We start from the raw sequence: 57671 nt of genomic DNA, 5'->3' as shown, positions 1-57671 counted from the left end.
CAGCACATTGGTTATTGATATTCTCAATAATTTTTATCACTTTGGCAATGTTTGTTAAGCTAGGGCTTTATCGTGCCGTCATCCGCTATATCACTGCAAAAATCCTTCTGGTCGTTGCGGTTGGAATGGTGACATCGTCTATTTTGCTTATTATTGCGGCGTTTTATACCAATCTCTATTTGCCAAGAACGATCCCCTTTATTTATTTCTCGTTCGGTTTATTGCTGATTGCTGGCTCAAGACTTGGAATGAGGATGTTAGTCAATCGTGGGCTGAATCTGGGCACTCGAGTGGTTATCTATGGTGCCGGTGCGTCGGGTCGTCAATTATTGCCTGCGCTGAGCCAGATGGACGAATATTATCCTGTCGCTTTTGTCGATGACAACCGTGCCCTGCAAGGTCAGGTGATTCATGGCGTCAGCGTTTTCGCGCCGGAAAAACTGCCATGGTTGGTTCAGAAATACGAAGCGAAGAAAATTCTGCTTGCCATGCCAAGCGCCAGTCGAGCCAGGAAGAACGAAGTCATTAAAACCCTGGAAGGTTTGCCGTGCGAGGTTCTCTCCATTCCCGGTATGGTCGATCTGGTAGAAGGGAAAGCGCGGATTGATTCCTTACGCAAAGTGGTTATTACCGATCTGCTGGGCCGCGATCCCGTCTCACCGATTCCGGAATTGGTTTCCCGTAATATTAATGGGAAAACAGTTATGGTTACCGGGGCAGGGGGATCGATTGGTTCTGAGCTTTGCCGGCAGATAATTAAAAATAAACCGAACCAGCTTATTCTCTTCGAATTGTCAGAGTTCTCACTGTACTCCATTGATTCGGAGCTGCGTAATCTGAATCTCAACCATAATCTTCAGGTTAAAATTTACCCAATTCTCGGTAACGTACAAGATAAAGAGCATCTCGAAAGATTAATCAACACATTCAACGTCAATACGATTTATCATGCTGCGGCGTACAAGCATGTACCGCTTGTCGAGTTCAACGTTCTTGACGGAGTGCGCAATAATATCTTTGGTACGCTGAGTTGCGCTCAGGCTGCGGCAAGTTGCGGTGTAGAAAGCTTTGTCTTGATTTCGACCGATAAAGCCGTGCGGCCTACCAATACAATGGGGGCGACCAAACGAATGGCTGAACTAGTGCTGCAGGCGCTGGCGAAGGAATCCAGCAAAACTTGTTTCAGTATGGTTCGTTTTGGCAACGTATTAGGTTCGTCGGGTTCTGTGGTGCCGTTGTTTGAAAAACAGATAGCTGCAGGTGGTCCTGTGACGCTGACCCATGAGAATATAACGCGTTATTTTATGACGATCCCTGAAGCTGCGCAGTTGGTAATACAGGCGGGGGCCATGGGTACGGGCGGCGATGTTTTTGTCCTGGATATGGGGGAGCCCGTCAAGATCATCGATCTTGCACATCGCATGATTACCTTGCAGGGGCTCACCGTTCGTGATGATAAAAATCCTTATGGTGATATTGCGATAAAAACGACGGGTCTGCGCCCGGGTGAAAAACTGTATGAAGAGTTGCTTATTGGCGACAATGTATCTACAACACAGCACCCGCGTATCAGGACCGCTAATGAAGTGATGTTGCCATGGAGTGAGATGAGCATTATTCTCCACGATCTCGACAACGCCTGCTGTGAGTTCGACTACGAACGCGTGCGTGAAATACTCTTGCAGGCACCTGCAGCGTTCAATCCAACCGACGGCATCTGCGATTTACTCTGGAATGAAAAAGTAAGTTAAAATAGTAGATTGTCGTTTTCTCGGCCTTGGGTGCTTATCGAAAGTCACCAGGGCGTCGGCATGTAATAGATTTTTTCTGAAAAACTTAAGAGCGAAATAAACGTGAAAATTCTGGTCACTGGTGGAGCAGGCTTTATTGGGTCTGCAGTGGTACGACACATTATTAATAATACGCAAGATTCTGTTATTAACGTCGATAAACTGACCTATGCAGGGAATCTTGAATCTCTGGCTGACGTTTCGCAGAGCGATCGCTATCATTTTGAACATGCCGATATCTGCGACAACGACGCGATGGCGCGTATTTTTGCAGAGCACCAGCCGGATGCGGTGATGCACCTGGCGGCCGAAAGCCACGTTGATCGCTCGATCACCGGCCCGGCAGCCTTTATCGAGACTAACATTGTTGGCACCTATGTACTGCTGGAAGCAAGCCGCCAATACTGGTCAGCGTTAGATGCTGATAAAAAAGCGTCTTTCCGTTTCCACCATATCTCAACAGATGAAGTGTATGGCGATCTTCCGCACCCGGATGAAGTTGTAAAGGGCTCAGCACTGCCACTGTTTACGGAAAAAACTGCATATGCTCCAAGTAGCCCATACTCTGCTTCTAAAGCGTCAAGCGATCATTTGGTCCGTGCCTGGCTGCGCACCTATGGTCTCCCTACCATTGTGACTAACTGTTCTAACAATTACGGTCCTTATCACTTCCCGGAAAAACTTATCCCGCTGGTCATTCTCAATGCGTTGGATGGTAAAGCCCTGCCTGTTTACGGTAAAGGAGATCAAATCCGCGACTGGCTGTACGTAGAAGATCACGCCCGTGCGTTATACACCGTGGTGACCCAAGGCAAGATTGGCGAAACCTATAACATCGGCGGCCACAATGAAAAGCAAAACCTTGATGTCGTAAATACCATCTGCTCATTGCTGGATGAAATCGTGCCGAAGGAAGGTTCCTATCGTGACCAGATAACGTATGTGGCTGATCGTCCGGGTCACGATCGCCGCTACGCGATTGACGCAGAGAAAATTGGCCAGGAGCTGGGCTGGAAGCCTCAGGAAACCTTTGAAAGTGGCATTCGCAAAACCGTTGAATGGTACTTGGCTAACACACAATGGGTAGAGAACGTGAAAAACGGCAGCTATAAATCCTGGATTGAAGAAAATTATGGAGATCGCGCCTGATGAATATTCTTCTGTTCGGTAAAACCGGTCAGGTGGGTTGGGAGCTACAGCGTGCTCTTGCACCGCTGGGTAATTTGATCGCTGTTGACGTCCATTCGCAGGAGTATTGCGGTGATTTCAGCAACCCTGAAGGCATTGCAGAAACGGTGCGCCGCATTAAGCCTGATGTAATCGTCAATGCGGCTGCGCATACGGCAGTCGATAAGGCCGAGTCAGAACCAGAATTTGCTCAGCTTCTGAATGCCACAAGTGTCGAGGCGATTGCTATCGAGGCCCAAAAATTGGGGGCTTGGGTTGTTCACTACTCTACTGATTACGTATTCCCGGGTAATGGCGATATGCCATGGCTTGAAACGGATGCCACAGCGCCGCTCAATGTGTATGGTGAGACCAAACTTGCTGGTGAAAAAGCGTTAAGTGAAAATTGCTCACGCCATTTGATCTTCCGGACTAGCTGGGTTTATGCCGGTAAAGGGAATAATTTTGCGCGTACCATGCTGCGACTGGCTAAAGAGCGTTCCGAGTTGTCTGTTATTAACGATCAATTTGGGGCCCCTACGGGTGCTGAATTATTAGCAGACTGCACGGCTCATGCTATTCGGGTTGCCCTGAATAAACCTGAAGTGGCAGGGACTTATCATCTGGTTGCCAGTGGTACAACAACCTGGTACGACTACGCCTCTCTGGTATTTGATGAAGCGCGCAAAGCAGGAATTGAACTGGCATTAAAGCAGCTTCATGGAGTGCCGACCAGTGCGTACCCTACGCCTGCAAAACGTCCGGCAAACTCGCGCCTCAATACGTTAAAGTTCCAGCAGAATTTCAACCTCGTACTGCCTCAGTGGGACGCGGGGGTTAAGCGTATGCTGACTGAGTGGTTTACAGCGACAGCGATTTAATAATGATCGGGATGCCTGGGAGTTGGCATCTTATGACTATAGAGATGATGAAATGAAAACGCGTAAAGGTATTATTCTGGCGGGTGGCTCTGGTACTCGTCTGTATCCAGTGACAATGGCTGTTAGTAAACAATTATTGCCTATTTATGATAAGCCGATGATTTACTACCCGCTTTCAACGCTAATGCTTGCAGGTATTCGAGATATTTTAATTATTAGCACGCCACAAGATACACCGCGTTTCGAACAACTGCTGGGTGATGGAAGCCAGTGGGGCCTGAATCTACAATATAAAGTTCAGCCAAGCCCAGATGGCTTGGCGCAGGCTTTCATTATTGGTGAAGAATTTATTGGTAATGATGATTGTGCCCTGGTGTTAGGTGATAATATTTTCTATGGCCACGATCTCCCAAAACTGATGGATACCGCCGTTAATAAAGAAAATGGGGCGACAGTTTTTGCTTACCATGTGAACGATCCCGAGCGCTACGGTGTTGTCGAATTCGACAAAAATGGCACAGCAATCAGTCTTGAAGAAAAGCCGCTGGAACCTAAGAGTAATTATGCGGTGACTGGTCTCTATTTCTACGATAACAGTGTCGTTGAGATGGCGAAAAATTTGAAACCGTCAGCTCGTGGTGAGCTGGAAATCACTGATATTAACCGTATTTACATGGAGCAAGGAAAGCTTTCCGTGGCTATGATGGGCCGTGGCTTTGCCTGGCTTGATACAGGGACTCACCAGAGCCTGATTGAAGCGAGTAACTTCATTGCAACCATTGAAGAGCGCCAGGGCCTGAAAGTGGCTTGTCCTGAAGAAATCGCTTACCGCAAAGGATTTATTGATGATGAGCAGGTTAAAAAACTCGCTGCTCCGTTGTCAAAAAACCAATATGGACAATATTTACTGAAAATGATTAAAGGTTATTAATTAATGAATATCATTAAAACAGGAATACCCGATGTACTAATTTTTGAGCCGAAAGTTTTTGGTGATGATCGTGGTTTCTTTATGGAAAGTTTCAATCAGCGAATTTTCAACGAAGCTGTTGGTAAAGAAGTTAATTTTATTCAGGATAATCACTCTAAATCTAGCAAAAATGTACTTCGTGGTTTGCACTACCAACTACAACCCTATGCTCAAGGTAAATTAGTCCGTTGTGTCGTCGGTGAAGTTTTCGATGTCGCTGTCGATATTCGTAAAGACTCACCCAATTATGGGAAATGGGTTGGCGTACATTTATCTGCAGAAAATAAAAAGCAATTATGGATCCCTGAGGGATTTGCTCATGGATTTTATGTTCTGAGCGATACAGCAGAATTTGTGTACAAAACAACTAATTATTATTCTCCTGAACATGAGCGTTCAATCTTATGGTCAGACAGCGAACTGAACATTGAATGGCCTGTCAGCCACGATTGTTCACCGAGTTTGTCTTCGAAAGATCTTGCTGGTAAAGCTTTTAAAGATTCAGACTATTAATTTCTACTCAGGCCTGTAAATAGCATACAGGCTTTTTTCACATTACTGAGTGTATCATACCAGTGAAAAAAAACATTATACTGCTATTTTTTGTTCAGGCTTCAAACTATTTATTCCCTTTGTTAACCCTCCCATATTTAATGCGAGTGTTAGGGGCTGAAAATTTTGGAGTTGTAGCTATGATCCAGGCGTGGCTACAATACATTATAATTTTTGTTGATTATGGCTTTAACTTTAGTGCAACGTTACTGGTTTCAGTTAATAAGAATAATCAATCTAAAATTGATTCTATTTATACAGCAGTAACTGCTGCTAAGTTAGTTTTATTACTGATAGCTTCATGTATTTTTGCTTTATATGTAATTATTAATGGTACGAGTGTATACTCTTATTTGATCCTGTTGGGGATGATATCCGTAATAGGTACAGTTTTATTTCCTGTATGGTTGTTTCAAGGGATTGAAAAAATGCAGGGTATTGCAATATGTACAACCATTGCAAAATTCGTCTCCCTTCTGCTGATTTTCCTTTTAGTAAAAACGCCTGAAGATATGAATATGGCCGTTATAAGCCAATCATCAGGGATGTTTATCTCAGGTATTTTGGCTTGTTTCTTTATAAAAAAACAAAAAATGGCCAAATTTACAAGAGTGTCAATACAAGAAATCTATTCGGTTTTATCTAAGGGATTTGACCTTTTTGTATCTAATATAACTATAAGTTTTTATACAACTTTAAATATATTAATCATAGGATATTTTGGTGGTCCGGCGCTGGCAGGTTATTTCTCAGCAGCAGATAAAATCCGAACTGCAGCGCAAGGTTTGATGAGTCCCGTTCAGCAAGCGATGTTCCCAAGAGTCAGTTCATTGATTAGTGAAGGAAAAACACTAAATGAAATCTGGAACTTGTATGGTAAGAAGTTCATTGCGTTCGGATTGTTAATATCGGTCGCAATGGCTGTCATAGGATACCCGGTATCACTTTATTATTATAGTGCGGAATATCGAATATCTTCGATGATATTGTTGATGATGTCTCCTTTGCCATTTATCGTTTCAGTGGGCGTTGTATATGGACAATGGTGGTTAATACCTAATCATTTCACAAAAGTTGTCAGGAAAACATATCTTGCTGTGAGTTTTATGCATATTATAGTTTCTGTACTATTAATGCATCTGACTCCAACATATGGCGTGACAATTAGCGTGATTGTTACAGAAATAATTGTTTCAGCTATTTTTGTCCTGGTGAGTTTTAATAGCGAAAAGAATTCAAGATGATTAAACGAAGACCTAGAAATCCATCTGTTTATTTATGCCTGTATGTTGTCTTTGCATTAGTTTTATGGGTTTCACAAAGTAGACTCTACGTCACATTTGATTCTGGTTTGATGATCCTAATTGTTGCTTATTTATATTTTTTCTTAGGGTGCTATATAGGTAATAAAACAACAAGATTTCATCAGCAAGATAATCTAATAAATAATCAATCGCTCTTTAATGTTTCCTTGCAGGTGAAAATTTTACTTGCAATCAATTTCTTCATATTGATTTATTTGGCGTTTCTGTTTAAAAATATAGTGGCGAGTGGTATTTCGTTCGCAGAATACAGAGAGAGTTTATTTAAAGATCAATCAATAAAAGAATACTATGGAGCATTTGCTGCTTATTTATTTGTATTTGCAACCCTAGTGCCGCTTTTTGGTATTAGTTATGGTTTGTTTTTGAAGATTAATAAAAATAAATCTGCAATCTTATTTTTCTCATTTTTAATGTTGGTAGGAAAAGAAAGTATCTTGATTTCAAGATACTATGTTTTCGCCCCGGTGCTGGCAGCAATATTAATATTATATTGCTATGATAGTAAAATGACCTTGAAGAAGGTTGTTTTTGCTCTGGCTGTTTTTTTGATTTTGTTATTAGCTATATTTACTTTTAGAGGTGATAGCGACTTAAGTCAAAGCCTGATTAATACTCGCAATTATGCAATTGCAGGTTACTCACTTTTTACTCATGCAATTGATAGCGGTGATACTGATACTTTGTATGAGCTTTCGAGTCCATTTTCATTCTTAGGTATACTTGGCGCTAAGTTTTACGACCAAAGCGCTTTCTTCACAAAAGTACAAGATTTCGTTCTGCTGGGCAGTGGTGGTTATTTTAATGCTTTTTATACATCCTTGTTATTACCCTTTCTGTATTTCGGTAGTATAGGGTTAGCTGTACTCAGTATGCTGTTTGGATATATTGTATCGAGAAATCACAATTGCTTTATCAATAAAAACTCATTCCTTAACTTCAACTCCCTGTTTGCTTTGATTGTTATTTTCTTTTCTCATCAATTTTTGCCGGTGCAGTTATCCTTCTTTTGGGATTATTTCCTGATTTCGTTATCAGTTCATTTGTTTGTAGTTTGTTATAGAAATATAAGGAGCAATTTTTGAAAACGTTAGCATTTTATCTTCCGCAATTTCATGAAATTGAAGAAAATAATAAATGGTGGGGAGAAGGTTTTACCGAATGGGTCAATGTTAAAAAGGCTACGCCTCTTTTTAAAAATCATAACCAGCCCAGAGAACCTCTGAACGATTATTATTATAATTTGCTTGATGTAGAAACATTAAAATGGCAATCGGAACTTGCAAAAAAGCATAATATTGATGGTTTTTGTTTTTATCATTACTGGTTTAATGGCAAGCGTTTACTGGACAAACCAGCTGAACTTTTACTGGAGAACAAAGAGATACATCTCCCGTTCCTTTTTTCATGGGCTAACGAACCATGGACGCGTAGTTGGGATGGTAGTCATCGAGATGTTATCATGCCCCAAAGTTATGGTGATGAATCAGACTGGTTAAATCACTTTAACTATCTCAAGCCATTTTTCGAAGACGAAAGATACATTAAACATAACGGTAAGCCTGTATTTCTATTATATCGTTCTGCTAGCTTTGAAAAGTGTAATGCATGGATTCAGTATTGGCGAAAACTGGCAAAAGAAACGTCTTTCGGTGATATACATTTTGTGTCAACACTAACCTCATTCGCTCAAGATCATCGTAAGCTAGATTTTGATGCCGAGTTAAATTTTGAACCAATGTGTACTTTTGAACACAATATGGGGAAACTTAAACCGATATTGCGAAAAGTTATCGGAAGAATAAAGCGTATTTCTAATGAAAAATTAAAAACAAATTACGTTGAGCAGATATTATCTTATCAATCAATTTGGGATAAAATCCTTGAAAAGGATTTTAGTGAAACACATTATTCAGGTGCATTCGTTGATTGGGATAATACACCAAGGAAAAAAACTAAATCACTCGTTATGAAAGGAAGTAATCCTCAGGTATTTAAGAATAATTTCGATAAACTTTATAAAAAATCTATTGCTGCTAATGTTCCATTTTTATTTATAAATGCTTGGAATGAATGGGCTGAGGGTACGTATCTTGAGCCTGATAAAAAAAATGGCTATGGTTATTTGAATGCAGTAAAAGATACTGTTGAAAAATACAAAAAAATTAATAGGTGATAGGTCGTGATTAGTTCTGTAACTGTAACATTTAACCCTGATATACTTTGCTTAGAAAAGCAATTTCTTTCTTTGCAAGGCCAAATAGACAGTGCTTTTATAATAGATAACGGCTCTCGGAATTACGAAGAGATAAAAGATTTAGCGGAAAAATTTAATTTCGTCCTGATCAACTTATCCGAGAATATGGGTCTTTCGCATGCGCAAAACATTGGTATCGAAAATGCTATATCTCGTGGTGCCGAATATTTATTACTTCTTGATCAAGACAGTGTATTAAGTGCTAATTTCATCAGTGCCATGAGTAAGATGTACACTCAGTACAACGTTGGTATCTTGGGTCCTTCTTTTTATGATCCGCACACAAACGAATTCTATTGGGGCACTAATTATATCGGTCCATTTATTAAACGAACGCCAATAGAAGAAATAACAGATGTCACCTACGTTATTGCATCTGGCTCTTTCTTTTCTTCTGAAGTTTACGAGAAAGTTGGTAAAATGGAAGAAGCATTGTTCGTGGATTATATTGATGTGGAGTGGGCCCTGCGTGCAAAAAAATTAGGATATCGCGTTGCAATGACTAATCAGGCGTCAATGGCTCATACAATTGGTGATTCAAGGCTGAATCTGTTAGGACGTAAAATATCTGTTCATAGCCCGATGCGACGTTACTTTTTGGTCAGAAATAGCTTCTTTATGATCAGGAAGCCATATATTCCAGTGGGTTATAAGATTCGTGAGGTTTTCCTTAATTTTGCTCGTGCTGCAATATCTTTAATTCTTAATAAAGAAAAAAAGAAAACGTTGATGATGATCTTTTACGGTATTTCTGATGGTCTTTCTGGACGATTTGGACCATTCAAAAGACATTAATATCAGGTGTAGCTGTCTCGTTGCAAGTTAATGAGCGTTAGTAACGATATACTTATCGGACTGTTTCAAAAACTATGAAAATTCTTTATATAATTACACGCGCGAATGAAATCGGTGGGGCTCAGACTCATTTGCGTGATATGACATCTGGTTTAGTAAAGGATGGTCATCAAGTTGAGTTAATCGTTGGAGAGCAAGGCGCTCTGGTTGATGATGTTCGCGCATTAAATGTGAAAGTTCATATTATCCCTGAGCTGGTAAGGGAAATATCACCTTATAAAGATATTAAATGCGCTTTAATTATACGCAAGATTATAAAAGAATTTTCTCCGGATGTTATTGCACTTCATTCTTCTAAAGCTGGAATTGTAGGGAGGTTGGCAGCTCTTTTCCTGAAAATTCCTGTTGTTTTCACCGTGCACGGTTGGTCATTCGCAAATGGTGTTCATGATAAGAAACGTCGCTTGTACATTGTTATTGAACGATTATTCAGTAAAATTACTGATGAAATAATCACAGTCTCTGCTCAAGATAAACAACTTGCAATCGAACATAACGTTGCGTCTGCCAGTCAGCAAACGGTGATCCATAATGGCGTGCCGTTAAAAAGTGCTGCACCTCATGTTTACCATACTCATGACGTAGTGAAGTTAATTTCGGTAGCTCGTTTTTCAGAACAAAAAGATCATGAAAGCTTATTGAAAGCGTTGAGTCGATTAGAAACAAGAAACTGGGCGTTGACGCTGGTAGGAAAAGGCCCCAGGTTAGATGAGATGAAACAGCTTTCACAGGATCTTGGAATTAGCGAAAATGTACTGTTTACAGGCGAACGTTTAGATGTTGATGCCTTACTGGCAGAAAGTGATATTTTCCTGTTAATTTCTAACTGGGAAGGTTTCCCTATCAGTATTCTCGAGGCTATGCGTGCAGGCTTGCCTGTTTTAGCATCAGACGTTGGTGGCGTTTCTGAATCTGTCATTGATGGCAAAACAGGATATCTCGTTCCTCGTGCAGATATTGATGCCATTAAAAGCAGACTCGTTGACTTAATTAGTGATAGTGCTTTACGTGTTGAATTAGGCAAGTCAGGAAATGAATTTTTCCTTGATAACTTCTCATTCAATGCTATGTATAATAAAACGGTTGAACTTTATCAAAAAGCAATTAATAAAAAACATAATAAATAATAGAGTTTGTTATCTGTTGTGATTTAGTTCATTTATAAATAAAATATACCTACATGCTTTATAGGGATTTAATATATCCCGTTTTGTGTCGTCTTGCGTGATCAAGGCCACAAATGCCTACCTCTGTCCCTGATTTATGAGTTAAGATTCTTGCAAATTATATCTGTCGGGGTTACCCGACAGTGACCACACCTGACAGGAGTATGTAATGTCCAAGCAACAGATCGGCGTTGTCGGTATGGCAGTGATGGGGCGCAACCTGGCGCTCAACATCGAAAGCCGTGGTTATACCGTCTCCGTTTTCAACCGCTCCCGTGATAAGACTGAAGAAGTGATTGCCGAAAACCCAGGCAAGAAACTCGTCCCTTTCTATACGGTAAAAGAATTTGTTGAGTCTCTGGAAACGCCTCGTCGTATCCTGTTAATGGTGAAAGCGGGCGCGGGTACCGATGCTGCTATCGACTCCCTGAAGCCTTACCTTGAAAAAGGTGACATCATCATTGATGGCGGTAACACCTTCTTCCAGGACACCATTCGTCGTAACCGTGAGCTGTCCGCTGAAGGCTTCAACTTCATCGGTACCGGTGTTTCCGGTGGTGAAGAGGGCGCACTGAAAGGTCCATCTATCATGCCTGGCGGCCAGAAAGAAGCGTACGAGCTGGTTGCGCCAATCCTGACTAAAATCGCAGCCGTTGCTGAAGATGGCGAACCGTGTGTGACTTATATCGGTCCGGACGGTGCGGGTCATTATGTCAAAATGGTGCACAACGGCATCGAATACGGCGACATGCAGCTGATCGCTGAAGCTTATTCCCTGCTGAAAGGCGGCCTGAATCTCTCCAACGAAGAGCTGGCTGAAACCTTTACCGAGTGGAACAAAGGCGAGCTGAACAGCTACCTGATCGACATCACCAAAGATATCTTCACGAAAAAAGATGAAGAGGGTAAATACCTGGTTGATGTAATTCTGGATGAAGCAGCCAACAAAGGTACCGGTAAATGGACCAGCCAGAGCTCTCTGGATCTGGGCGAACCGCTGTCTCTGATCACCGAATCCGTCTTTGCGCGTTACATCTCTTCCCTGAAAGAGCAGCGCGTTGCGGCATCGAAAGTGCTGTCCGGTCCACAGGCTAAACCAGCCGGTGACAAAGCTGAGTTCGTCGAGAAAGTTCGTCGAGCCCTGTACCTGGGTAAAATCGTCTCTTACGCGCAGGGCTTCTCTCAGCTGCGTGCGGCGTCAGACGAGAACAACTGGGATCTGAACTACGGCGAGATTGCGAAGATCTTCCGCGCGGGTTGCATCATTCGTGCGCAGTTCCTGCAGAAAATCACCGATGCCTATGCTGAAAATGCCGGTATCGCCAACCTTCTGCTGGCCCCGTACTTCAAGAAGATTGCGGACGAGTACCAGCAGGCGCTGCGTGACGTGGTTGCTTACGCTGTTCAGAACGGTATTCCGGTTCCAACCTTCTCCGCTGCGGTGGCTTATTATGACAGCTATCGTGCTGCCGTTCTGCCTGCCAACTTGATCCAGGCACAGCGTGACTACTTTGGTGCGCATACTTACAAGCGTACTGATAAAGAAGGCGTGTTCCATACCGAATGGATGGAATAAGTTAGCTTACTCGCTGTAATCAAAACCCGGAGCCAGTCTCCGGGTTTTTTTATGCAAAAAATGTCGCCTGTTATTCGAAGTAGTCTGAATCTCACCCCGCTTGTAGTGATTACTCCTGGTTTGCCTTGACAGTTCTGTTTGTCAGGAGGTACAAAGCCCAACAGTTATGTTTATCGCGATGGTCTGCCGGCCATCAATACAGTTAACTAAAAGAAGTCATTAGCGAATGAAAATAACAATTTCCGGAACAGGGTATGTCGGTCTTTCTAACGGCATTCTGATTGCTCAGAACCATGAAGTGGTTGCGCTGGATATCGTGCAGGCCAAAGTGGATATGCTTAATCAGAAGAAATCGCCGATTGTGGATAAAGAAATCCAGGACTATCTCAGCAATAAGCCGCTGAATTTCCGTGCCACGACAGATAAAGAAGATGCATACCGCGATGCGGATTACGTCATCATTGCGACGCCTACTGACTACGATCCAAAAACCAACTATTTCAACACCTCAACCGTAGAAGCGGTTATCAAAGATGTTATTGCGATTAATCCTGATGCGGTGATGGTTATTAAATCGACCATTCCTGTCGGCTTTACCAAATCCATCAAAGAAAAGTTTGGTATTGATAATATCTTCTTCTCGCCAGAGTTCCTGCGTGAGGGGAGAGCGCTTTACGATAACCTGCATCCTTCGCGTATCGTTATTGGCGAACGCTCTGAGCGTGCTGAACGCTTTGCCGCACTGCTGCAGGAAGGCGCAGTGAAGAAAGATATTCCGGTGCTGTTCACGGACTCCACCGAAGCGGAGGCGATTAAGCTTTTCGCAAACACCTATCTGGCAATGCGAGTTGCGTACTTCAATGAGCTCGACAGCTATGCAGAAAGTCTTGGGCTGAACACCCGCCAGATTATTGAAGGGGTTTGCCTCGACCCGCGTATTGGCAACCACTATAACAACCCGTCATTTGGCTACGGTGGCTATTGCCTGCCAAAAGATACCAAGCAGCTGCTGGCAAACTACCAGGCCGTGCCGAATAACCTGATATCGGCGATTGTTGACGCTAACCGTACGCGTAAAGATTTCATCTCCGATTCCATCCTTGCGCGCCAGCCGAAAGTGGTGGGAGTGTACCGTCTGATCATGAAGAGCGGTTCCGATAATTTCCGCGCCTCTTCCATTCAGGGGATTATGAAGCGCATCAAGGCGAAAGGCGTTGAGGTCATTATTTATGAGCCTGCCATGCAGGAAGATCAGTTCTTCAATTCCCGTGTGATCCGCGATCTGGATGCCTTCAAAAAAGAAGCGGATGTCATTATCTCCAACCGCATGGCGGAAGAGCTGGCTGACGTCGCTGACAAAGTCTATACCCGCGATCTCTTCGGTAGCGACTAAATCTCTTTCATGATGAAAAAACCCGGCTGATTTGCCGGGTTTTTTATTTTCAGACTTTGTAAAACTCGCGGTACCAGTCAACGAAGTTCTTCACGCCGTCTTTGACTGAGGTTTGTGGTTTAAAACCAATAACGTCATAGAGCGCTTTCGTGTCGGCGCTGGTTTCCAGTACGTCGCCCGGCTGGAGCGGCAACATATTTTTTTCGGCTTTCTTGCCAAGCGCGTCTTCCAGCGCGGTGATGTAATCCATCAGTTCAACTGGCGAGCTATTACCGATGTTGTAAACGCGGTAAGGTGCTGAGCTGGTTGCCGGGGAGCCGGTCTCAACGGTCCAGTTTACGTCAGGCTGGGGAATCACATCCTGCAGGCGGATAATTGCTTCAGTAATATCATCAATGTAGGTGAAGTCGCGCTTCATCTTGCCGTAGTTATAGACATCGATGCTTTTGCCTTCAATCATCGCCCTGGTAAACTTAAACAGCGCCATGTCCGGGCGTCCCCACGGACCGTATACGGTAAAGAAGCGCAGTCCGGTGGTCGGCAGGTTGTAGAGATGCGAATAGGTGTGCGACATCAGCTCATTGGCTTTTTTGGTCGCGGCATAAAGTGAAACCGGGTGATCCACGGAATCGTCAGTGGAGAAGGGCATTTTGCGGTTGAGGCCATATACGGAGCTGGATGAGGCATACAGCAAATGCTGAACGTGGTTATGGCGGCAGCCTTCCAGCACGTTGAGGTGACCAATAAGGTTAGCATCGGCGTACGCATGCGGGTTTTCCAGGGAATAGCGTACGCCTGCCTGTGCGGCCAGGTGAATAACGCGATCGAACTTCTCGTCAGCGAAAAGCGCAGCCATACCTTCCCGGTCAGCTAATTCCATCTTGTGGAAGGTGAATCGCTCAGATTGTAGCCGTTCCAGACGTGCCAGCTTTAAATTAACATCGTAATAGTCGTTCAGATTATCAATACCGACAACCTCATGACCGGCCTCAATGAGGCGTTTGCTGACATTCGAACCGATAAAACCCGCTGCACCCGTTACCAGAAATTTCATATCTTTCCTCAAATACCCAACGCTTACAGATGCGATGACGCATCACATAGTGACTATGATAGCGCGAAGGGGGCGAGTTACATAACGCATCTTTCCGATATAACTCATCGGATTCTTATAGAAAAATCCCCAGCAATAGATAAACTATGAAAACAAAATTATGTTTGCCCTTTTTCATCTGTTAGGGATTGTATGACGCACAACAACAATAGCCAGGTCAGCCGAAGCAATGACCCTGAGCAAATTGATTTACTTGATTTAGTGCTGCAGCTGTGGCGTGGGAAGTGGATGATAGCAACGTTTGTTGTTGTTTTTATTGCACTTGCTGTCGGTTATCTTACTTTCGCGAAAGAAAAGTGGACCTCAAGCGCAATTATTGCGCAACCTGATGTCGCTCAAATTGCAACATATTCTAATGCGTTGAATATCCTCTACGGTAGCGCTGCACCATCGATGCTTGATGTTCAAACACGCGCTATTGGTCGTTTCAATTCTTCCTTCTCTGCATTGGCACAGGCACTGGAAAATCAGGACGAACCTGAAAAACTGACAATCGAGCCTGCAGTTAAAGGGGAAACACTCCCATTAAGTGTCTCCTACACCAGTACTTCTGCAGAAGCAGCGCAAAAGCAGCTTGCGCAATATATCCAGCAGGTTGATGAGCAAACTTCAAAAGAGCTCACTGTTGACCTTCAAAACAGCATTAAAGAGCAGATTAAAACCCTGAACGATTCTCTGGTAAACCAGGAGAAGGTCGCTCAGGAGCAGAAAGATCTGCGTATCAAACAGATCGTTGAGGCGCTGAAAAATGCTGAAGCGGCGAAAATCTCCTCGCCGCAAATTCAGCAAACCCAGGATGTAACTCAGGAGACGATGTTCCTGCTGGGAAGCGAGGGGCTGAAGTCGATGATTCAAAACGAAGCCTCTCGTCCGCTGGTCTTTTCTGCGGCTTACTATCAGACCAGGCAAAACTTGCTGGACATTCAAAATCTGAACGTAAACCCGGACACTATCCACGTCTACCGTTACGTCATGAAGCCGGATCTGCCCGTTCGTCGCGATAGCCCGAAAAAAGCCATTGTTCTGATCCTTGCCGTGCTGCTGGGCGGAATGATTGGTTCTGGTGTGGTATTGGGGCGTAACGCATTACGCAACTATAAGCCAAAAGCCTGATTTGCAGATTTAAAAAAACCGGGGAAAATCCCCGGTTTTTTTATTTATGACGCTTTCGAAGATTCTCAATCACCGCCGTTAAATCCAGCTCCTGATCCTGCAGCAGCACCAGCAGGTGATACATCAAGTCAGATGCTTCATTCGTCAACTCTTCCCGGTCATGTACTGTCGCGGCGAGCGCCGTCTCAACGCCTTCTTCTCCTACCTTCTGCGCAATGCGCTTAGTCCCGCTGGCATACAGCTTCGCGGTATAGGAACTTTCAGGGTCAGCCGTTTTACGTTCAGCCAGAAGCTGCTCAAGTTGGTAAAGGAACAGCCACTGGTGGCTCGTCTCGCCGAAGCAGCTGCTGGTGCCCTTATGGCAGGTTGGGCCGATTGGGTTTACCAGCACCAGCAGGGTGTCGTTATCGCAGTCTGGCGTCATGCTAACTACGTTCAGGAAGTGCCCTGAGGTTTCCCCTTTGGTCCACAGGCGCTGCTTCGTGCGCGAGAAAAACGTCACTTTGCCGCTGTCGATCGTTTTTGCCAGCGCGTCCTGGTTCATATAACCCAGCATCAGCACTTCTCCCGAGACGGCATGCTGTACAACCACCGGCAGTAATCCGTCAGTTTTTTCCCAGTCCAGCTGCGTCTGTTGTTGCTCTGTTAACATACCCTGATCTCCACGCCCTGGTCGGCCAGGTACGTTTTTAACTCACCAATATTGATAATCTGCTTGTGAAACACGGAGGCGGCAAGGGCACCGTCCACATTCGCATCGCGGAAGGCTTCCAGGAAATGCTCCATGGTGCCCGCGCCGCCGGAGGCAATCAGCGGAACGTGGCAGACCGCGCGCACTTTTTTTAGCTGCTCGAGGTCATACCCGTTACGCACGCCATCCTGGTTCATCATATTGAGAACAATCTCGCCTGCGCCACGCTTTTGCACTTCCTGCACCCAGTCGAGCGTTTCCCACTGGGTGACGCGGGTACGACTTTCATCGCCGGTGTACTGGTTGACGTGGTACTTGCCCGTTGCGGCGTCATACCAGGTGTCGATTCCAACCACAATACACTGCACGCCAAAGCGATCGGCCAGGCGTGTAATCAACTCCGGCTCGGCCAGAGCAGGGGAGTTGATGGAAATCTTGTCGGCCCCAAAAGAGAGAATTTTGGCAGCGTCGTCAGCGGACTTAATCCCGCCCGCTACGCAGAACGGAATGTCGATCACTTCCGCCACACGTGCCACCCAGCTTTTGTCGACCACGCGGCCATCGCTGGAAGCGGTGATATCATAAAAGACCAGCTCGTCTGCGCCTTCATCGGCATAGCGTTTTGCCAACGGAACGATGTCGCCAATGATTTCGTGGTTGCGGAACTGTACGCCTTTCACGACCTGACCATCGCGTACGTCCAGGCAAGGGATTATCCGTTTTGCCAGCATTGAATCGCCTCCGTCACAGTAAATTTACCTTCCAGCAGGGCCCGGCCCACAATCACACCCTGTACACCTGTACCGCGCAGCGCGGCCACGTCGTCTATATCACCGATACCGCCAGAAGACTGGAACGCAACCTGCGGATAACGCGCGCAGACCTCTTCATACAGCGAGACGTTGGAGCCCGCCAGCGTTCCGTCGCGGGAGATATCCGTGCACAGTACGTGCTTCAGGCCAACGGGCAGATAGATATCGACCAGCTCTTCCAGCGTCACGCCGGAGTTTTCCTGCCAGCCGCTGACGGCAACCTGCTTTTTACCCTGCTCGTCAATGCGCACGTCCAGCGCCAGTACAAGGGCGTCGGCGCCAAAGCGGCGGAACCAGCCTTTCACCGTGTCAGGATCTTTCACGGCAGTTGACCCTACCACCACGCGCGCCACGCCAGCGTCCAGCAGCGAGGCGACGTCCTCTTCCGTACGCACGCCACCGCCGACCTGGACGGGCACGTCAACACCAGCAACAAGCTGTTTAAGCAGCGTGATCTGGCGCTTCGCCGGATCTTTCGCACCCGTTAAATCCACCAGATGCAGCACCTGGGCCCCCTGAGCGGCATAATCCTGCAGACGCGGCAGCGGGTCGTTTCCGTAGTCTCGCTGCTGGCCGTAATCGCCCTGGTGGAGACGGACAACCGTGCCGTCAATTAAATCTAAAGCGGGAATAATCATCACATCTCCAGGAAGTTTTTCAGCAGCTGCGCACCCGCGGCACCAGAGCGCTCCGGGTGAAACTGCACGCCGAAGAAATTGTCTTTCTGTACCGCCGCAGTAAACGCCTCGCCATAATTGCACTGGGCGATCGTATTCACGTTCACCGGCATAGCGTAGCTGTGCACGAAGTAAAAATACGCGCCGTCTTCAATGCCGCGAAAAAGCCTGTCGCCCGCTTTGGCGTACACGCGGTTCCAGCCCATATGCGGCAGAGGCAGACCGTGGTCGGTCATTTTCGGTACGTCTTCGTCAATAATGCCCAGCAGGTCAACGCCGTTGCTCTCTTCGCTGCGGCGGCCCAGGAGCTGCATGCCCAGGCAAATGCCCAGCACCGGCTGGGTACAGGCTTTGATCAGATCGACCAGCTCGCGTTCGCGAATCTGATCCATCGCGGCCTGCGCGGTGCCAACGCCCGGCAGGAATAACTTATCGGCGCGCAAGACAACGTCCGGATCGCGGCTTACCACCGGCTCATAGCCGTGGCGCGCAATGGCCGATTTTACGGAGTTGAGGTTGGCGCATCCGGTATCCAGAATCACCACGTTCATTACAGCACTCCTTTTGATGAGGGAAGGGCATCACCTTCCACGCGGATCGCCTGGCGTAGCGTACGGCCAAAGGCTTTAAACAGGCTCTCCACGCGGTGGTGATCGTTTTTGCCCTTGGTCTTCAGATGCAGCGTCAGGCCCATGGTGTAGGACAATGAACGGAAGAAGTGCTCCACCATTTCGGTGCTGAGATCGCCCACACGCTGGTAGGTGAAATCAGCTTTATATTCCAGGTGCGGACGACCTGAAATGTCCATGGCGCAGCGCGCCAGGCACTCGTCCATCGGCAGGACGAAGCCGAAACGGTTGATGCCGCGCTTGTCGCCGAGCGCCAGCTTCAGGGCTTCACCCAGCGCCAGGCCGGTATCTTCCACTGTGTGGTGATCGTCAATGTAAAGGTCGCCCTTCACCGCTATTTCCATGCGGAAACCGCCGTGGGTGGCAATCTGGTCCAGCATGTGGTCAAAGAAACCGACGCCGGTGTGGATCTTGCTGCCGCCTTCACGGTCCAGCCAGACCTTCACATCAATCTGCGTCTCTTTGGTGTTACGCTCAACGTGGGAATAACGGTCGCGTTTTGTCAGTTGCTCGCCAATCTTTGCCCAGTTAAGGTCGTTACGATCGTAGCGCAGCCCCGCGATGCCCATGTTTTCCGCCAGCGTAATATCGGTGATGCGATCGCCGATGACGTAGCTGTTGGTTTTATCCAGCGCATCTTCAGCCAGATAGCGCTCAACCAGCTTCACCTTTGGCTTACGGCAGTCGCACTCGTCGGCCGGCATGTGCGGGCAAATAAGCACCTCATCAAACACCACGCCCTGAGAGGTCAGCACCTGCATCATCAGATTATGCGGACCGTCAAAGTCCGCCTGCGGGAAGCTGTCCGTACCCAGACCGTCCTGATTGGTGATCATCACCAGCTTAAATCCGGCTTTCTGCAGCTTAAGCAGCACCGGGATCACGTCCGGTTCAAAAGCCAGTTTGTCGAATCGATCGACCTGAAAATCGGCTGGTGGCTCCGAAATAAGGGTGCCGTCACGATCGATGAAAAGGATCTTCTGGGTCATACTTTCTCCGCTTTCAGGGCGTCAATCACGCGCTGGCTCTCTGCGCGGGTGCCTACGGTAATGCGCAGGCATCCGCTCAGGGAAGGTTGTTTATTCTGGTCTCGTAAGATAATGCCCTGATCCCACAAAGATTTAAATACGGCACTGGAGGCAGTGAAGCGCGCCAGGATATAGTTGGTTTCCGAGTCGAACACCTGCTCCACGCAGGGAATATCCTTCAGGGCTGTCACCAGGTACTGGCGCTCTTCCAGGATCTGCGCCACGCGCTCGCGCATTGCATTTATGCCCTGCGGCGTCAGCGCCTGTGCCGCAATATCGGCAACCGGCGTCGAGAGCGGGTACGGGGCGATCACTTTCAGCAGCAGGTCGATGACCTCTTTATTCGCCAGCGTGAATCCGCAGCGCAGACCTGCAAGGGCAAAGGCTTTCGACAGCGTGCGCAGCACGACCAGGTGCGGATACTCTTTCAGCCAGCCTGCCAGCGTTGCCTGCGGACAGAACTCAATATAGGCTTCATCCGCGACCACCAGGGCTTTACCGCGCGTCATCTCCAGCAGGGTGCGAATATCCTGCGGGTTGATAATCTGCCCGGTTGGGTTATTTGGGCTGCAGACGAAGACAACCTTCACGCCATCAAGATTGTCGGCAATGCCCTGCAAATCGAGCTGCCAGTTTTCCAGCGCCTGCACGTTGCGGCACGCCACGCCGAAGGTTTCGGCGCTGACGCTGTACATGCCGTAGGTAGGCTGGCAGTACATCACCGCGTCTTTGCCCGGCTCGCAGAACGCGCGGATCAGCAGCTCAATGCCCTCATCCGCGCCGCGGCTGACCAGCACCTGCTCCGGCTTCACTCCCGCGTACTGCGCGTAGTTTTCGATAACCGCCTTCGGCTGACACTCCGGATAGCGGTTCAGCGTTTGCTGCGACAGCTCAAACTGCACCGCAGTCGGGAATTCGTTGGCGTTCAGCCAGACGTCCCCGTTTCCGCCCAGACGACGCGCAGACTGATAAGGCGTCAGGCGACGGACATTTTCGCGGGCTAACTCTTCAATGTTCATGCTTGCTCCTTCAGGGCTGCAACGCGCAGCGTCACGGCATTTTTGTGGGCGGTCAGTCGCTCGGCGGCGGCCAGGGTCTCAATAGTGGAGGCCAGTGAGGCAAACCCTTCGCGGGAGAGTTCCTGCACGGTCATGCGTTTCTGGAAATCCGCCAGGCCAAGGCTGGAGCAGGTAGAGGTATAGCCGTACGTCGGCAGCACGTGGTTAGTGCCGGAGGCGTAATCCCCCGCGGATTCCGGTGACCAGTCGCCGAGGAACACCGAGCCGGCGCTGGTGATGCTGTCGACCAGATCGCGCGCGCTGCGGGTCTGAATAATCAGGTGTTCCGGACCGTACTGGTTGGAGATGGCAATACACTGGTCCAGATCGCGCGCCACAATCAGGCGGCTGGCCGCTAGCGCCTGGCGTGCCGTGTCGGCGCGGGGCAGGTCGGCAAGCTGGCGCTCGACGGCTTCGCCCACGCGTTTCGCCATATCGGCATCCGGCGTCAGCAGGATCACCTGCGAGTCCGGGCCGTGTTCCGCCTGAGAAAGCAGGTCGGAGGCCACGAAGTCAGGCGTTGCGCCGCTGTCGGCAATGACCAGCACTTCAGACGGACCGGCAGGCATATCGATGGCCGCGCCGTCCAGACGCTGGCTGACCTGGCGCTTGGCTTCGGTTACGTACGCATTGCCAGGGCCAAAGATTTTGTCGACCTTCGGAATGGATTCAGTCCCGAATGCCAGGGCAGAAATCGCCTGTGCACCGCCCACTTTATAGATCGCCTGCACCCCGCACAGCTTCGCCGCATAAAGGATTTCGTCGGCAATCGGTGGCGGTGAGCAAAGCACCACTTTCTGGCATCCGGCGATACGCGCCGGCGTGGCGAGCATTAATACGGTCGAGAACAGCGGCGCTGAACCGCCGGGGATATAAAGCCCCACTGATGCAACCGGGCGCGTCACCTGCTGGCAGCGTACGCCGGGCAGGGTTTCGACATCCACGGTCTGCAGCTTCTGCGCGGTGTGGAAGGTATCAATGTTTTTTACCGCGACGGCCATCGCCTGTTTGATCTCGTCACCCAGACGATCGGTGGCATCAATGATTTCCTGCTCGGTAACCTGTAACGTGCCGACTTCCGTCTTATCAAACTTCGCGCTGTATTCACGCAGCGCGTCATCGCCACGGGCTTTGACGTTATCCAGGATCTCCGCCACGGTGCGTGAGATGCTTTCTGAGGCGGAAATCGCCGGGCGCATCAGCAGCTCGCGCTGCTGTGCGTCGCTACAGGTATTCCAGTCGATGATTGTGTTAAAGCTCATGGCCATTACTCCATCATCTTCTCAATAGGCAGCACCAGAATGGAGCTTGCGCCCAGCGCCTTCAGTTTTTCCATGGTTTCCCAGAACAGGGTTTCGCTGCTCACCATGTGCATCGCCACGCGCTGCTGATCGCCTGCCAGCGGCAGGATGGTTGGGCGCTCAGCGCCAGGCAGCAGAGCGATGACCTCTTCCAGACGTTCGGTTGGGGCGTGCATCATGATGTATTTGGATTCGCGCGCCTGAATGACGCCCTGAATGCGGGTCAGCAGTTTGTCGATCAGCTGCTGCTTGGCGTCGGCCATCTCGCCATCGCGCTGAATCAGGCACGCTTTAGAGCGGTAGATCACTTCCACTTCGCGCAAACCGTTCGCTTCCAGCGTCGCGCCGGTAGAGACGAGGTCACAGATGGCGTCTGCCAGACCCGCACGCGGTGCCACTTCAACGGAGCCGTTCAGCAGGCAGGATTTAAACTGCACGCCTTTCTGGTCGAGATAGCGCTTCAACAGGTGAGGATAGGAGGTGGCGATACGTTTGCCGTTCAGCGCGGCCGGGCCGTCCCACGCTTCATCAACCGGTGTTGCCAGCGACAGGCGACAGCCGCCGAAGTCCAGACGACGCAGGGTGAAGTAACGCGGATCTTCGCCCTGCGCGCGGCGGGTTAGCAGCTCTTCTTCCAGCACGTTTTCACCGATGATGCCGAGGTCAACGACACCATCCATGACCAGGCCGGGAATATCGTCATCACGCACGCGCAGAATGTCGATGGGCATGTTTTCAGCCAGAGCAATCAGGCGCTGGGTGTGCAGGTTAATTTTAATCCCGCAGCGGGCCAGCAGTTCGCGTGAGTCGTCGCTCAAACGGCCTGATTTTTGAATAGCTATGCGTAAGCGTGAGTTATCTAACATTCTTTATTCCTCGTTAACCTGTTTTAACCTGTCTGAATTCGGTCCAAAAAAAAGCCCCCGGAAGAAGATCTTCCGGGGGCTTTTTCATGCGTTCATGCACCACTGGAAGATCCAAACGTCTTCCAGCACACATCGCCTGAAAGACTAGTCAGGATGATGGTGATGATGGTGGTGTTTAAATTGAACGCGTGTCATATAAATTCTCGATGAATGCTTATTCATTTGATGTCTTTTAACCTAAACCAGTTGTACGACATATTGCAAGGGCTTTTTTTGATCATTAATTCATTTCATATTGATGCTATGAATTGTGTGTTCTGCCGGGCTGGCGTAGCCTTATGAAAGACGAGTGAGAGTCAGGAGAATTCGCATGAAAAAGGTCGCGATTGTCGGTTTAGGATGGCTGGGAATGCCGCTGGCGATGTCATTAGCCGCGAAAGGCTGGCAGGTGACCGGGAGCAAGACCACCCGAGACGGGGTCGAAGCGGCGCGAATGTGCGGTATTGATGGCGTTGAACTGCGTCTGGAACCGGAGCTGGTGTGTGATGCGGATGATTTGGACACGCTGATGAACGTGGATGCGCTGGTGATAACGCTACCCGCGCGGCGCAGTGGCCCGGGTGAATCATTTTATCTGCAGGCGATGCAGGAGATTGTCGACAGCGCGCTGGCGCATCACGTTCCGCGCATTATTTTTACCAGCTCGACGTCGGTCTATGGCGATGCTGAGGGCGTGGTGAAAGAGGGTTCCGAGCGCCGTCCCGTTACCGCGAGCGGTCAGGTTCTGAAAGAGCTGGAAGACTGGCTGCATAATCTTCCCGGCACGCAGGTCGATATCGTTCGTCTGGCGGGGCTGGTGGGCCCTGGTCGCCATCCGGGACGCTTCTTCGCCGGAAAGACGGCGCCCGACGGTCAGCATGGCGTGAATCTTGTCCATCTGGAGGATGTTATTGGCGCGATTGAGCTACTCTTACAGGCTCCAAAAGGCGGACACATCTATAATATATGTGCACCGTCTCATCCGGCGCGCAGCACGTTTTACCCACTGATGGCACGTCAGCTGGGCCTGGCGGCGCCGGTTTTCGGTGAGACAAAGGATGACAGTAAAGGTAAAATTGTTGATGGCAATCGCATTTGTCATGAGCTGGGGTTTGAGTATCAGTATCCCGATCCGCTGGTGATGCCCATGGAATAAGTCCTGCAGCGGAGACAATCGCACACCAGAAGGGGGCGAGCATGAAACCGCTGCTGGATGTTCTTATTATTCTGGATGCACTGGAAAAAGAGGGAAGCTTTGCGGCAGCCTCGGCAAAGCTCTACAAAACCCCTTCGGCGTTGAGCTACACCGTTCAAAAACTGGAAAGCGATCTCAATATCCAGATCCTCGATCGCACCGGGCACCGCGCCCGTTTTACCCGCACCGGACAGATGCTGCTGGAAAAAGGCCGTGAGGTTCTGCATACCGTTCGCGAGCTGGAAAAGCAGGCCGTCAAGCTCCATCAGGGATGGGAGAACGAGCTGGTGATTGGCGTGGATGACACCTTTCCATTTTCTCTCCTGACGCCGCTGATTGAAACGTTTTACCAGCATCACAGCGTCACCAGGCTGATTTTCATCAACGGCGTGCTGGGCGGTTCCTGGGATGCCTTAACGCAAGGCAGGGCGGACATTTTTGTCGGTGCACTGCATGAGCCTCCTCAGCTGAGCGAATTTGGTTTTGCCCGACTCGGCGTGCTGGAGCAGGTATTTGCCGTGGCGCCCCATCATCCGCTGGCTCAGGAACCTGAGCCTCTTAACCGTCGCGTCATAAAGGGCTACCGCGCGATTGTCGTGGGGGACAGCTCGCGCGCGGAATGTGCGGTTTCCTCGCAATTGCTGGATGAGCAGGAGGCCATCACCGTTTTTGACTTTAAAACCAAGCTGGAACTGCAAATTAGCGGTCTGGGCTGTGGTTATTTACCCCGCTATCTGGCGCAGCGCTTTATTGATAGCGGTGCGCTTGTTGAAAAACAGGTACTTGCTCAAAGCAGTAACGAGTCGGTATGGGTGGGCTGGAACGAACAAACCGCCGGGCTGGCCAGCGCCTGGTGGCGGGACGAAATTTTAGCAAATAGTGCTATCGCCGATGTTTACTCTCAGGGTAGCGTCGAGAAATCAGCCAGTTAGCAAAAAGAAAATTACCCGGTGCGTTGCAAAGTATTGCCTTTTGTATCCGATGTGGGGCAAAATGCCGCCGCTGCAACCAAATGAATAATCGACGATATAAAAGGCGTCGGTTATTTTTTTTTGCATGTACGAAACGAAACTAAAAACCAAGAGGCCGGGCTTCGTACCGGATAGATATTTACTAAAATCCGACAGTTGTTGTCGCTGAGGAAGAAAGAAATGGGGCAATTTTTCGCTTACGTGGCGGTTATCACCGTAAAGGAGAATAACTATGTCGCATAACGCAACTCCAAACACCTCTCGCGTGGAATTACGTAAAACGCTTACGTTGATTCCGGTTGTTATGATGGGCCTGGCCTATATGCAACCGATGACGCTGTTCGATACATTCGGTATCGTATCAGGCCTCACAGACGGTCATGTGCCGACGGCATACGGCTTCGCGCTGATTGCGATCCTGTTCACCGCGCTGAGCTACGGTAAACTGGTGCGTCGCTATCCGTCTGCCGGTTCCGCCTACACCTATGCCCAGAAATCCATCAGCCCGACGGTTGGCTTTATGGTTGGCTGGTCGTCGCTGCTCGACTATCTGTTCGCGCCGATGATCAACATTCTGCTGGCAAAAATTTATTTTGAAGCGCTGGTGCCGTCGATTCCCTCCTGGATGTTCGTCGTGGCGCTGGTAGCCTTTATGACTGCCTTTAACCTGCGCAGCATCAAGTCCGTTGCCAACTTTAACTCCGTAATTGTCGTGCTTCAGGTTGTCCTGATTGCCGTTATTCTTGGCATGGTCATTTACGGCGTGTTCCATGGCGAAGGCGCGGGCACACTGGCGAGCAGCAAGCCGTTCTGGTCTGGTGATGCCCATGTGATCCCAATGATTACCGGGGCAACCATTCTGTGCTTCTCCTTTACCGGTTTTGATGGGATCAGCAACCTGTCTGAAGAAACCAAAGATGCAGAGCGCGTGATTCCGCGTGCTATTTTCCTGACGGCGCTGATTGGCGGTCTGATCTTTATTTTCTCGACCTATTTCCTGCAGCTGTACTTCCCGGATATCTCTCGCTTCAAGGATCCGGATGCATCTCAGCCGGAAATTATGCTGTATGTGGCGGGTAAAGCGTTCCAGGTCGGCGCGCTGATCTTCTCCACCATCACCGTACTGGCGTCCGGTATGGCCGCGCATGCAGGCGTTGCGCGTCTAATGTACGTAATGGGCCGCGATGGCGTATTCCCGAAAAGCTTCTTCGGTTATGTTCATCCAACATGGCGTACCCCGGCGATGAACATCATCCTGGTCGGTGCTATTGCGCTGCTGGCGATTAACTTTGACCTGGTGATGGCTACGGCGCTGATTAACTTCGGTGCGCTGGTGGCGTTCACCTTTGTTAACCTGTCGGTTATCTCTCAGTTCTGGATCCGTGAAAAGCGTAACAAGACGCTGAAAGATCACTTCCAGTATCTGTTCCTGCCGATGTGCGGTGCCCTGACCGTGGGCGCGCTGTGGGTTAACCTGGAAGAGAGTTCAATGGTGCTTGGCCTGATTTGGGCTGGTATCGGTCTGGTTTACCTGGCTTGCGTCACGAAGAGCTTCCGTAACCCGGTTCCTCAGTACGAAGACGTCGCGTAAGCGCAGCGCCAACGGGCGAAAAAAACCGGAGTTCAAAGGCTCCGGTTTTTTTATATCTGAATTTCACACTATCTCTTGCGCGTACTGGAACAACGCTTTCAGCAGCGTCTGCTTCTCTGTATTCCCTTCGTACTGGCCGTAAAGCATCTCCAGCTCCTGCGCGTAGCTGTGCAGATATTCTGGCGTAAACACGTTACGACGATGCTGCAGCCAGCGAGCCTGTTCAGCCTCGTCCAGCGTGCCGGGATAGTTGCGCGCCCGGTAATTAAACATCAGCTTTTCGATGCGCTTATCGGCGAAGGTGATGTCCAGCGCCGGTAAATTACGCGGCTCGGTTTTCAGAACAATATTCATGGCTGCACGGTCGGCATCACTGAAGAAGCCGTTGTAGAGCTGGGCGTCTACGTTTTCGGACGGCACGAACGGCTCCGCCTCGGCAAAAATAGCGACCACTTTCTCGCGCACCTGTGGGTTATCGCGCAGCACTTTCAGATTATCCAGACAGTGCTGACGGTTGATGCTTAGCCTGTCGGCGTCTTCCGGGCGCAGCGTGTTCGCCTGCGCCAGTACAGGACATTTATTGATATGCACCAGTTTGACCGGCACCGCAGGCAGAGCGCCGAGTTCATTTTTCGGGGTGTAAAGCCGTTCGCGCAGGGTATCGCTGTCAAGCTCCAGCAGCGGCGAAATATCCCCCGCCAAATCCACCATGATGACCGCATTTCGGTTATCCGGGTGCCAGGCCAGCGGGGCAACCCAGCTGGTATTGCCGCGCCATGCGCCAAACATGCCGGAGATATGCACCAGGGGCTTCATCTGCGGTACGTCGATAAGGGTCATGAGCTTCTGCTTGCCGCGGTGGCTAAGCAGATATTCAAACAGCCGGGGCTGCGCGGTTTTCACCAGCTTCGCCATGGCAATGGTGGCATAGACATCCGCCATCGCATCGTGGGCATTACTGTGCTCGATGCCGTTGGCGCGCGTCAGGTGCTCCAGCCGGAAGCTCGTCAGCCCTTCCTCATTTTCCGGCCAGTTAATGCCTTCAGGACGCAGGGCATAACAGGCGCGCATAATGTCGAGCAGATCCCAGCGTGAATTGCGGTTCTGCCAGCTCCAGGCGTACGGATCGTAGAAGTTTCGATAGAAGATGTTGCGCGTCACTTCATCGTCAAAACGGATGTTGTTGTAGCCAACCACGCAGGTATTGGGAACGGTAAACAGATCGTGGATGCGGCGGGCGAACTCTGCTTCGTTAACGCCTTTTTCCCGGGCTTCCTGCGGTGTGATCCCGGTGACCATCACCGCGCCGGGCTGCGGCAGGTAGTCATCAGCCGGTTTGCAGTAAAAGACCTCGGGCTCGCCAATGATGTTGAATTCGTCGTCGGTACGGATGGCGGCAAACTGCGCCGGTCTGTCCAGCGCCGGATGCGTGCCAAAGGTTTCGTAGTCGTGGAATAAAAAAGTCGGGCGTGCGGCAGAGTCAGACACCAGTAATACCATCCTGTTAAAAAATGACGCCACTATGGTAAACGATCGCGCGGGTCAGACCGAATAAAAAGCGCCGGCATGGCGTAAATTTGCGAGGGAACTTCAGCGGAAAACCTGCGTTCTGTCACATTTTTTTGCAATTAAGCCAGGTAACGACATCAGAACTCCCGTAAAAAGGTCATCGATTTTTAATGACCTGAGGATATACCGTTGAAACGCCGTCTGTTTATTGCTGTTTCTTTACTCGCTTCGAGTGTCTCATCTGCTTTTGCGGCTGAGCCACTGGATTTTTCGCCGCAGCCTCCAGCCATTCAGGCGGGATCCTGGGTGCTGATGGACTACACGACTGGTCAAATTTTAACGGCGGGCAACGAACATCAACAACGTAATCCGGCGAGCCTCACTAAGCTAATGACGGGCTATGTAGTCGATCGGGCCATTGACAGCCACCGTATTACGCCGGATGACATTGTTACCGTAGGGCGTGACGCGTGGGCCAAAGGCAACCCGGTTTTTGACGGCTCGTCGCTGATGTTCCTGAAAGAGGGCGATCGCGTCTCCGTGCGTGACTTAAGCCGCGGTCTGATTGTCGATTCCGGCAACGATGCCTGCGTGGCGCTGGCCGACCACGTGGCGGGCGGGCAGCCGCAGTTTGTGAAGATGATGAACGACTACGTGCAAAAGCTGAACCTGCGCGATACGCACTTTGAAACCGTCCACGGGCTGGATGCGCCAGGGCAGCACAGTTCCGCTTACGATCTGGCCGTGCTCTCCCGGGCTATCATTCACGGTGAGCCTGATTTTTACCATATGTACAGCGAAAAGAGCCTCACCTGGAACGGGATCACTCAGCAGAACCGTAACGGCCTGCTGTGGGATAAAACCATGAACGTGGACGGCCTGAAAACGGGGCACACCTCGGGCGCGGGCTTTAACCTGATTGCGTCTGCCGTTGACGGACAGCGTCGTTTAATCGCGGTGGTGATGGGGGCCGACAGCCCCAAAGGGCGCGAAGACCAGGCGCGTAAGCTTCTGCACTGGGGACAGCAGAACTTCGATACGGTGCAGATCCTGCATAATGGTAAAAAAGTGGGGACAGAGCGTATCTGGTACGGCGATAAAGAACAGATAAATCTGGGGACGGATCAGGACTTCTGGCTGGCGTTACCGAAAGCGGAAGTGCAGAACATCAAGGCTAAATACGTTCTGGATAAAAAAGAGCTGGAAGCGCCGATTGCCGCGCATCAGCGGGTCGGGGAGATCCAGCTCTACGATCGCGACAAGGTTGTGGCGCACTGGCCGTTAGTCACTCTGGAAGCCGTTGATAAGGGAGGCGTATTCTCACGCCTGAGCGATTATCTGCACCACACGCTTTAACCGCTGATGGGCAGACTGGCAGGGTTGCGAGTCTGCTCACATAATAAACACTCCTCGTTTGCCGATAATAGTAATCCAGCTTTATAGTGTATAAATATACAGTAATAAACGGAGGCAGCATGGACTACAGCATCAAGCAGCAACAGAAACGTAAGATTGCGGGTTTTCATCTTGTTGGGCCGTGGGAAAAAACGGTTAAGCAGGGCTTTGAACAGCTGGTTATGTGGGTGGACGGGCGTCACATTGAGCCGCTGGAGTGGGTTGCGGTCTACTACGATAACCCCGATGAGGTCCCGGCAGAAAAACTGCGCTGCGATACGGCCGTTACGGTACCGGATGATTTCGTTATCCCGGAAAACAGCGAAGGCGTCATGATGACGGAAATCGCTGGCGGGGATTACGCCGTGGCGACGGCGCGCGTGGAAAACTACGACTTTGCGACGCCGTGGTATCAGTTCTTCAATTCTTTATTGCAGGACAGTAAATACCAGATGGCGCTCAAACCCTGCTTCGAACGCTATCTTAACGACGGCAATGCGGACGGCTATTGGGACATTGAAATGTATATCGCGGTAGAGCACAAAACGGTTTAAGCCTGCAATATGAAGGGTTTTTCAGCCGGGTGCGATCCGCCCGGCTGAAAACACAGTACAATTGTGATTTGCCGTGTTGCTGGAGAGCGGGTGTGCGTCCCGACAAATCATTAACCCCATTTGAAATTCGCTTGTACAAACATTACCGCGTGGTGCACGGGAGTCGCATCGCGCTGGCTTTCGTATTGACCTTTGTACTGGTCCGGTTGCTGGATGTACCGGAGGGAACGTGGCCACTGATCACGCTGGTGGTGGTGATGGGGCCTATCTCATTCTGGGGGAACGTTGTTCCTCGCGCCTTCGAGCGGATAGGCGGTACCGTTCTTGGATCTGCCCTGGGGCTTATTGCCCTGAAGCTGGAACTCATCTCCTTTCCCGTGATGCTGGCGTGGTGCGGTGCTGCCATGTTCCTCTGCGGCTGGCTGGCGTTGGGCAAGCGGCCTTATCAGGCGCTGCTGATTGGTATTACTCTCGCGGTGGTTGTCGGTGCGCCCGCCGGGGATATGACCACGGCGCTGTGGCGAAGCGGGGATGTCATCCTGGGGTCACTGCTGGCCATGCTCTTCACTGGTATCTGGCCGCAGCGTGCTTTTCTGCACTGGCGTATTCAGATGGCTAACTACGTCACCGCCTTTAACCGCGTCTATCAGGCCGGTTTTTCCCCGAATCTGGTTGAGCGTCCCCGGCTGGAAAAACATCTGCAAACGATCCTCAACGACGTGGTTAAAATGCGCGGCCTGATCGCGCCCGCCAGCAAAGAAACCCATATTCAGAAAGCGATTTTCGAAGCCATCCAGACGGTAAGCCGCAATCTGGTCTGCATGCTTGAACTGCAAATCAATGCCCACTGGGCCTCGCGTCCAAGCCATCTGCTGATGCTTAACGCGCAGACCCTCAAAGAGACCCAGCAGATGACGCAGCAAACGCTGTTGACCATCGCTCATGCGCTCTATGAGGGGAACCCGCAGCCGATACTGGCCAACAGCGAGCGGCTGAATGAGATCGTCGCGGAGCTGAAGCAGTTAATCAATGAACGCCAGGGCGATAACGTGGCGGAAACGCCTATTCATGGCTACGTCTGGCTGAGCCTGGAACTGGCGCGGCAGCTTGAGCTGTTATCGCACCTTATTTGCCGCGCGCTGCGCAAATAAAAGGCGTATGTGACGGCTGCTGCTTCGATTCAGCAGCAATTGGGGTTATGATAGCTTTAAACGATATACTCATTGTCATTCGCAGCCGCTGTCAGTAAGGTTATTGTTACAACGGTTGCTTTAACGAATCCGAATCTCACATTATCAGGGGTGTAAAAATGGAAACTACCAAGCCTTCGTTCCAGGATGTTCTGGAATTCGTCCGCCTGTTCCGCCGCAAAAACAAGCTGCAGCGTGAAATCCAGGACGTTGAGAAGAAGATCCGTGACAACCAGAAACGTGTTCTGCTGCTCGATAACCTGAGCGACTACATCAAGCCAGGCATGAGCGTTGAAGCTATTCAGGGCATCATCGCCAGCATGAAGAGCGACTATGAAGACCGCGTTGATGACTACATCATCAAAAACGCTGAGCTGTCCAAAGAGCGTCGTGACATCTCCAAGAAGCTGAAAGTGATGGGCGAAATTAAAAACGCCGAAGCAAAAAGCGAGTAATCGCAGCGAATAGTGAAAAAGGCTCTCTGGTGACAGAGAGCCTTTTTTTATGATTCAGAGCGCGGCTGTAGCTGATAAATCCAGGCCTTAACCAGCCCACCTTTAAGGGTGGTCACTGTGACCTCAACCCGGTCATAGCCGTCTTCAAATTCATCCAGCATCTGCCAGTGTGCGGGAAGGTTATCAGAGATAAACAGATAGCCTTCGACACGCGGTCCATCGGGGTGGAGGATAATCCCCGGGAAGTCCGCCGCCGCACCCCAGCCGCGTTCGTAAAACGTACCGGATACGGAACCGGCCAGCCATTCCCCGCCGATGTTTTCAAGAATATGCGCATTAGCGTGGCCCGGGCGCAGTGTGCCGTAGACAAACAGAGCGTTCATTTTCCTTTATCCGCAAAGCAAAAAGCCTGCTTTAAAAGCAGGCTTTTTAAATTTGGCTCCTCTGACTGGACTCGAACCAGTGACATACGGATTAACAGTCCGCCGTTCTACCGACTGAACTACAGAGGAATCGTTGTGGAGGCTTATCTTAGCGGCGAAAAAACTTTTGTCAAACCTGATCTTAGGGAAAATCGACTGATTGCTGATTCTGTCGTCAGTTTGTTGTAATTCCACACATCTTTTTTCAGGAAAATACTTTGCAGGATTAGCTTTTCTCCCCCATCATTTGAAATGGAGTTTCAACTTTTCTCGCTAAGGTCCATTTTGAACGTCACTGCCTCCTTACGCCAGGCGATAGAGCGCACGCCGTGGTATGCAAAACGTAAAAGCTATCGTGTCCTGTTCTGGCGTGAAATCACCCCTCTCGCTGTGCCTATCTTCCTGGAAAATACCTGCGTTTTGCTGATGGGGGTCCTGAGCACCTTCCTGGTGAGCTGGCTGGGGAAAGAGGCGATGGCGGGGGTCGGGCTGGCGGACAGCTTTAACATGGTGGTGATGTCATTTTTTGCTGCCATAGACCTCGGTACGACGGTGGTGGTGGCTTTTAGCCTCGGCAAGCTTGACCCCAAACGTGCGCGCGAGGCGGCCCGCCAGTCGCTGATGATCATGACCATTTTTTCGATTGTTCTGGCGGCGGTGATCCACTATTTCGGTAAAGAGATTATTGACTTTGTCGCCGGGGAGGCCACCAACGAGGTTAAAGACCTGGCGCTGACCTACCTGGAGATGACCGTTTTAAGCTATCCGGCGGCGGCCATTGCGCTGATTGGCAGCGGCGCGCTGCGTGGGGCGGGCAACACTAAAATTCCGCTGCTGATCAACGGCGGGATGAATATCCTGAATATCATTATCAGCAGCGTGCTGATCTACGGCGTGTTCTCGTGGGATGGGCTGGGGTTCGTAGGAGCGGGGCTGGGGTTAACCATTTCACGCTATATCGGTGCGGCGGCCATCATCGGGGTACTGATGACGGGAATTACGCCTTCGCTGCGTCTTACGCTCAAGAGCTACTTCCGGCCCTTTAACTTCGCCATTATCTGGGAAGTGATGGGAATCGGCATTCCCGCGAGCATTGAATCCGTGTTGTTTAACGGCGGGAAGCTGCTGACGCAGATGTTTGTTGCCGGGATGGGGACAGACGTTATCGCCGGTAACTTTATTGCCTTTTCCATCGCCTCGCTGATTAACCTGCCGGGTAACGCGCTGGGTTCGGCATCAACCATCATCACGGGCAAACGGCTCGGGAAAGGGCAGATAGGTCAGGCGGAGCGGCAGCTGCGGCACGTCTTCTGGCTGTCGACCATAGGGCTGACGCTGATCGCCTGGGGAACCGCGCCGTTTGCCGGGCTGATGGCCGCGTTCTATACCCACGAAGAGGATGTTAAAGAGGTGGTGAAGATCCTCATCTGGCTCAACGCCGCCTTTATGCCCATCTGGGCGGCATCCTGGGTGCTGCCCGCCGGGCTAAAAGGGGCGCGCGATGCCCGTTTTGCTATGTGGGTGTCCATGCTCGGCATGTGGGGGTGTCGCGTTGTGGCGGGCTATACGCTGGGCGTGGTGCTCGGCTGGGGCGTGGTTGGCGTCTGGCTGGGGATGTTCCTTGACTGGGCCGTGCGTGGGGCGTTGTTCTACTGGCGTATGGTCAGCGGGCGCTGGCTGTGGAAATATCCGCGACAGAATGCCTGACAATTGCGCGAAGTGGAGAATAAATCGGCAAACGATCCGAAATCTGCATTCTGCCTTTGACATCCCAGGGGAGCATCGATAATATGCGCCCCGTTCACACGATTCCTCTGTAGTTCAGTCGGTAGAACGGCGGACTGTTAATCCGTATGTCACTGGTTCGAGTCCAGTCAGAGGAGCCAAATTTAAAAAGCCTGCTTTTAAAGCAGGCTTTTTGCTTTTCTGCGCAAGGTAAACGCAAAACGGCAACCTGGTTGCCGTTTTTAGTGTTTGCTCCCTCTCCCGTGGGAGAGGGATGGGGTGAGGGCACCAGACCGCGCGAAATTACACGCCAATCGGTGCCGTCGCCTCAACCAGCCACGTACGCGCCTCGCTATTCACCAGCGGTGACAGCGCCTCACGTACCTGCTGATGATACTCATCCAGCCACTGCTTTTCCTGCTCGCTCAACAGATGCAATTCCACCTGGCTTAAATCAATCGGGATGAGCGTCAGCGAGGCAAATCTGCAGAACCCCGGGCGGCTCTCCACAATCTCCACCTGGTTTTCAATGCGAATACCGTGGCTATCGCCCAGATAGTAACCCGGCTCGATAGTCATGATATTGCCCGCCACCAGCGGCCACGGGTTGACCTTTTTGGCGATGCGATGCGGGTTCTCATGGATAAGAAGCTGGTGCCCCACGCCGTGTCCCGTGCCGTGATCGTAATCCAGCCCCATCTCCCACAGCGGGCGACGCGCAAACGCATCCAACTGATGCCCCTGAGTCCCGGAAGGGAACTGCAGGGTAATGAGCGACAGGAAGCCTCTCAGCACAGCGGTGTAGTGCAGGCGCTGCTGCGGGTCGACCTTACCCCACGCCAGCGTGCGCGTGGCGTCGGTGGTGCCGTTAGCATACTGACCGCCGGAATCGTTCAGGTAAAAATGGTCATGGCCGATGGGCTTATTGCTGGCCTCGCTCGAATGGTAGTGACACATCGCCGCATTGCTGGAGGAGGCAGAGATAGTCGCAAAACTCTGCTCGATAAAACCGGGCTGCTGTTTGCGGAATGCCAGCTGCTGAGCCTGCACTTCCAGCTCGGTGAGCGGTTGTCCGGCCGCTGCACGACGCGGCACTTCGCGGCTCAGCCAGGCGAGGAAGTTGACCCACGCGGCCCCGTCCTGGTGATGACACGCGCGATAACCCGCCAGCTCGACTGGGTTTTTGGTAGCTTTCATCAGGGTGATGGGATCGGTTCGCCAGACAATTTCTCCCCGTGGTTCAATGGCGAAGCGCAGGGCGACGGGGGCGGAATCGGCATCAACCATCACCCGCTTCCCTTCAGTAAGCTGCTGACAGCGTTCAATAAAGGTGTCCTGCGACGCAATCGTGAAGGCGTTCAGAACTGCATCAGGGAGTTCTGCGAGCTTATTGTCGTTAACAAACCACTCAACGCGGCCGTCGCGACCGAGCAGGGCAAATGAGAGCGGTACCGGACTGGTGGGAATATCCGAGCCGCGCACGTTGAGCAGCCACGCAATGTTATCCGGCAGCGTAACGGCCAGATAGTCAGCATTGTTCGCGGCCAGCACGGCGGCAACGCGCTGACGTTTGTCCTCGCTGCTTTCACCGCTTGTCTCTACCGGCATTTCACGTAGAAGCCCCGCCGGTGCGGCAGGGCGATCGGTCCATAAGGCGTCAAACGGTGACGCATTCAGCGGCACCAGCGCGCACGGCGTGGCTGACAGCTGTGTGAACTCTGAGTTGGTCATCAGCAGTGGGTCAAAACCGATGCGCGTGCCCGCCTCAACGTTTGCCGCCAGCCAGTCTGCCAGCGGCTCGTTGTGCAGATGGTGGATCTCAACCTCATCCATATTCACCTGAACGCGGGCCTGCACCTGATAGCGCCCGTCGACGAACAGCAGCGCTTTGTTTTTCAGCACCAGCGCGACGCCGGCAGAGCCGTCAAAGCCCGTCAGCCAGGCCAGCTTTTCGTCGTAGGGCGCGCAGTATTCGCTCTGCCAGGCATCCGCACGCGGGACGATCATCCCGTCGAGATGACTTGCCTCAAGCCAGTGGCGCAGGGCAGAGAGCGGTGTAGGGGTGTGCATGTTTTTTCCTTATTGCTATTAGCGGAACGGCGGCTCGTTGAAGGTACGCAGCTTGCGCGAATGCAGTCTGTCACCTTCCGCTCGCAGCAGGTCGATGGCCCGAATGCCAATCTGCAGATGTTCGGATATTGCCCCTTCATAGAAACGGTTGGCCTGACCCGGCAGCTTAATTTCACCGTGCAGCGGCTTATCGGAGACGCACAACAGCGTGCCGTAAGGAACGCGGAAGCGATACCCCTGGGCGGCAATGGTGGCGCTCTCCATATCAATCGCCACCGCCCGGCTCAGGTTGAACCGCAGCGCGGAGGCGGAGTAACGCAGCTCCCAGTTGCGGTCATCCGTTGTGACGACCGTACCGGTGCGCAGGCGCTGTTTAACCTCTTCACCCGGCATGCCGCTGACCTCTTTAGTGGCGTCATACAGCGCGCGCTGCACTTCGGCGATGCTCGGGATAGGAATATCCGGCGGCAGCACCGCATCCAGCACGTGGTCATCACGGAGATAGGCGTGGGCCAGCACGTAGTCGCCAATCAGCTGGCTTTCGCGCAGGCCGCCGCAGTGGCCAATCATCAGCCACACGTCAGGGCGCAGGACCGCCAGATGGTCGCAGATGGTCTTGGCATTTGACGGACCCACGCCGATGTTGATCAAGGTGATGCCCTGACCGTCGGCGGTGATGAGGTGCCAGGCCGGCATCTGGTGCTTTTTCCACGCCAGATCGGAGATGGCCTGCTCGGGCGCTTCGGTCTCGGCGGTGATCCAGATCCCGCCCGCGCAGGACAGCGCGATGTACGGGCTTTCCGGGTCGAGGATCTGGCTGCAGCCCCAGCGGACGAACTCGTCAACGTAGCGGGTGTAGTTGGTAAAGAGCACAAACGGCTGGAAATGCTCGGCTGGCGTACCGGTGTAGTGGCGCAGGCGCGCCAGCGAGAAGTCCACGCGGCGAGCGTCAAAATGCGACAGGGGAGAAAATTCTGCCGGGTGATAAATCCCGTCTGCCGTCTCATCGCCAATCTGCGAAAGTTCCGTCGTTGGGAAGTGGCGGGTCAATCCCGCGCTCATGGAGCGGTCAAGCGTTAACGCCGAGCCGTCAATCACGTAGGGATACGGGATTTCATGTTGTGAGGGCTCAACGGCAATATGCGCACCGTAGTCCTGGTACAGCAGCGTGAGCTGTTCTTCAAGATAAGGGCGGAACAGTGCAGGGCGGGTGACGGTGGTGCTGTAGCAGCCGGAGTGGGTAAAACGGGCGTAGGCGCGGGTTTTCGGCGTTGTGCTGGCGCTGCCGTCCCAGGTCACAGAGAGCGATGGATAAACAAAAAGGCCCTCGTTTCTGGCCTTTTGATCGGGGAGTTTCCCTGTTTCGATGTATTCGCTAATGGCGCTGCGCAGCGCATTGACAGACTGTTCATACAGCGCGTCGAGTTTTTCCAGCGCCTGAGCCGGGGTCAGGCTGGAGCCCTTATTATTCATCTCTGTCTCCTTGTTCCACAGGTGTGCGACTCTACCCGATAGTATGCCACACGCCCGTGAAACAAAAGGGAGATCAGGCGTGGCTCGTCTCTTTCATCAGCAGCGCCGTCGCCGCCGACAGCAGGCAGCCGGCCAGCAGATAGATCGCCACGCTGTGCCAGTCTCCGCCGGAGAAGGTGACCAGCGCGGCGGCAATAAACGGCGTAAATCCGCCGCCGACCACGCTTGCCACCTGGTAGCCCACGCCCGCACCGCTGTAGCGATAGCTCGCGCCAAACAGCTCGGTAAACATCGGCTGCTGCACGCAGACCACCATATCGTGGGCGATGTTGGCGAGCATGATGGCGAAGAAGATGATCCAGAAGACCGACTGTGCTTCGAGCGCCATAAAGAACGGCCAGGCGCTGAGGCTGCCAATCAGCGCCCCGGTAATATAGACGCGGCGGCGGCCAAACCTGTCCGCCAGCCAGGCGAAGCAGGGGATGGTCAGGCAGCTGATCCCGCCGACCACCAGACCGATATTCAGGAACAGTTCACGCGGCAGACCGAGGTTCTGCGTCGAGTAGTTCAGGGCAAACGCGGTGACGATATACATCGTCAGCAGTTCACAGAGGCGCAGGGCGATAATTTTCAGAAAAGCGCCAGGATGCTGAACCAGCGCTTCCATTACCGGCAGCCGTTTTTTCGCAACCGGCTTTTCCCGCTGCTGCTGTTCGAATTCCGTGGACTCTTCCATCCCGTTGCGGATCCACAGCGCGGCGATGACCAGCACGATGCTGAAGATGAACGGAATGCGCCAGCCCCAGCTCAGGAACTGCTCGTCGGTGGTGAGCTGGCTGATTAACGATACCAGCCCTGTGGAGAGGAGAAGGCCCACGCCGTACCCCACCTGCACGCCGCTGCTGTAAAACGCTTTCCTGTTTTTCGGCGCGCTTTCAACAGATAACAGCGCCGCGCCGCCCCATTCACCGCCCACCGCGAAGCCCTGAATGGCGCGCAGAGTGACCAGCAGCACCGGCGCCCACCAGCCAATGGCGGAAAACGAAGGAAGAATGCCAATCAGCGCGGTGGCGATCCCCATCATCCAGACGGTGAGCATCAGCATGCGCTTGCGGCCGAGGCGGTCACCAAAGTGGCCGAAGATCACCCCGCCGAGCGGGCGAAACAGGAACCCGACGCCGAAGGTGGCAAAGGCGGCGAGGGTGCCCATCGCGGGGCTGACCTGGGGGAAGAATTCGCGGTTAAATACCAGCGCGGCGGTAATGCCATAAAGCAGAAAATCATACCAGTCGACGACGGCACCCGCGAAGCTGCCGAGGGCGGCGCGGCGGGCGCGATTGAGCGAAGGTGTCTCCTCGTTGGGACGATCGGAGATGAGGGTGGAGTCCATAGTTGTCCTGTCCGTACTGATTTTTAATTATTGGTATAAGAAAGGTCACTCACTTTGCGTCCGTCCTGTAAACGGAACCTATGAGACTACCGCGACAGAACGCCTGAGAAAACGTTTTTATCTTTCCGGAAGGCGCTGAATAAATAAATTTCATCTGCACCTACAGCGCTATAATTATGTCTGCCTGGCTCCGTTACCTGCTGAATGGTTTACAGTAATAGTGACCGCTGCGTGACTTAAGCTGAGGGAATCACGATGCAACGCACCTTTTCGGCACTCTTGATGGTTCTGTTTTTATTCGCCACGCCGCTTCATGCGGAACCCAGCGTCTACGGCGAACAGCGCATCAGCGGCTGGTGGAATGCGCTAACGGACGATGTTTCGCAAACCTGGACTCAGCCACAACGTTACGATCTGTACCTGCCGTTTCTGAGCTGGCATGCCCGCTTCATGTACGACAAAGAAAAAACCGACAATTACAATGAAATGCCGTGGGGAGGCGGATTGGGCGTTTCCCGCTATAACGAAGAGGGCAACTGGAGCGCGCTGTTTGCGATGATGTTCAAGGACTCGCACAACGAATGGCAGCCCGCGATGGGCTATGGCTGGGAGAAGGGCTGGTATCTGGATAATGCTAAAGATTTCCGGCTTGGACTCGGTGCCGCGGCGGGCATCACGGCGCGAGATGATTTTGCAAACTATGTCCCGCTACCGTTCATCTTCCCGCTGTTTTCGGCCGGGTATAAACGCGTTACCGTCCAGTTCACCTATATTCCCGGGACGTATAACAACGGTAACGTGCTCTTTGCCTGGCTGCGCTTAGGCTTTTAAAGGGTGATCACCTTTTTTGCCACGGCGTTAGACAATACCAGCATGGAGAAGAGAACAGAGGTAATGAAAGTGAGCACAATCAGCGCCAGCTTCATACCGAGAGAGGTCACCGGTATCAGCGCCGTCAGCAGATGAAACACCGAGTAGTGCACAATGTACACGCCTGTCATCGTTTTGCTGATGGCGGCCAGAATGGACTCCTTAAATTCAGCGTTGCGGCGAAAGCGCACGCCGTTCGCCGCAATCACCAGCGCGATGATCAAAATGTAAATTTGAGAGCCGGTGAGAATAAAGGCGTTTCTGTCCGCCTTGAACAGCGCGAAGAAGAAGTGGCGCTCGTAAAACCAGGTGAAGAGATAGATAAAGGGGATGGCGACCATCGCCGCCCTGACCACATTTTTGCGGCTAATCCACTCGGCAATTTTCGGGTCGCAAAAGAGTTGCCCCGTCAGATAAAACAGCAGCCATGTCCACAGCCGATACTGCGGTGACAGAGAAAGGACGTGCGTTTCAGGATAAAGCGCCGATAGCAGATCGTATCCGTAGGAAAAGAGCAGCAGGGCAGCAATCGCGCCGCAGAACAGTGCTCTCCGCTGGCTAAGCCACTCAACTGCCGGGTGAAAGGTATAAATCACCATAAAGGCGAACACAAACCAGGGCTGAATCAGATACCCACGCTGATAAGGCTCCCACAGGTAGTAGATCGTTATCCAGAACAGAAAAACAATCACCAGGCTTTTAATTTTACTCAGCTGCCAGCGGGTGCCGTGCCGCGATTGTCCGTCGAGATAGCCCGACACCACAAAAAACAGCGGCGTGGCGATGGTCGAGATAAAGGTTAAAAACCCCAGGATCCAGTGATAGTCATAATCATAATGATCCCAGGTATTGTAGATGGTGAAGAAGGTAACCGCCGTCATGCAGCCCAGCGTCTTGATAATGTTCAGCCCTGTCGCATTCATTGTTGTTTGGCTTCGTCCTTACGATGGAAACACGCATAGATAACGGGGAGTACCAGTAGCGTCAGGATTGTAGCAAACCCCAGTCCAAACATAATCACAACGGCCATGCTCTGGAAGAAAACGTCCAGCAGCAGCGGAGCCAGGCCAAGTACGGTCGTAAACGCGGTGAGCAGGATAGGGCGCAGGCGCGAGGTGGCAGCATAAACGATCGCGCTGTGCTGATCCTTTTGCGTTTTCTGCTGTTCGATTTCTTCCACCAGCACGATGCCGTTGCGGATCAGCATGCCACTCAGGCTCAGCAGACCTATCAGCGCCATAAAGCCAAAGGGAATACCGGTAATTAAAAATCCCGGCGTGACGCCAATCAGCGCCAGCGGTACGGTCAGCCAGATAGCGACGGCATTTTTTACCGAGCTGAACATCAGAACCGTAATCACAAACATCACCAGATACCCGAGAGGCAGCGTAGTGAATAGCCCTTGCTGAGCTTCGCTGGAGTTTTCCGCGTCGCCTCCCCACTCGATACTGTAGCCGTGTGGCAGGCTAAGGGCATCCACTTGCGGCTTCACGCGGGCGAGAATGTCGCCGGAGGTTTGCTGGCTCAGCGGATCCGGGTCCGTCTGAACCGTCAGTACCCGCGAGCGGTCGCGTCGAAGGATTAGCGGATCTTCCCACTCCAGCGAGAAGCGGCTGACGACGTTACTCAGCGGAATATACTGCTGCCGCGTCTGGCTCCACACCAGCACGTTGTTCAGATGACTGGCATCCAGCCTTTCGCTTTCCGGGGGCCTCACCACCACGGGCAGCAGATCACTCCCTTCCCGATACAGCCCCGCACGGCTGCCGGAGAAATTCATCTCCAGCGCGTTGTCGACGTCCTGTTTATCCACGCCAAGCTCGCGTCCCAGCGCGGCGACGTACTGCGGGCGGATCACTTTGCTGCGGTTTTGCCAGTCGTTCCGGACGCTCCCCGTGGCCGGGTCGCGCGCCAGAATATCGTCCACCTGGCTGGCAATCAGGCGCAGCCTGTCAGGATCCGGGCCTTTAATACGCACTTCAATGGCGCTGTCGCCGGAGGGGCCAAACATCACCCGTTTGGTGCTGGCGTTGACCTGCGGATAGTTTCGCGCGATGTACTCGTCCACGTGGCGCGTCAGGGCAGAGATGTTGCGCTGGTCGTCCATGCGCACCATGATCTGCGCATAGTTGCCGTACTGCCGCTGTCCGCTGTAGGTCAGAATAAACCGCATACTTCCCTGACCGATGGTTGAGACGGTGGTCTCCACGCCCGGCTGGCCATTGATCGTCTTTTCAATATCGCCGGTCATTTTCTCGGTCCATTTAATATCGGTACCGTAGGGTAACCAGAGGTCGACAAAGAAAATCGGCGTATTAGACGACGGGAAAAAATTTTGCCGCACGGCGCCGAAGCCCCAGACAGACGCTGCCAGCAGCGCAGCCATGACAATGAGCGTCGGTGCCTTATGGTGCAGCAGCGTGTTAAGCAGGCGCTGGTAGGCGCGGTAGAGTCGTTTATCGTAAGGATCTGACTCGTCGGTTTTATCGGGCGTGCTGTCGTTTTTAAACAACCACCACTTAATCAGCACCGGGGTGAGGGTGAGCGCCGAGAACCAGCTCAGCATCAGGGAAATCAGCAGCACCTGGAACAGGGATTTACAATATTCCCCGGTGGAATCCTGCGACAGCCCGATAGGGGCAAACGCCAGGATGGCAATCACTGTCGCCCCCAGCAGCGGCAGGGCGGAGCGGCGGATGATGTTGTTCACGGCGGTTAACAGCGGGGAGCCCTGCTGTCGGGCAATCAGCACTCCTTCGACAATCACGATGGCGTTATCCACCAGCATGCTGAGGGCGATAATCAGCGCCCCGAGCGATATGCGCTGCAGCTCAATGCCCCACAGATACATAATCAGCAGCGTGCCCAGCACGTTAAGCGCGAGAGAAAACGCAATGATGATCCCGCTGCGTACGCCCATAAAGATCAGCAGCACGCCGATGACAATCGCCAGCGCCATCAGGAAGTTAATAATAAAACCGTTAACGGAGTGGCCTACTTCGGCTGCCTGATCGTAAAACAGGTCTATCTGTATGCCCGCCGGTTTTTCCGCCGACATCTGGTTTAACTTCGCCTCCAGCGCGTGACCCACGTCGATAACGTTCACGCCGGGAATAAACGAGACGCCCATGGTGACGGCTTTTTTGCCGTTGGCATGGTAGATACTGGCCGGCGATTCGTTCAGCCCGCGCGACAGCGTGGCGATATCCCGCAGACGCGTCGCCGCCCCGGTGCCGGAAGGCGTGATGATGAGATCCGCCAGTTCATCAAGATTCTCGAACTCACCGGTCGGGTGCAGGCGAATGGATTCGGTGCCGGAGGTAATTTCTCCGGCACTGGAAACGATGTTAAGCCTGCTGAGCAGGGCGGAAAGCTGGTTCAGCGTAATGCCCCGCGCGGCCATTTTGGTCAGGGAGATATCGATGTTGACCTGTTGGCTAATGGCCCCGCCGATGGCGACCTTCGCGACGCCGGGGATCAGAATCAACTCCCGGCGCAGCTGCTCCGCATATCTCACCAGTTCAGGATTACTGAATTCATCTCCGGAAATGGCGAAGAAGAAGCCGAAGACGTCGCCGAAATCGTCATTCACAAAGGGCGTGACGACGCCGGGCGGAAACTGACGCGAGGCATCGCCCACGCGGCGGCGCAGTTCATCCCAAATCTGCGGCAGCTCGTTCGAGTGATAGCGAGAAGCGATGTTAACGGTGATTTGCGACAGACCGTTTGAAGAGATAGAGCTCACGTTGTCCAGATAAGGCAACTGCTGAAGGGCATTCTCCAGCGGAAGCGTCACCTCCTCTTCAACCTGCTGAGCGGATGCGCCAGGGTAGTGAGTGACCACCACTGCGGTTTTAATGGTAAAGGCGGGATCTTCCAGCCTGCCGATATTCAACAGGGCGAAAATACCCCCGATGCCCAGGAGCAGGATCGTTAGCCAGATGCGAACAGGGTTATTAATAAATTGACGAGAGATATCCATTACAGTCCCCGTTCACGCGTCCAGATACGCACCGGCTGGTTAGCATGGAGCTCCCCAACGCCTGCGGCCACCACGCGCTCGCCCGCCCTAAGCCCGCTGGTAATCACCACGCCTTCGGTACTCACTTGCCCCACGCTGACCTTGCGGTCTTCAAGATGCAGCGTGTCGCCTTCGCCCGTTACGACCCAGACGTGCGGCTCATTGCGCGGGCTGTTGTCCGGATTAAAGACTGCCTCAACCGGTACGACCAGCGCCTGAGCATCCGCGCCCGCCGGGAGGTTGCTTAAATTGATGGTCACCGTACCGCTTACGCCGCCGACGGCGGGAAAATCATCTGGCCGCGGCATGGTAAGTATCACCTGCCAGGTCAGGGTATTGCTGTCGCTGCTGCCCGAATGTTCTTTGTAGACGGCGGTAAATTCACGATCCGGAATGGCGTTAATTCTCACCACGGGGCGATACTGCGCGTTGCGGATATCAAGGGTTTTGAACAGGTTCTCAGGAATACTAAACACCACGTCCAGCAGATCGGTCCGGGTTAGGGTCGCAATGGGCTGACCGGCAGACACCACCTGATGGTTTCGTACATGTACGCTGGCTGCCGTCCCGCTGAAGGGGGCGACGAGCGTCATCTGATTCAGTTCCTCTCTGGCAATCTGAAGCGCCGCATTCGCCGAATCGCGGTTTGCACGCTGCACATCCATTTCTGCTTTCGAAATCGCCTGGCGGCCCGCCAGCGTCTGGAAGCGATCGAATTGCCGCTGGGCCAGCGTCGCTGCCGTTTGTCTGTCGTTAACCCGCTGCTGGGCCTCACGGGCGTTTAATCTGGCAAGCTGTTGTCCCTGCTTGATGGCTGCGCCCTGGCGTATATCGAGCGCTTCAATTTGACCTGCACGCTTGAAGGAAAGGTCTGTGGCATCGCCCGATTCAATGCGGGCGGGAAAGACGCGCTGCTGGGCGTGTCCGGGGACAGCCACCTCCGCCACTTTTACCATTCGCGGCAGGGGGGAGGCTTGCTCCGGTTTCGGGTCGCACGCCGTGAGCGTTAATAAAACGAATGGTAGAAGAGAGAAGTAGCGGTTCAATGTATTCCCCTAATAAATAACTGTTTTATTTATTCCGTAGCAAGGGCAGGGGGTGACACTATTCGGCCAGAACAGTGACGACCATATAGGTAAATAAACCAATCGCCGTGCTGGCGATAATGGCGAGCGCAATGAACATACCCAGGCGGAGCAGGCTTAAACCATACATAAATTCCTCCATGAGCCGGAAGCGGTGGCTGACTATGAGCATAGTCGGCGAAAAGCGAAATGTTAAATAACCATTATCAGTGGGGGCGCGCTAAACCTGATATTCCTGTGCTACGTTTAATATCAATCATCTCTTTTTACCGTAGCTGGCATTAATGGCAACCCCCTGCATTTAATGCGTTTTTTAGCTTCACTCACTCTCGTGTTGGTTATAAAAAAGGATGCTCGATATGTATAAAAACATTCTCGTTCCGGTGGATGTCTACGAGACAAGCCTGGCGGATAAAGCGTTGCAGCATGCACAGTTTCTGGCACAAAGCGCATCGGGTGACGTTCATTTGCTTCACGTCATGCCCAAATTTTCAGCCGAACTGACGCGTGGTTTTATTTCAGATGCGCGCAAGATGGATGAATATATGATTAATAATGCGAAAGAAAAGCTGGCCGATCTGGTCAAAAAATTGAATCTGCCGGAAGAACGTGTTCATCTCCATGTTCGTAGCGGGAATGTTCGTGATGAGGTTATTAAGCTGGCGGATGAACTTGCTGCTGGCGCGATTATTGTCGGTTCTCGAAATCCAAATATTCAAACCCATTTGTTAGGGTCAGAGGCGGCAAGTATTGTGCGTTACGCCCACGTTCCTGTTTTCGTTATTCGTTAATTACATGAAAGCAAGGTGATTTCTGAATAGAACCTGAGGAAGGAACGATGAAAACAGGAAAACCTGAACGTCCGTATTATCAACAAACCGTTGACGAAACCTTGTCTAATATCCACTCCACCCCGGAAGGACTTAGCGGCACTGAGGCATCCGCCCGCCTTCAGCAGCATGGTGAGAATGCGTTACCGCAAAAAAAGGGTAAACCCGGCTGGCTGCGCTTCCTGGCGCATTTTAACGATGTATTGATTTACGTATTGCTGGTGGCCGCGTTGCTTAAGCTCTTTATGGGGCACTGGGTAGACATGTTTGTCATCCTTGGGGTTGCCATCATCAACGCGCTGATTGGCCATATTCAGGAGAGCAATGCTGAAAAATCGTTGCAGAGTATTCGCAATATGCTCTCGAGCGAAGCCGTGGTGGTACGGCAGGGGAATCATGAAACGATCCCTACAACGGCGCTGGTGCCTGGCGATATCGTGGTGATCCGCGCCGGGGATCGTATCCCTGCGGACCTGCGCGTAATTGAAGCGCATAACCTGCGCGTGGAGGAGGCCATCCTGACCGGCGAATCCACCGTTGTTGAGAAAAACAGCGATGCGTTAAGCGGGGAACTGCCTTTAGGTGACCGGTATAATCTGCTCTACTCAGGTACCACCGTCAGCTCCGGCGGCGGTAAAGGCGTGGTGGTGGCAACCGGGGGCGAGACCGAGCTTGGCCACATCAATCAGATGATGTCCGACATTGAAAAGCACCGCACGCCGCTGATGGTGCAGATGGATAAGCTCGGGAAGACCATCTTCATCACTATCCTGGTGATGATGGTGGCGCTGTTTGTCTTTAGCCTCCTGTTCCGGGATATGCCGGTTTCTGAACTGGTGCTGTCGCTTATCAGCCTCGCCGTTGCCGCCGTGCCGGAAGGCCTGCCGGCCATCATTTCCATCATCCTTTCGCTTGGCGTACAGGCCATGGCGCGTCGCAAGGCCATCATTCGCAAGCTGCCTACGGTGGAAACGCTGGGCGCAATGACGGTCATCTGCTCGGATAAAACCGGCACCCTGACGATGAATGAAATGACGGTCAAAGCGGTGATTACTGCTGACACGACCTATCGCGTGGAGGGCGACAGCTACGAACCGGTGGGGAATATTCACCCCATAGATGACCCGACGCCCGTCAGCGTGACGCAGGGTTCCCTGCTGGAACGCTACCTGCGCACCATTGACCTCTGCAATGACAGCCAGCTGATTAAAGACGAGCAGGGGCTGTGGAAAATCACCGGGGGACCAACCGAGGGCGCGCTGAAGGTGCTGGCGGCGAAAATTCCGCTCCCGCCGCTCGATACCGAAATGCGCAGCAAAATCCCGTTTGATTCGCAGTATAAATACATGTCCACGCTGTACCGGCTGGGTGATGAAGAGGTGATTTTAATCACCGGCGCGCCGGACGTCCTGTTCCGCCTCTGCCAGTACCAGCAGACGAATGACGGACTGCAGCCGTTCGATCAGCCTTACTGGGAAGGTAAAATTGAAGAGTATGCCCGGGAAGGGTTGCGCATGGTGGCTGCGGCCTGGAAACCTGCCCGCGAGGGGCAACGCGAGCTGGATCATCCGGACCTGCATGATGGCGTGATCCTGCTGGGTATTGCAGGGATGATGGACCCGCCGCGTCCGGAGGCCATTACCGCCATTGCCGACTGTCTGCAGGCCGGGATCCGCGTGAAAATGATCACCGGTGACCACCCGCAAACGGCAATGAGCATTGGGCAAATGTTGGGGATTGGTAACGCCGCAAGCGCTATCACCGGACGTGAGCTGGAGGCGATGGACGATCGTCAGCTGAGCGACGCCGCGCAGCAGTACGATATTTTCGCCCGAACCAGCCCGGAGGATAAATTCCGCCTGGTGCAGGCCCTGCAAAGTAAACAGGAAGTCGTGGGCATGACCGGGGATGGCGTAAATGATGCCCCAGCGCTCAAGCGGGCGGATGTGGGTATCGCCATGGGGATTAAGGGGACGGAAGTCACCAAGGAAGCCGCCGACATGGTGTTAACGGATGACAACTTTGCCACCATTGCCCGTGCGGTGCACGAGGGGCGTCGGGTTTACGATAACCTGAAAAAGACCATTCTGTTCGTTATCCCCAGCAACATCGCGCAGGCTCTGCTGATCATCATCGCGCTGCTGGCGGGGAATCTGATCCCTCTGACGCCGGTCCTGATCCTGTGGATGAACATGGCGACGTCGGCAACGCTGTCGTTTGGCCTGGCGTTTGAAGCGGGTGAGAAGGACATCATGAACCGGCCACCGCGCAAGGCGAATCTCCACGTGATGGACGGCTATGCCATCTGGCGCGTGGTGTTTGTCGGTCTGATGATTGCCATCAGCGCCTTCGTGCTCGAAGCCTGGCTACAGCCGCGCGGCTACTCGGCGGAATTTATCCGCACCGTGCTGCTGCAAACCCTGGTCACTGCGCAATGGTTCTACATGCTCAACTGCCGCGTTAATGACGGCTTCTCGCTGAGCAAAGGCCTGCTGGCGAATAAAGGGATTTGGATCGTGAGCGGCGTACTGCTGGCGCTACAGCTTCTTATCATATACGCACCCTTCATGCAGATGCTGTTTGGCACCGAAGCGCTGCCGTTCCGCTACTGGGTCATCACCTTCCTGATTGGTTTTGTGATGTTCCTTATTGTCGAGGCGGAGAAAGTGCTGACGCGCCGGTGGCGCAAAACCGAGGCGTGATAGCGTAAACTGAGAAAGCCTGAGCCCAGGCTTTCTCTTTTCCGCCGCATGCGGTTGATGGTTGCGCCGCTACCGTTATCTTATCGACAGAAAACGTTCGTTTACTAATGTGCAACAGACCGTTTAGTTTATTATTGTTCTCATTGTGAAGCGCTTCCGATAAATTCGTATTACCCCAATTCCTGGTTTATACGAATATGAATAAAACGCTATCTATGCCCCTGGTGGTATTAATTGCATGCCTGTCCGTGGGCGGATTAATATCTACCGATATCTTTTTGCCTGCACTGAGCGAAATGCAATTATTTTATAAGGTCACGGAGGCGCAAATACAGGATGCTATCGCCCTGTTTTTATTTGGCGTTGCGTTTTCACAGCTGGTGTACGGGCCGTTAAGCGACAGTCTGGGGAGAAAGAAAACGCTTATTGCGGGGCTGTTAATCTGGTTGGTTTCGACGGTAGGCGTTATTTACTCTACTCATATTAATGAGCTGCTTATTTTACGCTTATTACAGGGCATCGGCTCCTGCGCTGGTATCACCGTCAGCCGGGCGATTATTAATGACATGCTGGATAAGAAGTCTTCGGCTCAGCTTTATCTTGTCATATTTCCCTTTGTGGGTATGTCGCCGGCCATTGCACCCATGATCGGCGGCGTGTTAACCCAACACTTCGGCTGGAAATCCTGTTTTATCTTTTTGACCTTGTTTATCGTCATGACGCTGGGACTGTGCCTCACCGCACTGCGCGAAACCTTACCGCCTGAGAAAAGGCAAAAGCTGAGCGCGGTGGCGGCTATGGTCAATACGCTTGTGGTGTTAAGAAACCGGCAGTTTTTGTTTTATGCCGCGATTCCCTGTTTTGCTTATGCAGCCTATTTTTCCTATATCGTAGAGTCCCCCTTTTTGCTGGGCAAACTCGGGCTTTCGCCGCTTTATATCGGTTACACCTATATTCTGCTATCCGTAAGCTACGTGGCGGGGAATCTGATCGCTAAGAAGAGATCTCGTCAGGCGGGTATTGAAGAGACCATTCGCCTTGGGTATCGCATATTTGTCCTCGGCGGCATTATTTTTGCACTTCAGATGTACTTAAGCCCTGTGCCTTTGTTTACCAGCATTCTCTCCATCGGCATTCTGACCTTTGGCAATGGATTTTTGCTGCCGTTGGGCACGGCGTCTGCCATCGCGGCGCACCCGCAGGCGTCGGGTACCGCTTCGGGTGTAATGGGGGCCTTACAGCTCGGAAGCGCAGCGCTCGCAACCTTCCTGATTGGAAAACTTTCAGCCCATGCTCCCGTCATGACCGCGCTGATTATTGCCTGCGTCTGCGTTGTTGGTTTCCTTGTATATGTTTTTGGTCAATATGGGTTTATGGAATTTGTCTCCAGTAAAGAGAGTAATATCAATGATTAATAATATAGATGTCACATTAAGGGATGGCGGGTATCAAAACAATTTCAGCTTTCCCGTAGACTACGCAATTAAGCATGTGCGCGCACTGGTGGGCAGTGGCGTTGAATGGATTGAAATAGGTTACCGAAACGGTTCATTTAAACCCATCGTGGATATTGGTTTAACCGGAATGTCGCCTGATAATTATATTCAGGCAATTCATGATGCCGTGCCCGAAGCGAAATTAGTTGTCATTGCCCACCCCCATAATATTACCCGGCAGGATATTATTCGCCTGCGGGAATGCGGCGTTGCGCTGCTTCGGCTCTGTATTAAAACCGACAATCCCCAACCCGCGCTGGAACTGTGTGAGGTGGCGAAAGAAAATGGCCTGCGCGTGAGCATGAACTTTACGCGCGCCAGCCAAATTAACGCGAAGACGCTTGTTGACGTGGCAGTGCAGTGTGAGAACGCCGGGGCCGATATTATTTGCATTGCGGATTCTAACGGCAGCCTGCGGCCTGAACAGACCGCCCGCCTGGTTAATCTGCTTAAATGCGCAACGCCGCTTGAGGTGGGATTCCATGCCCACGATAACCTGGGGCTGGCAATGGCAAACTCCATTGAAGCCGTAAAGGCCGGCGCGACCTTTATTGATAGCTCCCTGACCGGCATGGGAAAAGGGGCGGGAAATCTGGCGATGGAAATCTGGCTGTCGCTGTGTAATTTCAACGAAGGCAAAGAACGTTATCACACGGAGTGGATATTTAATCAGGTGCATCAGCTGGTTTCGAAGGAATTTTACAACGCCTCTTACCGCAGCGTAGTGGATATGATCCTTGGGGTGAAAAATCTCAGCGTGGAGAACCGGAAAATGGTTGAAGAGTCATTGACGACAGAGAGTCAGCGTGTCTTCAGCGCTATTGAAAACGTGATCACAGGGACCGCAGCATGAAGTTACAGGATGCGGTGATACTGGCACCGGTCATGCCTGCCTGGGACGGCGGGGCATTTTGCGCTCCGCTGGTTACCTTGCTCGAAGAAAAAGGTTTTTCCGTCACCATCGTCGATACGTTGAGCCTGATTACGCACGACGACCCGCAGAGCGCGATTGACGCGCTTTGCCAGAAGCTAAATGCCCATGTCAAACGCCCCTGGCTGCTGGTGGGGTTTGCGATGGCGGGCACGCTGGTGCAGCTGCTGGCACACCGTTTGCGCGGCGTAGCGGGCGTCATGAGCGTGAGCGCCCCCGGTTTTGCCGACGAGAAATTAACGCAGCGGCTGGTGCGTCTCATCGCACTGCTTGAAAAAGGTGAACTCGGTTCGGCCATGGATATTCTGCATCACTACGTCCTGCCCGAAGGTCAGCCTGCGCCGCAGGAAAAATTTTCCCTGCCAGATGCAGAGAAAATGGCGGCGATTAAACGCATGCTCACCGGCTTCTCACTGCTGTTAAAGATGGATGCCCGCGCGGATATTGCCGCCTATGACGGTAACTACCTTGCGATTGTGGGTGAAAAATCCCAGCTGGCCTCATGGGAAAACCAGACCCACAGCCCCCGAACCCAGCACTATTACAAACGCATCCCCGGCGCGGGGATGCGTCCGTGGAATGACAATCCCGCTGCGGTGAATGCGCTGCTCAACGAATGGATCGATACCTTATGAAAAAAAATGTTCTGGTTTTGCCGGGAGACGGTATTGGTCAGGAGGTTTGCGACGCTGCGCTGCCCGTTATCGGTGCGCTGGATCTCCCCATCAACCTGACCTTTGGTGAAATAGGCTGGTCCTGCTGGGAACGCGAGGGCAATCCTGTGCCGGCCCGTACCTGGGAACAGATTGCTGAGGCGGACGCGGTGCTGCTGGGCGCCATCACCAGCAAGGGGAAAGTGCAGGCTCAGCAGGCGCTGCCCGTCGCGCTCCAGCAGAAAGGCATTGAGTATGTTTCACCGGTGATTCAGCTCCGTCAGCGTCTTGGGCTCTATGCCAACATCCGCCCGGTGAAATACGTGACGGGAGATCGCCGTCCTTTCCGCTGCTGTGTGATTCGGGAAAATACCGAGGGGCTGTACGCCGGTATGGATTTTAAAGGTGTCGGTGAGAATGTGGCCAGCTGGCTTAAACACCCGAATCTCGAAAAATATGGCCCGGAAGAGGCGGCATGGTCAGTGCGTCTGCAAACGCGCTACGGCCTGGAGCGCCTGTTTCAGACGGCCTTTGACTATGCCCGCCAACACCACTTTTCACGCGTCACGTTTGCCGATAAACCCAACGTCATGCGCGAAAGCGGTCATTTTGCGGCAACAATCTTTCAGGAAGTGGCCGCGCGCTTCCCTGACATTCGGGCAGATATTCACAACGTGGATGCGATTGCCCTCTGGCTGGTGCGTAAGCCTCACGAGTTTGGCGTGATTGTCGCGGAAAATATGTTTGGCGATATCTTGTCGGATCTGGCCGCCGGCGTGATGGGCGGGCTTGGCCTGGCGCCCAGCGCCAACATTGGCAGCGAGGTGGCCTATTTTGAACCGGTACACGGCAGCGCGCCGGGGATGGCGGGGCAGGGAAAAGCCAATCCGTGTGCGATGTTCTACACGATTGCGCTAATGCTGGCGTACCTCGGCTTTGAGGCGCAGGCGGAAAAACTGCAGCAGGCTGTCGATCGCGTTGTTCGTGAGGGGAAGGTGGCGACCTACGATTTAGGCGGTCCGGCGACAACGGAGGAGATGGCAAAGGCGATAATCGACGCCCTGGTTCAGCCAGCCATCGCTAAAACGGCCAGCGTGATTGCGATTGGTGATGAGCTCTTGTCCGGGCAATGCCTTAACACGAACCAGCAGGCTATCAGTCAATGCCTTGAAAAGGCGCACTACCGTGTCAAATTTCAGGCGACCTGCGCAGACAACATCCCGCAGATAAGCTCGGCAGTAACAGGGCGTATCGGGCAGGACGATCTCATTGTGGTGTGCGGCGGCCTTGGCCCAACCTCTGACGATAAAACCCGCGAGGCCATTGCTCAGGTTCTGAACAAACCGCTTGTGCACGACGAAGAGACGTGGAAAACCATTGAGAGTCGTCTCGTGACGTTCGGGGTGAAAAGCGATCCTTCAAACCGTCTTCAGGCGCGTTTCCCCGAGGACGCTTCCATTCTGGATAACGCTTGCGGCACCGCTCCAGGTTTCAGCGCATGCGTGGCGGGCAGCCAGCTGGTGGTTCTGCCCGGGCCGCCTTCCCAGGCGCTGCCGATGCTGGAAGAGGCATTAGCAAATAACAAAGATACCGGGCCTGAAAGGCAAAAGTACTGCTGGACCCTGATCGGGATCAGCGAGAGCGAGGTCGGTTCTATCGTCAATGCGCTGGCCACCTCCACCGACTGGGATAGTCATTTTTTATGGAAAAGCCCTTACGTCATTGTGCAGATCGAAACCCCTGCACACCGGCCTTTACCGCTTCCGGTGAGGCAAAGTCTGGACAGCGCGCTGCGTCCCTATCTGGTGAGCAAACGTAATAAAACGGCGGGCGAAATACTGCGGGATGCGTGCAGTATCCGCTGGCATACGCCAGATGCAGCGCTCTCAGCGTATTTGCCTGCCGGGGGCCTGCCTCGCCAGGGAGAGCCGACGGTGCTGATGGATGTGACGGTCAGCCCGTCGCTCTCGGAGCTTCTGAACAGCGACGCACGGCTGGGGAAAATGACCCTGTCGGTTCGTCATCAAGGTGGTCAGGCGCATCAGATGACGTTTCCAGTGAACAGAACACTGCTCGCGCAAACCCTGCCGGAATATGCCGCCTGGTGCGCCTTAAAAACCCTGACAACACAGCATGGATAATTCGACAATGACGACTCAATCAACGCTTCAGTCGCGCCTGCTAGCGCTGGACACGGCGGCCGTTTCGGACGCGCTGGACAGTTTATACATTGCGGGAGGCCTTGCGGGCATTAAGCTGCAGGCCGGGGGCAGTAAGCTGGCGGGACCTGCCTGGACCGTAAAATATGAAGCCTGCGTGGCGGAGAAAAATCAGTTTATGAATGCCGGGAACTATATCGATCGGGTTCCGGCTGGCGCGGTCATCGTTGTGGACAATGGCGGCCGTACGGACTGCACCAGCTGGGGCAATATTCTGACCACCAAAGCCGTGCTTAAAGGCATCGCCGGGTCCGTCATCTACGGCTCAGCCAGGGACATTGCAGACATTCGTCAGATGAATTACCCGCTGTTCGCCAGCAATATCTATATGGTTTCCGGCAAGAACCGTGCGCGTGTCACTGCGGTGCAGTGTGCGCTGCAGATTGAAGGGGTAACGGTCTGCCCTGGCGACTGGATTTTCGGCGATGAGAATGGCGTTCTGGCGATCCCCGCTGAGCAGCTGGAGGAGGTGATCCGTCGGGCAGAAAACGTAGAAAAAACGGAGCGTGAAATCATCAACGCTGTTCGTGAAGGCACCTCGCTCGACGTAGCCCGACAAACGCTTGGCTACCATGTGCCCTGGGAAGCAAAAGCATGACGCGGCCGTTTTTTGACTACTGGGCGTCCCGTTTGCGCTTTCTGGACGTGCACTATCACGCGCGCCCGGATAGCTACCAGCGGCGTTACTCCGCCATGGAGGCCGGAGAACGCTACGCGCAGTATCAGGGGGGCGTGGTGCTTAAGAACCATCTGGGAAGCGTCAGCGCGCTGGCATCGGCAATGCAGGAGCAAGGTCTGCCCGTCTTTGGCTCGGTCGTGCTGAATGCCGCCGCCGGGGGGATAAACCTTAACGCCGTCCGCCAGGCGCTGAGCCAGTATCAGTTTGAGGGTGCGCCCAGGCTGCTGGTGCACTTGCCGACCGTGGTTCCAACGGCGCATAAAAGCGGGTTATCCCGAACGTTCAGCAACGAGTACGCCCGGCATTTCGCCGGGCAGCCGCTCTCGATTGCTGATGAGGCGGGTGAACTGCGTTCAGGCGTAAAAACGCTCATTCACTTTGCCCGGCACCATGACATTGTGATCTCCTCAGGACATGCGACGAAAGACCAAACGCTGCGTCTGATTGAGGCCGTTGAGCGAGTGGGCGGCTGCAGGCTGATGCTGAACCAGCCGGCGAATCCGATGACGGGATTTACCGCCCGGGAACTGCGCGCGCTCGGCGAACATGAGTGGCTCTTTGTGGAGCAGTGCGCCCTGACGGTCTATTTAGGCTATCAGCCCCTCGACGATCTCTGTGAGGTGCTGACGGGAGTGCATAACCTGGTTTACAGCTCGGATCTGGGCCAGCCGGGCCAGCCCGACATCGGCGAGTGGCTGGAGGACAGCCACCGCTGGTTCAGAGAGGCCGGACTGGATGCGGCGCGCATTGAGGAGATCGCGCTGCTGAACCCGCTCAGGATGCTGGCGCCGGGGCCGTTGCCAGGTTAAGCGTGCGGAGGAAATCAATGAATGCCTGTTCCTTGGGGGAGGGGTGAGGATTGATATGCACCACATACATGGGAAGAGGGGCAGGCATAAACGCGTCAAGGGCGGTGATGATTTCTCCTGATTCCATTCCCGCTCTCACGGTGAATTCCGGCAGGTAACAGATCCCTAACCCGTGATGCACCATATTGCACAGGTCGAGGCTGTTACTCACTCTGGAGACGTAATGAGGGCGGATTTCAACCAGCTCATCGTCAATCACAAACTTCCAGCTGCGGCGGTGGTTATCAAAATGCAGGAGACAGGTATGCTGGCGCAGATCGTCAGGATGCTGCGGAATACCGTGCTGCTGCGCGTAGGAGCGTGAAAGACAGGTGTATTTTCGCCAGTAGCCAATCAGCGTGTAGTAGAGGTTGCTGTCGGGCAGTGGGCCACACTGCAGCGCCAGATCGAAGCCGTGGCTGAAAAGCTCCATACAGTGATTGCCGGTCACGATATCCAGCTTCAGATTGGGATAGCGTTCCAGGAAGGCGCCAAGGTGCGGAATAACGTGCTGATTGCTGATGGAATGGGGGATACCCACTTTGAGATTTCCGCCGATTTCGTTACTGAGGCTTTTGACATCCCTGAGGCAGGATTCATATTCATCAATAATGAGCAGGCAGCGCTGGTAAAATTGCTCACCGGCCGTCGTCAGAGAAATGCGACGTGAATTGCGTTTAATCAGCTGCGCATTCACCTCGCTTTCCAGCTTTTCAATTCTGCGGCTGATCATGGCCGGGGAGAGTTTCATGGCCATCGCGGCGGCGCGGAACCCCTGACACTCTACGACCATTCTGAAGGCTTTCATATTTTCCAGCATTGTGTCCTCCTGACCCGGTCTGGTATCACTATTCTCGCATTATTTCATCAGCATGTTGTGCTGGTTTTTCTCGCAAAGCGTTATCGCCACGTGACTATTCTGACAAATTTCGCAGCGGGCAGTTATAGTTAGCCTGTGACCATTCGTTTTATCGCAGGGAAACTATGATTCGCTTATTCTCGCTCGCGCTGATGCTTGCTGCCGTAACGCCCGGTGTGCTGGCTGTTACGTACCCGCTGCCGCCTGAAGGCAGTCGTCTTGTCGGCAACCCCGTTACGGTTGTGGTCCCCGAGGGAAATACCCTGCCTCTGGAGTACTTTGCCGCCCAGCACGGCCTGGGGCTGAGCAACATGCTGGAAGCGAACCCGGGCGTGGATCCTTTTTTACCAAAAGCCGGAACGACCTTAACTATTCCCCAGCAGCTGATTTTACCCGATACCGTCCGCGAGGGGATTGTCGTGAACGTGGCGGAAATGCGTCTCTACTATTACCCGCCGGGCAGCAATACGGTGGAAGTGTTGCCCATCGGCATCGGTCAGGCCGGGCGGGAGACTCCGCGTAACTGGGTGACGGCGGTTGAGCGCAAGCAGGAGGGACCAACCTGGTCTCCGACGCCGAACACGCGCCGTGCCTATGCGGCAGAGGGTAAAACGCTCCCGGCCTTCGTGCCCGCCGGGCCGGATAATCCGATGGGGCTGTATGCGATTTATATCGGCAGGCTGTACGCCATTCACGGCACAAACTCGAATTTCGGCATCGGGCTGCGGGTGAGCCAGGGCTGTATTCGTCTGCGTAACAACGACATTAAATACCTTTTCGATAACGTTCCCGTAGGCACCCGCGTGCAGCTTATCGATCGGCCCGTAAAGATGAGCACGGAGCCGGACGGCAGCCGGTGGGTAGAGGTTCACGAGCCATTATCACGTAACCGCGCGGAATTTGAGTCAACCCGGAAAGTGCCTCTGCCCATATCAGCCGCGCAGCGAACGCAGCTGATAAACGAGGGCGCGGGCGCCGAACTGGAACGGCGGTCGGGGATGCCGGTTAAGATGGGTATGTGAAGCAATTGTGCGGGCTGGTGCCTCACCCCATCCCTCTACCACGGGAGAGGGTGCACACACTAAAAACGGCAACCCGGTTGCCGTTTTGCATTTACCTTGCGCAGAAAAGCAAAAAGCCTGCTTTAAAAGCAGGCTTTTCAAATTTGGCTCCTCTGACTGGACTCGAACCAGTGACATACGGATTAACAGTCCGCCGTTCTACCGACTGAACTACAGAGGAATCGTGTGAACGGGGCGCATATTATCGACCTGCGTTCGG

Annotated in this window: 51 protein-coding genes, 3 tRNA genes and 1 other annotated feature (1 of these 55 running past the window's edge); of the genes, 33 read left to right on the top strand and 21 right to left on the bottom strand. The window is 52.5% G+C overall.

Annotation, left to right across the window (positions count from 1 at the left end; genetic code table 11):
- From V1603_RS18795 to ugd, 12 genes are all read left to right on the top strand, one after another.
- Positions 1–1751: the 3' portion of a polysaccharide biosynthesis protein gene (locus V1603_RS18795; RefSeq protein WP_395313079.1), read on the top strand. The gene continues 19 nt to the left of window position 1, outside the view; only the last 1751 of its 1770 coding nucleotides appear in the window; its start codon lies off the left edge, out of view; its stop codon occupies positions 1749–1751.
- 102 nt (positions 1752–1853) lie between these two features.
- Complete coding sequence (gene rfbB, locus V1603_RS18790) at positions 1854–2939, top strand: dTDP-glucose 4,6-dehydratase (protein ID WP_395313078.1); 1086 nt, start codon at positions 1854–1856, stop codon at positions 2937–2939.
- Positions 2939–3838, top strand: coding sequence for a dTDP-4-dehydrorhamnose reductase (gene rfbD, locus V1603_RS18785; protein ID WP_395313077.1), 900 nt, complete (start codon positions 2939–2941; stop codon positions 3836–3838). Before rfbB ends, rfbD begins: the two co-directional genes overlap by 1 nt.
- A gap of 52 nt (positions 3839–3890) precedes the next feature.
- On the top strand, positions 3891–4769 hold the full coding sequence (gene rfbA / locus V1603_RS18780) for a glucose-1-phosphate thymidylyltransferase RfbA (protein ID WP_395313076.1): 879 nt from the start codon (positions 3891–3893) through the stop codon (positions 4767–4769).
- A gap of 3 nt (positions 4770–4772) precedes the next feature.
- A complete protein-coding gene (gene rfbC, locus V1603_RS18775; protein WP_395313075.1) occupies positions 4773–5321 on the top strand; it encodes a dTDP-4-dehydrorhamnose 3,5-epimerase in 549 nt (182 codons plus the stop codon).
- Positions 5322–5383: 62 nt separating this feature from the next.
- Complete coding sequence (locus V1603_RS18770; protein WP_395313074.1) at positions 5384–6604, top strand: oligosaccharide flippase family protein; 1221 nt, start codon at positions 5384–5386, stop codon at positions 6602–6604.
- Complete coding sequence (locus tag V1603_RS18765; protein ID WP_395313073.1) at positions 6601–7767, top strand: O-antigen polymerase; 1167 nt, start codon at positions 6601–6603, stop codon at positions 7765–7767. The genes V1603_RS18770 and V1603_RS18765 overlap by 4 nt, the downstream gene beginning before the upstream one ends.
- Positions 7764–8858 (top strand): glycoside hydrolase family 99-like domain-containing protein, encoded by a 1095-nt coding sequence (locus V1603_RS18760; RefSeq protein ID WP_395313072.1) that lies wholly within the window; start codon positions 7764–7766, stop codon positions 8856–8858. The genes V1603_RS18765 and V1603_RS18760 overlap by 4 nt, the downstream gene beginning before the upstream one ends.
- A 6-nt stretch (positions 8859–8864) precedes the next feature.
- Positions 8865–9734, top strand: a complete 870-nt coding sequence (locus V1603_RS18755) for a rhamnosyltransferase (RefSeq protein WP_395313071.1) — start codon at positions 8865–8867, stop codon at positions 9732–9734.
- Positions 9735–9808: 74 nt separating this feature from the next.
- On the top strand, positions 9809–10921 hold the full coding sequence (locus V1603_RS18750) for a glycosyltransferase family 4 protein (protein WP_395313070.1): 1113 nt from the start codon (positions 9809–9811) through the stop codon (positions 10919–10921).
- 208 nt (positions 10922–11129) lie between these two features.
- On the top strand, positions 11130–12536 hold the full coding sequence (gene gndA, locus V1603_RS18745) for an NADP-dependent phosphogluconate dehydrogenase (RefSeq protein ID WP_028013772.1): 1407 nt from the start codon (positions 11130–11132) through the stop codon (positions 12534–12536).
- Between the two features lie 226 nt (positions 12537–12762).
- Positions 12763–13929: a UDP-glucose 6-dehydrogenase gene (ugd, locus tag V1603_RS18740; RefSeq protein ID WP_063409310.1), complete on the top strand. Its 1167-nt coding sequence runs from the start codon at positions 12763–12765 to the stop codon at positions 13927–13929.
- 49 nt (positions 13930–13978) lie between these two features.
- Here the strand turns inward: ugd and V1603_RS18735 are convergent, their stop codons facing one another.
- A complete protein-coding gene (locus V1603_RS18735; RefSeq protein WP_395313069.1) occupies positions 13979–14983 on the bottom strand; it encodes an NAD-dependent epimerase in 1005 nt (334 codons plus the stop codon).
- 192 nt (positions 14984–15175) lie between these two features.
- On the opposite strand from V1603_RS18735, the gene wzzB reads away from it, so the two are divergent.
- Positions 15176–16156: an LPS O-antigen chain length determinant protein WzzB gene (gene wzzB, locus V1603_RS18730; RefSeq protein WP_395313068.1), complete on the top strand. Its 981-nt coding sequence runs from the start codon at positions 15176–15178 to the stop codon at positions 16154–16156.
- A gap of 40 nt (positions 16157–16196) precedes the next feature.
- Here the strand turns inward: wzzB and hisIE are convergent, their stop codons facing one another.
- The 9 genes from hisIE to hisL form a co-directional block, all read right to left on the bottom strand.
- Positions 16197–16808, bottom strand: a complete 612-nt coding sequence (gene hisIE / locus V1603_RS18725; RefSeq protein ID WP_395313067.1) for a bifunctional phosphoribosyl-AMP cyclohydrolase/phosphoribosyl-ATP diphosphatase HisIE — start codon at positions 16806–16808, stop codon at positions 16197–16199.
- A complete protein-coding gene (hisF, locus tag V1603_RS18720; protein ID WP_116338849.1) occupies positions 16802–17578 on the bottom strand; it encodes an imidazole glycerol phosphate synthase subunit HisF in 777 nt (258 codons plus the stop codon). The genes hisIE and hisF overlap by 7 nt, the downstream gene beginning before the upstream one ends.
- Positions 17560–18297 (bottom strand): 1-(5-phosphoribosyl)-5-[(5-phosphoribosylamino)methylideneamino]imidazole-4-carboxamide isomerase, encoded by a 738-nt coding sequence (gene hisA, locus V1603_RS18715; RefSeq protein WP_233002630.1) that lies wholly within the window; start codon positions 18295–18297, stop codon positions 17560–17562. The genes hisF and hisA overlap by 19 nt, the downstream gene beginning before the upstream one ends.
- Positions 18297–18887, bottom strand: coding sequence for an imidazole glycerol phosphate synthase subunit HisH (gene hisH, locus V1603_RS18710; protein WP_302217845.1), 591 nt, complete (start codon positions 18885–18887; stop codon positions 18297–18299). Before hisH ends, hisA begins: the two co-directional genes overlap by 1 nt.
- The gene (hisB, locus tag V1603_RS18705; protein ID WP_166711689.1) at positions 18887–19954 is read right to left on the bottom strand and encodes a bifunctional histidinol-phosphatase/imidazoleglycerol-phosphate dehydratase HisB; all 1068 of its coding nucleotides are present in this window, start codon (positions 19952–19954) and stop codon (positions 18887–18889) included. The genes hisH and hisB overlap by 1 nt, the downstream gene beginning before the upstream one ends.
- Entirely contained in the window at positions 19951–21012 is a 1062-nt protein-coding gene (hisC, locus tag V1603_RS18700; protein ID WP_163329800.1) for a histidinol-phosphate transaminase, read from the bottom strand. Before hisC ends, hisB begins: the two co-directional genes overlap by 4 nt.
- The gene (gene hisD / locus V1603_RS18695; RefSeq protein ID WP_395313066.1) at positions 21009–22313 is read right to left on the bottom strand and encodes a histidinol dehydrogenase; all 1305 of its coding nucleotides are present in this window, start codon (positions 22311–22313) and stop codon (positions 21009–21011) included. The genes hisC and hisD overlap by 4 nt, the downstream gene beginning before the upstream one ends.
- A 5-nt stretch (positions 22314–22318) precedes the next feature.
- Positions 22319–23218 (bottom strand): ATP phosphoribosyltransferase, encoded by a 900-nt coding sequence (gene hisG, locus V1603_RS18690; RefSeq protein ID WP_003859492.1) that lies wholly within the window; start codon positions 23216–23218, stop codon positions 22319–22321.
- A 45-nt stretch (positions 23219–23263) separates the two neighbouring features.
- Positions 23264–23387: a sequence feature (His leader region), on the bottom strand.
- Positions 23363–23413, bottom strand: a complete 51-nt coding sequence (gene hisL / locus V1603_RS18685) for a his operon leader peptide (RefSeq protein ID WP_001364200.1) — start codon at positions 23411–23413, stop codon at positions 23363–23365. (Overlaps the previous feature by 25 nt.)
- Before the next feature lie 175 nt (positions 23414–23588).
- On the opposite strand from hisL, the gene V1603_RS18680 reads away from it, so the two are divergent.
- The 4 genes from V1603_RS18680 to plaP all read left to right on the top strand — a co-directional run bounded on the left by V1603_RS18680 (position 23589) and on the right by plaP (position 27014).
- Positions 23589–24413, top strand: a complete 825-nt coding sequence (locus V1603_RS18680; protein ID WP_395313065.1) for an SDR family oxidoreductase — start codon at positions 23589–23591, stop codon at positions 24411–24413.
- 41 nt (positions 24414–24454) lie between these two features.
- Entirely contained in the window at positions 24455–25384 is a 930-nt protein-coding gene (locus V1603_RS18675) for a LysR substrate-binding domain-containing protein (RefSeq protein ID WP_166711682.1), read from the top strand.
- 219 nt (positions 25385–25603) lie between these two features.
- Complete coding sequence (gene yoeI, locus V1603_RS18670; RefSeq protein WP_099458931.1) at positions 25604–25666, top strand: membrane protein YoeI; 63 nt, start codon at positions 25604–25606, stop codon at positions 25664–25666.
- A complete protein-coding gene (plaP, locus tag V1603_RS18665; protein WP_008499462.1) occupies positions 25656–27014 on the top strand; it encodes a putrescine/proton symporter PlaP in 1359 nt (452 codons plus the stop codon). The genes yoeI and plaP overlap by 11 nt, the downstream gene beginning before the upstream one ends.
- A 63-nt stretch (positions 27015–27077) precedes the next feature.
- On the opposite strand, the gene sbcB is transcribed toward plaP, so the two are convergent.
- Positions 27078–28514 carry an exodeoxyribonuclease I gene (sbcB, locus tag V1603_RS18660; RefSeq protein ID WP_395314002.1) on the bottom strand — a complete coding sequence of 479 codons (1437 nt, stop codon included), beginning with the start codon at positions 28512–28514 and terminating at the stop codon, positions 27078–27080.
- Positions 28515–28712: 198 nt separating this feature from the next.
- Here sbcB and dacD point away from each other — a divergent pair, with 198 nt between their 5' ends.
- The 4 genes from dacD (at position 28713) to V1603_RS18640 (ending at position 32117) form a co-directional block, all read left to right on the top strand.
- The gene (dacD, locus tag V1603_RS18655; protein WP_116338865.1) at positions 28713–29879 is read left to right on the top strand and encodes a serine-type D-Ala-D-Ala carboxypeptidase DacD; all 1167 of its coding nucleotides are present in this window, start codon (positions 28713–28715) and stop codon (positions 29877–29879) included.
- 119 nt (positions 29880–29998) lie between these two features.
- Positions 29999–30472 (top strand): DNA gyrase inhibitor SbmC, encoded by a 474-nt coding sequence (gene sbmC / locus V1603_RS18650; protein ID WP_116338867.1) that lies wholly within the window; start codon positions 29999–30001, stop codon positions 30470–30472.
- A 92-nt stretch (positions 30473–30564) separates the two neighbouring features.
- Positions 30565–31623: an FUSC family protein gene (locus tag V1603_RS18645; RefSeq protein WP_116338869.1), complete on the top strand. Its 1059-nt coding sequence runs from the start codon at positions 30565–30567 to the stop codon at positions 31621–31623.
- A gap of 158 nt (positions 31624–31781) precedes the next feature.
- Entirely contained in the window at positions 31782–32117 is a 336-nt protein-coding gene (locus V1603_RS18640; protein WP_010432067.1) for a DUF496 family protein, read from the top strand.
- Positions 32118–32164: 47 nt separating this feature from the next.
- Here the strand turns inward: V1603_RS18640 and V1603_RS18635 are convergent, their stop codons facing one another.
- Both V1603_RS18635 and V1603_RS18630 read right to left on the bottom strand, forming a co-directional pair.
- Positions 32165–32500 (bottom strand): gamma-glutamylcyclotransferase family protein, encoded by a 336-nt coding sequence (locus V1603_RS18635; RefSeq protein ID WP_116338871.1) that lies wholly within the window; start codon positions 32498–32500, stop codon positions 32165–32167.
- Positions 32501–32553: 53 nt separating this feature from the next.
- Positions 32554–32629 (bottom strand) — tRNA-Asn (locus V1603_RS18630).
- Positions 32630–32791: 162 nt separating this feature from the next.
- Here V1603_RS18630 and emmdR point away from each other — a divergent pair.
- Both emmdR and V1603_RS18620 read left to right on the top strand, forming a co-directional pair.
- A complete protein-coding gene (gene emmdR / locus V1603_RS18625; protein WP_162874933.1) occupies positions 32792–34246 on the top strand; it encodes a multidrug efflux MATE transporter EmmdR in 1455 nt (484 codons plus the stop codon).
- A gap of 103 nt (positions 34247–34349) precedes the next feature.
- Positions 34350–34425 (top strand) — tRNA-Asn (locus tag V1603_RS18620).
- 142 nt (positions 34426–34567) lie between these two features.
- Here V1603_RS18620 and V1603_RS18615 read toward each other — a convergent pair.
- From V1603_RS18615 to shiA, 3 genes are all read right to left on the bottom strand, one after another.
- The gene (locus V1603_RS18615) at positions 34568–36334 is read right to left on the bottom strand and encodes an aminopeptidase P family protein (RefSeq protein WP_395313064.1); all 1767 of its coding nucleotides are present in this window, start codon (positions 36332–36334) and stop codon (positions 34568–34570) included.
- 18 nt (positions 36335–36352) lie between these two features.
- Positions 36353–37807 carry an AMP nucleosidase gene (locus tag V1603_RS18610; protein ID WP_023617725.1) on the bottom strand — a complete coding sequence of 485 codons (1455 nt, stop codon included), beginning with the start codon at positions 37805–37807 and terminating at the stop codon, positions 36353–36355.
- A 73-nt stretch (positions 37808–37880) separates the two neighbouring features.
- Positions 37881–39197 carry a shikimate transporter gene (shiA, locus tag V1603_RS18605; RefSeq protein WP_166711675.1) on the bottom strand — a complete coding sequence of 439 codons (1317 nt, stop codon included), beginning with the start codon at positions 39195–39197 and terminating at the stop codon, positions 37881–37883.
- Between the two features lie 255 nt (positions 39198–39452).
- On the opposite strand from shiA, the gene pagP reads away from it, so the two are divergent.
- Complete coding sequence (gene pagP, locus V1603_RS18600; protein WP_116338879.1) at positions 39453–40028, top strand: lipid IV(A) palmitoyltransferase PagP; 576 nt, start codon at positions 39453–39455, stop codon at positions 40026–40028.
- On the opposite strand, the gene V1603_RS18595 is transcribed toward pagP, so the two are convergent.
- Genes V1603_RS18595 through V1603_RS18585 form a run of 3 tightly spaced genes read right to left on the bottom strand, consistent with a single transcriptional unit; the run spans position 40025 to position 45134 of the window.
- A complete protein-coding gene (locus V1603_RS18595; RefSeq protein WP_302217867.1) occupies positions 40025–40990 on the bottom strand; it encodes an acyltransferase in 966 nt (321 codons plus the stop codon). The two genes, pagP and V1603_RS18595, sit on opposite strands and share 4 nt — an antisense overlap.
- On the bottom strand, positions 40987–44049 hold the full coding sequence (locus tag V1603_RS18590; protein WP_395313063.1) for an efflux RND transporter permease subunit: 3063 nt from the start codon (positions 44047–44049) through the stop codon (positions 40987–40989). Before V1603_RS18590 ends, V1603_RS18595 begins: the two co-directional genes overlap by 4 nt.
- Positions 44049–45134 (bottom strand): efflux RND transporter periplasmic adaptor subunit, encoded by a 1086-nt coding sequence (locus tag V1603_RS18585; RefSeq protein ID WP_192984787.1) that lies wholly within the window; start codon positions 45132–45134, stop codon positions 44049–44051. Before V1603_RS18585 ends, V1603_RS18590 begins: the two co-directional genes overlap by 1 nt.
- A gap of 398 nt (positions 45135–45532) precedes the next feature.
- On the opposite strand from V1603_RS18585, the gene V1603_RS18580 reads away from it, so the two are divergent.
- The 8 genes from V1603_RS18580 to V1603_RS18545 all read left to right on the top strand — a co-directional run bounded on the left by V1603_RS18580 (position 45533) and on the right by V1603_RS18545 (position 55492).
- The gene (locus tag V1603_RS18580; RefSeq protein ID WP_116338886.1) at positions 45533–45964 is read left to right on the top strand and encodes a universal stress protein; all 432 of its coding nucleotides are present in this window, start codon (positions 45533–45535) and stop codon (positions 45962–45964) included.
- Between the two features lie 47 nt (positions 45965–46011).
- Positions 46012–48705 (top strand): cation-transporting P-type ATPase, encoded by a 2694-nt coding sequence (locus tag V1603_RS18575; RefSeq protein WP_163329807.1) that lies wholly within the window; start codon positions 46012–46014, stop codon positions 48703–48705.
- 197 nt (positions 48706–48902) lie between these two features.
- Positions 48903–50120, top strand: a complete 1218-nt coding sequence (locus V1603_RS18570) for a multidrug effflux MFS transporter (protein WP_116338890.1) — start codon at positions 48903–48905, stop codon at positions 50118–50120.
- Positions 50071–51054 (top strand): 3-hydroxy-3-methylglutaryl-CoA lyase, encoded by a 984-nt coding sequence (locus V1603_RS18565; RefSeq protein ID WP_233002639.1) that lies wholly within the window; start codon positions 50071–50073, stop codon positions 51052–51054. Before V1603_RS18570 ends, V1603_RS18565 begins: the two co-directional genes overlap by 50 nt.
- Entirely contained in the window at positions 51051–51767 is a 717-nt protein-coding gene (locus tag V1603_RS18560; protein WP_163329809.1) for an alpha/beta fold hydrolase, read from the top strand. Before V1603_RS18565 ends, V1603_RS18560 begins: the two co-directional genes overlap by 4 nt.
- Positions 51764–53926 carry an isocitrate/isopropylmalate family dehydrogenase gene (locus V1603_RS18555; RefSeq protein ID WP_395313062.1) on the top strand — a complete coding sequence of 721 codons (2163 nt, stop codon included), beginning with the start codon at positions 51764–51766 and terminating at the stop codon, positions 53924–53926. The genes V1603_RS18560 and V1603_RS18555 overlap by 4 nt, the downstream gene beginning before the upstream one ends.
- A 7-nt stretch (positions 53927–53933) precedes the next feature.
- The gene (locus V1603_RS18550; RefSeq protein WP_395313061.1) at positions 53934–54602 is read left to right on the top strand and encodes an RraA family protein; all 669 of its coding nucleotides are present in this window, start codon (positions 53934–53936) and stop codon (positions 54600–54602) included.
- Positions 54599–55492, top strand: a complete 894-nt coding sequence (locus tag V1603_RS18545; RefSeq protein WP_395313060.1) for a DUF6282 family protein — start codon at positions 54599–54601, stop codon at positions 55490–55492. The genes V1603_RS18550 and V1603_RS18545 overlap by 4 nt, the downstream gene beginning before the upstream one ends.
- Here V1603_RS18545 and V1603_RS18540 read toward each other — a convergent pair.
- A complete protein-coding gene (locus tag V1603_RS18540; RefSeq protein WP_166711661.1) occupies positions 55458–56351 on the bottom strand; it encodes a LysR family transcriptional regulator in 894 nt (297 codons plus the stop codon). The two genes, V1603_RS18545 and V1603_RS18540, sit on opposite strands and share 35 nt — an antisense overlap.
- A 164-nt stretch (positions 56352–56515) precedes the next feature.
- Between V1603_RS18540 and ldtA the strand changes: the two genes are divergently transcribed.
- Complete coding sequence (gene ldtA / locus V1603_RS18535; RefSeq protein ID WP_395313059.1) at positions 56516–57412, top strand: L,D-transpeptidase; 897 nt, start codon at positions 56516–56518, stop codon at positions 57410–57412.
- Positions 57413–57556: 144 nt separating this feature from the next.
- Here the strand turns inward: ldtA and V1603_RS18530 are convergent.
- Positions 57557–57632, bottom strand: a tRNA-Asn gene (locus tag V1603_RS18530).
- Between the last annotated feature and the right edge of the window lie 39 nt (positions 57633–57671).

The sequence above is a fragment of the Enterobacter sp. ECC-219 genome (assembly GCF_043966805.1).
GTDB lineage: Bacteria > Pseudomonadota > Gammaproteobacteria > Enterobacterales > Enterobacteriaceae > Enterobacter > Enterobacter cloacae_N.
This window is presented reverse-complemented; position numbering and strand designations above follow the sequence as displayed.

Excerpts from the sequence above, each read along its gene's own strand:
- rfbA (WP_395313076.1), top strand. The coding sequence starts at position 3,891 with ATGAAAACGCGTAAAGGTATTATTCTGGCGGGTGGCTCTGGTACTCGT.
- hisA (WP_233002630.1), bottom strand. The coding sequence starts at position 18,297 with ATGATTATTCCCGCTTTAGATTTAATTGACGGCACGGTTGTCCGTCTC.
- V1603_RS18675 (WP_166711682.1), top strand. The coding sequence starts at position 24,455 with ATGAAACCGCTGCTGGATGTTCTTATTATTCTGGATGCACTGGAAAAA.
- V1603_RS18615 (WP_395313064.1), bottom strand. The coding sequence starts at position 36,334 with ATGCACACCCCTACACCGCTCTCTGCCCTGCGCCACTGGCTTGAGGCA.
- emmdR (WP_162874933.1), top strand. The coding sequence starts at position 32,792 with ATGGAGTTTCAACTTTTCTCGCTAAGGTCCATTTTGAACGTCACTGCC.
- V1603_RS18680 (WP_395313065.1), top strand. The coding sequence starts at position 23,589 with ATGAAAAAGGTCGCGATTGTCGGTTTAGGATGGCTGGGAATGCCGCTG.
- shiA (WP_166711675.1), bottom strand. The coding sequence starts at position 39,197 with ATGGACTCCACCCTCATCTCCGATCGTCCCAACGAGGAGACACCTTCG.
- V1603_RS18635 (WP_116338871.1), bottom strand. The coding sequence starts at position 32,500 with ATGAACGCTCTGTTTGTCTACGGCACACTGCGCCCGGGCCACGCTAAT.
- V1603_RS18570 (WP_116338890.1), top strand. The coding sequence starts at position 48,903 with ATGAATAAAACGCTATCTATGCCCCTGGTGGTATTAATTGCATGCCTG.
- hisC (WP_163329800.1), bottom strand. The coding sequence starts at position 21,012 with ATGAACATTGAAGAGTTAGCCCGCGAAAATGTCCGTCGCCTGACGCCT.
- V1603_RS18735 (WP_395313069.1), bottom strand. The coding sequence starts at position 14,983 with ATGAAATTTCTGGTAACGGGTGCAGCGGGTTTTATCGGTTCGAATGTC.
- V1603_RS18590 (WP_395313063.1), bottom strand. The coding sequence starts at position 44,049 with ATGGATATCTCTCGTCAATTTATTAATAACCCTGTTCGCATCTGGCTA.
- ugd (WP_063409310.1), top strand. The coding sequence starts at position 12,763 with ATGAAAATAACAATTTCCGGAACAGGGTATGTCGGTCTTTCTAACGGC.
- sbmC (WP_116338867.1), top strand. The coding sequence starts at position 29,999 with ATGGACTACAGCATCAAGCAGCAACAGAAACGTAAGATTGCGGGTTTT.
- rfbD (WP_395313077.1), top strand. The coding sequence starts at position 2,939 with ATGAATATTCTTCTGTTCGGTAAAACCGGTCAGGTGGGTTGGGAGCTA.
- V1603_RS18575 (WP_163329807.1), top strand. The coding sequence starts at position 46,012 with ATGAAAACAGGAAAACCTGAACGTCCGTATTATCAACAAACCGTTGAC.
- hisF (WP_116338849.1), bottom strand. The coding sequence starts at position 17,578 with ATGCTGGCAAAACGGATAATCCCTTGCCTGGACGTACGCGATGGTCAG.
- hisIE (WP_395313067.1), bottom strand. The coding sequence starts at position 16,808 with ATGTTAACAGAGCAACAACAGACGCAGCTGGACTGGGAAAAAACTGAC.
- V1603_RS18765 (WP_395313073.1), top strand. The coding sequence starts at position 6,601 with ATGATTAAACGAAGACCTAGAAATCCATCTGTTTATTTATGCCTGTAT.
- ldtA (WP_395313059.1), top strand. The coding sequence starts at position 56,516 with ATGATTCGCTTATTCTCGCTCGCGCTGATGCTTGCTGCCGTAACGCCC.
- V1603_RS18545 (WP_395313060.1), top strand. The coding sequence starts at position 54,599 with ATGACGCGGCCGTTTTTTGACTACTGGGCGTCCCGTTTGCGCTTTCTG.
- hisB (WP_166711689.1), bottom strand. The coding sequence starts at position 19,954 with ATGACCCAGAAGATCCTTTTCATCGATCGTGACGGCACCCTTATTTCG.
- V1603_RS18750 (WP_395313070.1), top strand. The coding sequence starts at position 9,809 with ATGAAAATTCTTTATATAATTACACGCGCGAATGAAATCGGTGGGGCT.
- V1603_RS18540 (WP_166711661.1), bottom strand. The coding sequence starts at position 56,351 with ATGCTGGAAAATATGAAAGCCTTCAGAATGGTCGTAGAGTGTCAGGGG.
- V1603_RS18595 (WP_302217867.1), bottom strand. The coding sequence starts at position 40,990 with ATGAATGCGACAGGGCTGAACATTATCAAGACGCTGGGCTGCATGACG.
- V1603_RS18580 (WP_116338886.1), top strand. The coding sequence starts at position 45,533 with ATGTATAAAAACATTCTCGTTCCGGTGGATGTCTACGAGACAAGCCTG.
- V1603_RS18560 (WP_163329809.1), top strand. The coding sequence starts at position 51,051 with ATGAAGTTACAGGATGCGGTGATACTGGCACCGGTCATGCCTGCCTGG.
- rfbC (WP_395313075.1), top strand. The coding sequence starts at position 4,773 with ATGAATATCATTAAAACAGGAATACCCGATGTACTAATTTTTGAGCCG.
- hisH (WP_302217845.1), bottom strand. The coding sequence starts at position 18,887 with ATGAACGTGGTGATTCTGGATACCGGATGCGCCAACCTCAACTCCGTA.
- V1603_RS18550 (WP_395313061.1), top strand. The coding sequence starts at position 53,934 with ATGACGACTCAATCAACGCTTCAGTCGCGCCTGCTAGCGCTGGACACG.
- hisG (WP_003859492.1), bottom strand. The coding sequence starts at position 23,218 with ATGTTAGATAACTCACGCTTACGCATAGCTATTCAAAAATCAGGCCGT.
- sbcB (WP_395314002.1), bottom strand. The coding sequence starts at position 28,514 with ATGGTATTACTGGTGTCTGACTCTGCCGCACGCCCGACTTTTTTATTC.
- V1603_RS18555 (WP_395313062.1), top strand. The coding sequence starts at position 51,764 with ATGAAAAAAAATGTTCTGGTTTTGCCGGGAGACGGTATTGGTCAGGAG.
- wzzB (WP_395313068.1), top strand. The coding sequence starts at position 15,176 with ATGACGCACAACAACAATAGCCAGGTCAGCCGAAGCAATGACCCTGAG.
- gndA (WP_028013772.1), top strand. The coding sequence starts at position 11,130 with ATGTCCAAGCAACAGATCGGCGTTGTCGGTATGGCAGTGATGGGGCGC.
- hisD (WP_395313066.1), bottom strand. The coding sequence starts at position 22,313 with ATGAGCTTTAACACAATCATCGACTGGAATACCTGTAGCGACGCACAG.
- plaP (WP_008499462.1), top strand. The coding sequence starts at position 25,656 with ATGTCGCATAACGCAACTCCAAACACCTCTCGCGTGGAATTACGTAAA.
- pagP (WP_116338879.1), top strand. The coding sequence starts at position 39,453 with ATGCAACGCACCTTTTCGGCACTCTTGATGGTTCTGTTTTTATTCGCC.
- V1603_RS18640 (WP_010432067.1), top strand. The coding sequence starts at position 31,782 with ATGGAAACTACCAAGCCTTCGTTCCAGGATGTTCTGGAATTCGTCCGC.
- V1603_RS18610 (WP_023617725.1), bottom strand. The coding sequence starts at position 37,807 with ATGAATAATAAGGGCTCCAGCCTGACCCCGGCTCAGGCGCTGGAAAAA.
- V1603_RS18565 (WP_233002639.1), top strand. The coding sequence starts at position 50,071 with ATGGGTTTATGGAATTTGTCTCCAGTAAAGAGAGTAATATCAATGATT.